Origin of the sequence: Pelomonas sp. SE-A7 (assembly GCF_030345705.1) — a bacterium.
Lineage (GTDB): Bacteria > Pseudomonadota > Gammaproteobacteria > Burkholderiales > Burkholderiaceae_C > JAUASW01.
Genome location: NZ_JAUASW010000003.1, coordinates 615,123 through 658,148 on the forward strand (window position 1 = coordinate 615,123; position 43,026 = coordinate 658,148).

Below are 43,026 nucleotides of genomic sequence, written 5' to 3' on the forward strand. Positions count from 1 at the left end.
GTGGCCGAGGCCTTCGAGAAGTACTGCGGCAAGTACCGGGTCGATGCGGCCACGGGCGAGAAGCGCTATGCCATCGTCCAGGCCGAGGACGAGATCGCCTCGATAGGCATGATCACCGGCGCCGGCTGGAACGGGGCGCGGGCCTTCACCGCCACCTCGGGGCCGGGCGTCTCGCTGATGAGCGAGTTCCTGGGCCTGGCCTATTTCGCCGAGATTCCGCTGACCATCGTCGACGTGCAGCGCGGCGGGCCGTCCACCGGCATGCCCACGCGCACCCAGCAGGCCGACCTGGTGGCCGCCGCCTATGCCTCGCATGGCGACACCAAGCATGTGCTGCTGCTGCCCGAGGATCCGCGCGAATGCTTCGAGATGGCGGCCGCGGCCCTGGACCTGGCCGACCGGCTGCAGACCCCGGTCTTCCTGATGACCGACCTGGACATAGGCATGAACCAGCGCCTGTGCGAGCCGCTGGCCTGGATTGAGGGCCGCGGCTTCGACCGCGGCAAGGTCATGACGGCCGAGCAGCTCGAGGCCGGCAAGGAGTTCGCGCGCTACAAGGACATGGATGGCGACGGCATCCCCTGGCGCACCCTGCCCGGCACGCATCCGAGCAAGGGCGCCTACTTCACCCGCGGCACGACCCGCGACCCGCAGGCCCGCTATTCGGAAAAGGGCGAGGACTATGTCTACAACGTCGAGCGCCTGCTGAAGAAGTTCGCCACCGCGGCCACCCTGGTGCCGCAGCCGCAGCTCAGGGTCGCGGCCAGCAAGACCCGGCTGGGTGTGCTGTATTTCGGCTCGACCAGCCCGGCCATGGACGAGGCCCTGCATGCGCTGTCCGGCGCCGACATCCATCTCGATGCGATGCGGCTGCGGGCCTTCCCCTTCCCGGCCTCGGTGCGCGAATTCATCGACGCCCATGAGCAGGTCTTCGTCGTCGAGCAGAACCGCGACGCGCAGATGCGCAGCCTGCTGGTCAACGAGCTGGACATAGCGCCAGCGAAGCTGACCAAGGTGCTGCATTTCGACGGCACGCCCATCACCGCCCGCTTCATCACCGAGGCGATCACGCGCCATGTGCATGCGCTGGCCACCACGCCGCGCTGAGACGACACGCCATGACCTATCTCGCCAAACCATCGCTGCACCATCCCTCGCTGCAGAAGAACGCGGTGGGCTACACCCGGCGCGACTACGAGGGCAAGGTCTCGACCCTGTGCGCCGGCTGCGGCCACGACTCGATCTCGGGCGCCATCGTCCAGGCCTGCTGGCAGCTGGACATAGCCCCGCACCGCGTGGCCAAGCTCTCGGGCATAGGCTGCAGCTCCAAGACGCCGGACTATTTTCTCGGCGCCAGCCATGGCTTCAACACGGTGCATGGCCGCATGCCCAGCGTGCTGACCGGCGCCAACCTGGCCAACCGCGAGCTGCTCTACCTGGGCGTGTCGGGCGACGGCGACTCGGCCTCGATCGGTCTCGGCCAGTTCGCCCATGCGATGCGACGCGGCGTGCGCATGGTCTACATCGTCGAGAACAACGGCGTCTACGGCCTGACCAAGGGCCAGTTCAGCGCCACGGCCGACCGCGGCTCGGTGGCCAAGAAGGGCACGGAGAACCACGACACCGCCATCGACCTGGTGGCCCTGGCCCTGCAACTGGGCGCCACCTATGTGGCCCGCAGCTTCTCCGGCGACAAGGCCCAGCTGGTGCCGCTGATCGAGGGCGCCATCCGCCATGGCGGCGCTGCCTTCATCGACGTGATCAGCCCCTGCGTGGCGTTCAACAACCATGCCGGCAGCACCCGCTCCTACGACCATGTGCGCGAGCACAACGAGGCCCTGAACCGCATCGACTTCATCGACCTGGACGCCGAGCAGCAGGCCCGCGGCGACGAGGCCGAGATCTTGGTACCACAGGCCGACGGCACCCAGCTGCGCCTGAAGCGGCTGCTCAGCGACTACGACCCCACCGACAAGCTGGCCGCGATGAACCACCTGCAGGCCTTGCAGTCGCAGGGCGTGATCCCGACCGGCCTGCTCTACGTGGACCCCGAGGCGCGCGACCTGCATGCCGCGCTCAAGACCTCGGCCAAGCCGCTGAACCAGCTGGCCGAGGCCGAGCTCTGCCCCGGCTCGGCCCTGCTGGACAAGCTGAACGCCAGCCTGCGCTGACACGCCCCTGTCACGCCCCGTCCCTATCGTGCCGCCCATTTGCCCGGCCGCCGCCGGCGATGGAGTCGCACGTGATGAAGAAGTTGTCCCGCAATCGCTGGAAGTACTCGCCCCTGAGCCTGGCCCTGGTCGGCCTGCTGGCCGCCTGCAATGGCGGTGACGACGAGCCGGCCAGCCTCAGCGGTAAGCTGATCGATGCCGCGGTCGAAGGCGTGGCCTACACGGCCAGCCCCTCGGGCGTCGCCGGCACGACCGGCGCCGACGGCACGTTCAACTGCAAGCAGGGAGATCTGGTGCGCTTCAAGCTCGGCGATGTCGACCTGGGCACCGGCCTGTGCACGCCGCGCGTGATGCTGTCCGACCTGGCCCTGACCAGCGACCTGAGCAAGCCCCAGCTCGTGAACCGCCTGGTCCTGCTGCAGCTGCTGGACGAGGACGATGACGCCAGCAACGGCATCCGCATCCCCGCCGCCGTGGCCGATGCGTTCAAGGGCAAGAGCCTGGACTTCAGCCTGGCGCCGGCGGCCTTCGAGGCCGCGCTCAAGCCGTTGCTGCCGGCCGCCAGCGATGCCTTCGGCCAGAGCTACGCCAGCCGCAACCTGGGCGAGCTGCGCCGCATCGCCTCGGCCGAGCATTACGAGTCCACACTGGCCGGCGAGCTGGGCCAGGTGAGCACCAGCAAGAGCAGCCAGGCCACGGCCGGTGGCGAGGTCCTGATCACCAAGTACGAGCTGCAGGCCGAAGCCTCGATGTTCGTGCCCTATGAAGGCACGAACACCGCCGCCAAGAAGGACTTCCCCAAGGGCTTCTACCCGGCCGTGGGCTCGGGCCTGGCCTTCAAGGGCAAGACCGCCGAGGGCAAGCTGGAGTTCTGGGGCATCACCGACCGCGGCCCCAATGGCGACAGCCCCAACGCGCCGCGCCCGGACCTGCCGGCCAGCGTCAGCATCACCAAGATGTTCCCGGCGCCCAGCTTCACGCCCTCGATCGGCGTGATCAGCGTGGGCAGCGGCGGCGCCAGGATCGCCAGCCTGATGCCGCTGAAGTCCGACGCCAACACCAGGATCACCGGCCGCCCCGCGCCCTTCGGCGTGGTCGGCAGCAGCCTGGAGATTCCGCTGGACGATGGCCTGCGCTACGACGGCGCCAAGGGCGGCTTTGACGCCAAGGGCCTGGACAGCGAAAGCCTGGTCTACGACGAGGCCAACAAGGTGTTCTGGACCTCGGACGAATATGGCCCCTTCATCGTCAAGATCGATGCCGCCACCGGCGTGATCCTCAAGCGCTACGAGCCCGGCGCCGGTGCCGGCAAGCTGCCGGCCGTGCTGGCCCAGCGCCGCAGCAACCGCGGCATGGAAGGCCTGGCGCAGGACAAGGCCAGCGGCAAGCTGCACGGCTTCCTGCAGAGCCCCATCGATCCGCTGGACGGTGCCGGCAAGTCCATCGAGGTGACCGACAGCTTCGACATGGACAAGGACGGCAAGAGCAACGACAAGGTCAAGGTGCGCGACTTCGCCCAGTTCGCCCGCTGGCTGGAGTTCGATCCCAAGACCGAGACCTCGCGCCTGTTCGCCTATCCGCTGGACTATGCGCTGGCCGGCAAGGGCGAGACCTGGGACCGCAATCGCACCGGCAGCGCCAAGCTGGGCGACCTGGTGAGCCTGGGCAATGGCCGCTTCATCGTGATCGAGCAGGGCGCCGACGCCAATGGCCTGGTGCGCAACTTCCTGATGCTGGTCGAGCTGCCGGCCAATGCCACCGACATCACGGCCCTGGGCATCGAGCTGGAGAAGAACAGCATCGACGGCACGACGGCCGTGGCCACGCCCTGGAAGCAGGTCGTCAAGCTGAAGAAGACCGTGCTGCTGGACCTGAACGCCGCCGGCTGGAAGGCCGAGAAGGCCGAGGGCCTGAGCCTCGTTGATGAACAGACCCTGGCCCTGATCAACGACAACGACTTCGGCCTGCGCACCAGCCTGGTCGATGCCGGCGGCAAGCTGATCGAGGGCGACCCAACGGCCTGCACGGTCGACATCAACGGCGTCATCGTCAACGACGGCGCCTGCACGCCGGGCGCGGTCGGCGTGCGCGTGGCCCGCGGCAACGAGGTGGACCGCAAGACCCGGCTGTGGCTCCTGAAGTTCCCCAAGGCGCTGGCGAGCTACACCCTGCCTTGAGTCACAAGGGGTTTGTCCGGGCCGGCGGGGCGGCAGTGCCCGACCCCCGCGGGCGGAGAATGCGGCCTTCGCCCACGAGGCCCACAAACCCGCCCTCTTCTTCATGCGCAGCAAACTGCTCCTGATTCCCGCCCTGCTGGTCGCCGGCCTGGCCATGGCCGCAGCCGACAAGCCTGTCACCGAAACCCCGCTCGCCGCCCTGCCCTACACGCCCAGCCTGGACGTGAACGCGATGGACCGCACGGTCGAGCCCTGCGAGGACCTCTACCAGTTCGCCTGCGGCCGCTGGAGCCAGAACAACCCCATCCCCGCGGACCAGGCGCGCTGGTCGGTCTACGCCAAGATGGCCAACGAGAACCAGCGCTACCTCTGGGGCATCCTGGACAAGCTGGCCGCTGGCGGCGCCGAGCGCACGGCGAACCAGGCGCGCATGGGCGACTACTTCGCCGCCTGCATGAACGAGGACGCGGTCCGCGCCCAGGGCCTGGCGCCGCTGCAGCCGCTGCTGGAGAGAATCGACGGCCTGGCCGACAAGCGCGAACTGCCGGCCCTGCTCGCCGCCCTGCACCTGGCGAGCAACAACGAGCGCTTCTTCTTCCGCTTCTCTTCCGGCCAGGACTTCGCCGATGCCAGCCGCCAGATCGCCTTCGCCACGGCCGGCGGCCTGAGCCTGCCGGACCGCGACTACTACCTGGCCAAGGACGCCAAGTCGGCCCGGCTGCGCAGCCAGTTCGAGGCCCATGTGGCGCAACTGCTGGAGCTGGCCGGCGCCTCGCCAACGGCGGCTCGCAGCCAGGCCCGTGCGGTGCTGAAGATCGAGACCGCGCTGGCCCGGGCCTCGCTGAGCAAGGTCGACAAGCGCGACCCGTACAAGAGCTTCCATGCCGTCGATGCCAAGGGACTGCAGGCGCTGACGCCGGGCTTTGACTGGGCGCAGTACCAGCGGGACCTGGGTGCGCCCGAGGGTCTGAGCCGTTTCAACGTCACCGAGCCGGCTTTCATGAAGGCCTTTGCGCAGATGGTGAAGCAGCTGCCGCTGGCCGAGCTGAAGGGCTATCTGCGCTGGCAGCTGCTTTCCAGCCATGCGGCCCTGCTGTCACCCGAGCTGGTCCAGGCCAATTTCGATTTCTTCGGCCAGACCCTGAACGGCGTGCCCCAGCTCAAGGCCCGCTGGAAGCGCTGCGTGGAGCTGGTCGATGCCCAGATGGGTGAGGCCCTGGGCCAGGAGTTCGTCGAGCGCAATTTCAGCCCGGCGCTGAAGGAGGCCACGCTGAAGATGACGGCCCAGATCGAGGATGCGATGGCGGCCCGCATCGAGAAGCTGGAATGGATGAGCCCGGCCACGCGCCGCCAGGCCCAGGCCAAGCTCAAGGCCATCGTCAACAAGGTCGGCTACCCCGACCGCTGGCGCGACTACGGCGCGCTCAAGGTGGACCTCAACAGCTTCGTCGCCAATGTGCAGGCCGGCCAGGCCTTCGAGCTGCGCCGCCAGCTGGCCAAGATAGGCAAGCCGCTGGACCGGGGCGAATGGGGCATGACGCCGCAGACGGTCAACGCCTCCTACGAGCCGCAGATGAACGACATGAACTTCCCGGCCGGCGTGCTGCAGCCGCCGCTGTACGACGCCGCGCTGGACGATGCACCCAACTATGGCAACACCGGCGGCACCATAGGCCATGAGCTGGTCCACGGCTTCGACGACGAGGGCCGCCAGTTCGACGGCCAGGGCAATCTCAAGGACTGGTGGGGCAAGAAGGATGCGGCCGCCTTCGAGAAGCGCGCTGCCTGCGTGGCCGACCAGTACGCCCGGTACACCGTGGTCGACGACATCAAGATCAACAGCAAGCTGACGCTGGGCGAGGACCTGGCCGACCTGGGCGGCCTGGTGCTGGCCTGGGCCGCCTGGCAGGCCCAGATCGCCGACATGAAGACCCCGCCCGAGCGGCGCGACGGCCTCACGCCCGAGCAGCGCTTCTTCGTCGGCTTTGCCCAGTGGGACTGCAATGACGCCCGGCCCGAGGCGCTGCGGGTCAAGGCCAAGACCGACCCGCATTCGCCCGGCCGCTACCGCATCAACGGCGTCGTGGTGAACATGCCGGAGTTCGAGAAGGCCTTCGGCTGCAAGCCGGGCCAGAAGCTGGTCAAGCCGGATGCCCAGCGCTGCCGGGTCTGGTAAGGTCTGTGGCGGCTTGGGGCGGGCGAGCGTGATGTTTTGTACGCCGGCCGCCGCGGATCGAAGCGCCGGCACGGCGGCCGGCCCGTAGACTCGCCGCAAAGTCTTGGCTGTAGGAGCGATGCGCAACCCGAGGCGAACCCTGCTGACGCTGGCGGCGGCCCTGCTGGGCGCGCCGTCGGCATGGGCGAGCGCCGCCGGCCCGGAGATCCGCATCGGCGCCTCGGCGGCGCTCAGCGGCCCGGCCGCCGGCCTGGGCCAGCGCTTCCATGCCGGCGCCGGCGCCTACTTCAACCAGCTCAATGCACAGGGCGGCATCGGCGGAGCCCGGGTGGTCGTGGACCTGCTCGACGACGCCTACGAATCCGACAAGGCCGACCTCAATACCCGCAAGCTGGTGGAAGACCCCCGTGTGCTGGCCCTGTTCGGCTACGTGGGCACGCCCACCAGCAATATGGCCCTGCCCTATGTGAAGCGCTGGTCCATTCCTTTCGTCGGCGCCTACACCGGGGCAGATGTGCTGCGCAGCCCCTACCGCCCGCTGGTCTTCAATGTGCGCGCCAGCTACCGCGAAGAAGCCCAGCAGCTGGCGGTTGCCATGAAGATCGCCGGGATCCACACGCTCAATGTGTTCTACCAGGCGGACCTCTTCGGCCGAGCCGGCCTGGAGGCCATGCGCGCCGTGGCCGGTGCGCAGGGCCTGCAGATCCTGGCCACCGACACGGTCAAGCGCAACACGGCCGAGGTGGCCGAGGCGGTGGAGGCCCTGGTACAGGCCAGTCCGGCCGATGCGATCTTCATGGTGTCGACCTATGCCAGCAGCGCTGCCTTCGTGCGCCAGGCGCGGGCCAAGGGCTTCCGCGGACGCTTCTATGCGCTGTCCTTCGCCGGCATGGAGCAGTTGCGCCATGCCCTGGGCAAGCCGCTGGCCAAGGGCCTGACCGTGGCCCAGGTCGTCCCCGATCCCGAAGACCGCGCCCTGCCGGTGGTGGCCGAATACCAGCAGGCCATGCGCGAGGCCGGCGACAGGCAGTTCGACTCCATCAGCCTGGAGGGCTACCTGGCCGCCAAGGTGATGGCCGAAGGCCTGCGCCGTGCCAAGGCGCCGCTGACCCGCGAGAGCCTGGCGCAGGGCCTGGAGTCGGTCGGCCAGCTGGACCTGGGCGGCTTCCATGTGCATTTCGGACCGGGCCAGCGCAACGGCTCCAGCCTGGTCGAGTTGCGCGTGCTGCCCTGAAGCCGCCCCGCGCGGGCAAGAAAAAAGCCCCGGCTCGAAGAGCGCGGGGCTTGGCAGGCCGGGGCCTGGCTTGTTGGATCAGCGCTCGCGACGCAGCACGCCTTGCGGCGCCACGGCGCCACCACCCATCACGAACACCGTGTAGATGCCGTTCTGGTTGATGGTCAGGCCGGTTTCCTTGAACAGCGGCGTGGGCGAGACCGGCGAGGTGACGGACAGCTGCGAGCTGGTGCTGGCGGGCACGGTCAGCTGGCTGGACACGGTGCCCGGCACGATGGTGCTGGCGATGGCGCTGAAGTCCAGCGTCAGCGTCAGGCCGGCGGGTGCACCGGCCACGCCGTTGATCAGGCGCATCTTGGCGGTGCCGGCCGTGGTCGGCAGGCGGTTGTCGTCAGGGAACACGACCAGCTGCGGTGCCGAGGCGTCGCCCCAGACCATCAGCGTGTAGTCGCCACCGGCGGTCAGGTTGACGTTGGCGGCGGCCATGGCCGTGCCGTTGACCGTGGTGTTGATCGCGTTGCTGCCGGCCGGCAGGGTCAGGTAGTCACCGATGGTCGGGGCCACCGAGTTCTGCAGCAGGGTCTTGCCGCCGCTGGTCGAGCCGACCTGGGCGTTGTTGGCCACCGAAGCCACGACACGGGCGCGGGCCGTGTTGTTGGCATAGTTGGTCGGGTTGCCTTGCTGCTGCATGAAGATGCCGTTGACCAGCACGCCGCCCTGGGTCGGGGTGATGATCAGGCTGTGGACCTTGAGGGCTTCCAGCGAGATCGACGGAATGTCCAGGCGGACGTCGTTGCGGTTGCCGTTGCCGGTCACGCGAACGCGGAACGAGCCGCTGTTCAGGCCGATGTAACCGCTGCTGGCGCCGCCCACGATGCCGGTGGCCATGGGCGAAGCGTTGTCCAGGCTGTCGGTGGCGCCCGTCAGGTAGACGTCCAGGGCGCCGGCGTCTGCGGCTTCGTTCAGGACCAGCAGCTTCGAGGTGCCGGCCGTGGTCGGCACGGCTTCTTCTTCCTGCAGCAGGGTGGTGCGCAGAGCGCCCGACCAGCCGTAGGCGATCACGCTGTACTTGCTGCCACCGGTCAGGGTGGGGCTGATCGAGACCAGGGTGGTGCCGGTGCCGTTGGCCTGGACCTGGCTGGCGGTCGAGCCGGTGTTCACGTCGGCATAGGTGCCGGCGGTGGCGTAGGCGACGCCGGTATTGGTCTTGGTGGTGCCGATCGTGAAATCGAGCGAGCTGTAGCCGACGCTGGCATTGATCAAGCGCATCTGCGCATTGCTGCTGCTGCTACCACCGCCGCCGCCACCGCAGGCGGCCAGCAGCGTGCTGCCGACAAGTGCCACCAGCGTGGCCAAACTTCCAAAGCGCATTGCACTTTCTCCTGAGCAAAATATGGTCGCGATTGGACGCGGGACTTGTATCCACCCCGCGTCGCAATTTGTAGGACTGTAAAGCATAGAGCGATCCCCCCAGTTTTCCGGTCGTCACCCGCTGCTAGCATGGCCCGCGCCTTGCGAGTCGACCAAGGCGCCGTTCATGCCGGAGACCCCCATGCCTTATCCCCGCCTGCTCGAACCCCTGGACCTGGGCTTCACCACGCTGAAGAACCGGGTGCTGATGGGCAGCATGCACACCGGCCTGGAAGACGGGCGCAAGCATTTCGAGCGCATGGCGGCCTTCTTCGCCGAGCGGGCCAGGGGCGAGGTGGGGCTGATCGTGACCGGCGGCTTCGCACCCAACATCGAGGGCTGGGCCAAGCCTTTTGCCGGCACGCTGGCCACCGGCGGCGCGGCGCGGCGGCACAAAGTGATCACCGATGCGGTCCATGCCGAGGGCGGCAAGATCGCCCTGCAGATCCTGCACACCGGCCGCTACGGCTATCACCCGCTGTGCGTTGCGCCCTCCCGCATCCAGTCGCCGATCTCGCCTTTCACGCCGCGTGAACTCTCGGAGCGTGGCATCGAACGGCAGATCCGCGCCTTCATCCGCTGCGCCAGGCTGGCCCGCGAGGCCGGCTACGACGGCGTCGAGGTGATGGGGTCCGAGGGCTATTTCATCAACCAGTTCCTGGTCACCCACACCAACCAGCGGCAGGACCGCTGGGGCGGCGCCTACGAGAACCGGATGCGCCTGCCGCTGGAGATCCTGGCGCGCATGCGCGAGGCCGTGGGGCCGGACTTCATCATCATCTACCGGCTCTCCATGCTGGACCTGATCCCGGACGGCAGCAGCTGGGACGAGGTGCTGGAGCTGGCCCGACGGGTCGCCAAGGGCGGCGCTACGATCATCAATACCGGCATCGGCTGGCATGAGGCGCGGGTGCCCACCATCGCCACCTCGGTGCCTCGCGCCGGCTTCGCCTGGGTGACGCAGAAGCTGCGCACGGCCCTGCGGGCCGAGGGCATCACCACGCCGCTGATCACCAGCAACCGCATCAACATGCCCGAGGTGGCCGAGAACGTGCTGGCCGAGGGCGCCGCCGACATGGTCAGCATGGCCCGGCCCTTCCTGGCCGATGCCGACTTCGTCAGGAAGGCGCGCGAGAACCGGGCCGACGAGATCAACACCTGCATCGCCTGCAACCAGGCCTGCCTGGACCACACCTTCGCGCAGAAGATCTCGACCTGCCTGGTCAACCCGCGTGCCGCCTACGAGCGCGAGCTGGCCGTGGTGCCCATCGCCGCGACCCGCACGCCGCGCAAGAAGATCGCCGTCGTCGGCGCCGGTCCGGCCGGCCTGGCGGCCTCGACGCTGCTGGCCGAGCGCGGCCATGCGGTGCAGCTGTTCGATTCGGCCACCGAGATAGGCGGCCAGTTCAACCTGGCCAGACGCATCCCGGGCAAGGAGGAGTTCAGCGAGACGCTGCGCTACTTCCGCCGCCGCATCGAGCTGACCGGTGTCGAGCTGCAGCTGAACCGGCGCGTCGGCGTCGAGCAGCTCAAGGGTTTCGACGAGGTGCTGCTGGCCACCGGCGTGACGCCGCGCAACCCGCGCATCCCGGGCCAGGACGACCACCCCGACCTGGTGCTGTCCTATATAGACGTGCTGCTGCGTCGCAAGAGCGTGGGCCGGCGCGTGGCCATAGTCGGCGCGGGCGGCATTGGCTTCGACGTGGCCGAGTTCCTGGTCGATGAAGGCCATGCACTGGCGCTGGATGCGCCGGCCTGGCGGCGCGAATGGGGGGTGGCCGATCCGGCCGAGGTGCGCGGCGGCGTGGTGCGGCCGGCCCCGGCCGACCCGGCGCGCGAGATCACCTTGCTGCAGCGCAAGAGCGGCAAGCTGGGCGCCGGCCTGGGCAAGACCACCGGCTGGATCCACCGCGCGGCGCTGAAGATGAAGCAGGTCGAGATGGTCGGCGGGGTCAACTACGAGAAGATCACCGCCGAGGGCCTGTGGATCAGCCACGGCGAAGACCGCCGCGACCTGGAGCTGCTGGCCGTGGACAGCATCGTGCTGTGCGCCGGCCAGGAGCCGCTGCGCGAGCTGGAAGAACCCCTGCGCGCGGCCGGCCTGCGGGTGCATCTGGTCGGCGGAGCGCTGGAGGCCGGCGAACTCGACGCCAAGCGGGCCATCCTGCAGGGCACCAAGCTGGCGCTCAGCCTCTGAGTCCGCCGGGCGGCAATCGCCCGGCCTGCACGCACCAGCTCAAAGCGTGAGCAATTGCTGGCTTGGCCTGTGGCTCCTAATGGCCAACCCTTAGGCCCCGTCAACCCCCTAGGTCCAAACTCCGCTCCGGTCGACGTTGAGGGATGCCCCGCCGTACCAGGGCAATCGACCACCACCACCGCGCTGGCCAAGAACCGGCGACAACGGAAAAGGTTCGGAACTAGATGAGCTTGACGATGTTTCGCCAAGGCTGTTGGGCCCTGTGGACCGGGCTGGCCATCGTGCCGGCCCAGGCGCAGGTGACGAATGCTGTGAATGCCGGTCCGGCGGCCCTGTTGGGTCGGCCCGAGCTGTGGCTGTTCGCCTTCGGCCTGCTGGGCGTGCTGGGCATGGCCCTGGGTTTGGGTCTGCTGCGCTGGCAGCGGCTGCGCCTGAAGGCGCGTCGCGAAGTGCTGCGCCGGGTGCGTGGTGAGCGCGGCCGTCTGGTGGCCCTGCTCAACGCCATTCCCGACCCGGTGTATTTCAAGGATGCCGGCGACGCCTACGACGGCAGCAACCCGGCCTTCAGCCGCTTGAGCGGACTCAGCGAGGCCGAAGTGCTGGGCCGGCGCGACGAGCAACTGAACCAGGCGCCGCAATGGACGCAGGCCATCGCCGGCAGCCGCGAAGCCGTGCAGCGCAAGCTCAGCTGGATCGAGCGCGCCGACGGCAGCCGGGCCTGCCTGGACGTGCTGCAGGCGCCGGTCTACGAAGAAGGCGAGTACCTGGGCCAGATCGGCGTTGCCCGTGACGTGACGGCGCTGCAGCAGGCCATGGACCATGCCCGCCGCGCCGCCACCGTGTTCGAGCATTGCGGCGAGGGCATCCTGGTGATGGATGCCGAGCTGCGCATCGTCGACCTGAATCCGGCGGCCTGCCGCATCAGCGGCCATGAGCGTCATGAGCTGATGGGCCAGACGCCCGAGATGTTGCGCGCCATCGCGCTGGACGCCGATCTGCAACAGGACCTCTGGGGCAGGGTGGACAACGCCGGCAAGTGGAGCGGCGAGCTGGTGGACCGCCGTCGCGACGGGACGGCGGTGCCCATCTGGGCGACCCTGGTCAAGGTGCCGGCCAGCGGCAGCAATCCGCAGCAGTACCTGATGGTGCTGACCGACATCTCGCGCATCAAGGAGACCGAGGCCGAGCTCCTGCACCAGTCGCTGCACGACCGCCTGACCGGCCTGCCCAATCTGGCCCTGCTGCGCGACCGCATCGAGCGCCAGATCCACATCGCCCAGCGCGACCACACTTGCGTGGCCGTGCTCTACATCGACCTGGACGGCTTCCGCGAGGTCAACGACATTGCCGGCCATGCCGCCGGCGACGCCGTGCTGCGCGAAGCGGCCGAGCGTTTCGTCAACGTGGTGCGGGCCAGCGACTCGGTCGCCCGGGTCGGTGCCGACGAATTCGTCGTGGTGCTGTCCGGCCTGGTCGACGAGGAAACCTCGATGCGCCTGGGCGACCGGCTGATCCAGTCGATCTGCGAGCCGGTCCGGGTGGGCAGCCAGACCTTCAACCTGGGCGCCAGCGTGGGTCTGGCGCTATTCCCGACCGACGGCGAAAACGTCGATTCGCTGTTGCGCAACGCCGAGGCCGCGATGTGCCGCGCCAAGGCCAGCGCCCGCAATACGGTGCAGTCCTACCGGCCCGAGCTGACCCGCATGGTCCAGCAGCGCTTCGAGCTGACCCATGCGCTGCGCCAGGCCAACGAGGCCGCGCAGTTCCGCCTGGAATACCAGCCCCAGGTGCGCCTCTCCGACGGCGCGCTGATCGGTGCCGAGGCCCTGCTGCGCTGGCGCCATCCGACCCGCGGCCCGATCTCGCCGGCCGAGTTCATCCCGCTGGCTGAGGAAACCGGCCTGATCATCCCGATCGGCCGCTGGGTGCTCGAGCAGGCCTGCGCCCAGGCCGCGCGCTGGCAAGGCCAGCCGGGCAAGCCGCAGCAGGTGGCGGTCAACGTGTCGGCCCGCCAGCTGCGCCAGAGCGATTTCGTCGAATGCGTGGAGCAGATCCTGCTTGAAACCGGCTGCCCGCCGCAGGCGCTGGAACTGGAAGTCACCGAGAGCCTGCTGCTGGAAGACGCCGAGGGCGCCATCGAGCTGATGAACCGGTTGACCCAGCGTGGCGTGCGCGTGGCCATCGACGACTTCGGCACCGGCTACTCCTCGCTGAGCTATCTCAAGCGCATGCCGATCCAGACGCTGAAGATCGACCGCAGCTTCGTCCACGAGCTGGGCAGCGATGCCAACGTCTCCGCCATCGCCCGCACCGTCATCGTGCTGGCCCGCAGCCTCGGCCTGGACGTGCTGGCCGAGGGCGTGGAAACCGCCGAGCAGGCCGAATGGCTGCGCCGCGAAGGCTGCGACTGGGCCCAGGGCTGGTTCTATGGCCGCCCGGCTCCGGCCGAGGACTTCGTCGCTCCGCGGGTCGCCTTGCCGGCCCAGGAAAACCGCCGCCATCTGCAGCTGGCCTGACTGGCCGGAACCCGGGTCCGCGGCCACAATCCGGCCATGGACCCGACCCGCATCCTGCAGCGCATCGCCGCTGGCCGCACCGACCTGATCCTGGATCGCCTCGCCGACGGCGGCTCGGCCGATGCCCGGGTCGATGGGGCCAGTCTTCTGCAATGGAGCGCCTACTACGGCGACGTCACCGCGCTGCGCGTGCTGATGGAGCGCGGCCAGGCGCTGTCCGAACTGGGCGACGACCTGGGCCTGAACGGCGCGGCCTTCCATGGCCATTGGCGCCTGGTGCAGTTCCTGGTCGAGCAGGGCGCGCCGACGGACCATGCACTGAGCGACACCGGCGAGACCGCCCTGCATGCCGCCCTTTGCCATGACGAACGCATTGGCCGCGACCGCGTGCTGAAGGTGCTGCTGGACGCGGGTGCCGATGTCCATGCCAAGACCCTGGTCGGCCAGCCCACCGGCGGCTTCATGCGCGACGCCCGTACTCGCGGCGAGACCGCCCTGCACCGCGCCGCCCTGGTTGGCACGCCGGACACCTTGCGCCTGCTGCTCGATGCCGGCGCCCAGGTGGAGGTCCGCGACGCCCATGGCGACACGCCGCTGGCCTGGGCCAGCTGGGCACGCCGGCCGCCGGCCGTGCTGCATCTGCTCTGCTATGGCGAACACCGGGTCCGGGAGAACTATGCCGGTATGGCTATTCACCTCAGTGGCGAACCTCTGAAGCGCTGAGCTGCATGTCTGTCGAAATCGAACGCAAATTTCTGGTGACAGGCGAGGGCTGGCGTCAGGCCGATGCCCAGCGCTACTGCCAGGGCTATCTGTCCCGCGACCCGGCGCGCACGGTGCGTGTCCGCCAGGTCGGCACAAAGGCCTGGCTGACCATCAAGGGCCGCTCGGTTGGTGCCACGCGCGCCGAGTTCGAATACGAGATTCCGCTGGCGGACGCCGAGCAGCTGCTCAAGCTCTGCGACGGCCCGCTGGTGGAGAAATGGCGGCACCGGGTCGAGGCCGGCGGCGGGCTCTGCTGGGAGGTGGACGAGTTCCTCGGCGACAACGCCGGCCTGGTCGTGGCCGAGATCGAATTGCCCGACGAGGCTCAGGCGTTCGAACGGCCGGCCTGGTTGGGTGCCGAGGTCACCGAGGACCCGCGCTACTTCAACTCGAACCTGGCAGCCCACCCGTTCCGGCACTGGTAGTCGCCGCCTTGCCGGGCCTGCGGGCGCTTGGCATGCTGGGTCTTCCGTGGAGGCTCGAATGTCCCAGCAGCAGCTCTTCGTTCCGCGCAATCCCGGCGACCATCCGCCGGCCCTGAGTCCGGGCTACAAGAGCAGCCTGCTGCGCGCGCCCGCCCAACCGCTGCTGCGCCTGGAACCCACGGCTTCCGAGACCCGGGGCCCGCGCTTGCGTCGGGAGGACCTGGGCGCGCTGGACCATGACCTGATACTCAACAGCGCCCGCGGCGGCCTGCCGATCGGCGAGCGGCTGCTGATCCATGGCGTGGTGCTGGACGAGCAGGGCCGGCCCCAGCCGAACGTCTTGATCGAGGTCTGGCAGGCCAATGCCGGTGGCCGCTACCGCCACCCCCGCGACCAGTACCTGGCGCCGCTGGATCCTCACTTCGGCGGCTGCGGCCGCACGCTGACCGACGAGCAGGGCCACTACCGCTTTCTCACCATCCGGCCCGGCGCCTATCCCTGGCCCAACCACCGGGCCGAATGGCGGCCTGCCCATATCCACTTCTCGCTGGCCGGCGAGGCCTGGTGCCAGCGCCTGGTGACCCAGATGTACTTCGAGGGCGACCCGCTGATCCAGCGCTGCCCCATCGTCCACAGCATTGCCAGCGAGGAGCAGATCCGCGGCCTGGTGGCCCGCTACGACCCGGCCGCCGACCAGGCCATGGACCTGCGCGCCTACCGCTGGGACATCATCCTGCGCGGCCGGCAGGCGACGCTGTTCGAGGAGCCGCGGGCATGAGCCGCCGCCACCGCGAAAGCGCTTCGCAGACGGCCGGCCCCTTCGTCCACATCGGCCTGCTGCCCGGGGCCGCGGGCCTGGACTCGCCGTTTGCCGTGGCCACGGCGGGTCCGAGGCTGGGGGTCGAAGGCCGGCCACGAATTGTCATTGAAGGCTGCGTCTACGACGGCGCCGGCGAGCCGCTGCGGGACCTGCTGGTGGAGGCCTGGTTGCCCGACCTCCAGGCTCCGGCCTGGGCCCGCGCCGCGGCCGACGCCGCCAGCGGCCTGTTCCGCTTCGAAGCCAGCCTGCCGGACTGCGGGCCGCAAGCCCCTCATGTCTGCCTGCTGCTGCTGGCCCGCGGCATCAACCAGGGCCTGCACACCCGGCTGTATTTCGAGGACCAGGCCGAGGCCAATGCCCGCGACCCGGTGCTGCTGGCCATCGCCGATCCGGTCCGGCGTGCCCGCCTGATCGCGCGGCGCCTGTCGGGCGGGCCGGCCCGTTACCACTTCGACATCCGTCTGCAGGGCGAGGGCGAGACGGTGTTCTTCGATGTCTGAGTGAGCGCCGGCTCACTCAGTGCTTCAAGGCCTGGGCCACATCGAAGGCCACGATCCACAGGTCGAAGTCGAGCTGGCTGTCCACTTCGCTGATTTCCAGGCCGTGGTTCAGCTCGAAGCTGGAATCGAACCACCCGCAGCGACCCTGCATGGCCTCGCGGGCGCAGTGCTGCAGGGTGGCGGCCGAGGGCTGGTGGTGGGTGGCGTATTGCATGGCGGGCTCCGGTTCGTGGCCGTTGTTGCTGGACTGGCGCCATCGTCGGGCTGCCGCCGCAGGCCGCCCATCACACCGAGGAGGTCCCTCGTGGGGGAGGCCGACCCCGCTCCCACCGATGGGGGGCCGGCTTGCGGAGCGGGCTCAGATCGGCAAGGCCGTGGTGTTCTTGACCTCTTCCATCACCGCATAGGTGCGGGTCTCGCGCACGCCGGGCAGGGTCCAGATCACGCTGCCAATGAACTCGCGGTAGGCCGTCATGTCCGAGACCCGGGTCTTGAGCAGGTAGTCGAAACCGCCGGCCACCAGGTGGCATTCCAGGATCTCGGGCCGGGCCTGGACCGCGGCCTTGAAGTTGTCCATCACGTCCTGCACCGTGCGGTCCAGCAGGATCTCGATGAAAACCAGCATGGAAGCGCCCAGCTTGGCCGGGTTGAGCCGGGCTTCGTAGCCGAGGATGTAGCCCTCGCGGGTCAGGCGCTTGACCCGCTCCAGCACGGCGGTGGGAGACAGGTGCACCGCCTCGGCCAGCTTGAGGTTGGAAATCCGGCCGTCCTGCTGCAGCACGCGCAGCAGCCGGGCATCGATCTTGTCGAGTTCGCGGGAGGGCAGGGAGTCGTCGGCCATGGCCGGATTTTCAACTAGATCTTGCGCAAGACTTGGAATTTAATTCAGCGTCCCGCGGCCTAAAGTTCCACTCTTCGCTAAATCCCTGCCGCTCCAAGGAGCCCCGCCATGACCAGCTTCGTCCTGCCGCCCGAACGTGCCCGCCTGCCTTTCCCGTACCGGAGCGAACGCCCGGTGGTCGAGGCCCTGGCCGCCCAGCTGGCGTCGCAGATGGACTGGGAGGCCGTGATCCGCATGGCCAAGCCCTGGGTGGAAGAGGTGCGTGGCAACCCGGCTCCGTTCTGGGCCATGGAGTCGCTGCTGCGCGAATACCCGATCACCAGCGCCGAAGGCCTGGCCCTGATGCGCCTGGCCGAAGCGCTGTTGCGAGTGCCCGATGCCGAGACGGCCATCGCCCTGACCGCCGACCAGCTGGGTCGCGCGGATTTCGACGGTGGCTCCGAAGGCCCGCACAAGATGCTGGCCTCGCTGGCCGCCAGCGCCATCTCGCTGTCAAAGAAATTCCTGCCCGAGGCCGAGGGCAGCGGCGGCCTGTTCACCCGCCTGGGCTCGCAGACCGTGGTGGCGGCCACGGTGCGCGCCATCCAACTGCTGGGCCGCCAGTTCGTGCTGGGCCGCAATATCCGCGAGGCCATGGGCGAGGCCGATGCGGCCCGCAAGGTCCAGCACCAGCTGCGCTTCTCCTACGACATGCTGGGCGAAGGCGCCCGCACCGAGCATGACGCGGCCCGCTACCAGGCTTCCTACCTGAGCGCCATCGAGGCGATTGCCGGCGGCCGCAAGGCGGTTTCGCCGGAAAGCTCGGACGGCATCTCGATCAAGCTCTCCGCGCTTTTCTCGCGGTATGAGGTTCTGCAGCGTGAGCGTGTCTACGCCGAGCTGCTGCCGCGCGTGTGGCAGCTGGTCGAGCGCGCCGCCAGCGCCAACATCAATCTGACCATCGATGCCGAGGAGGTGGACCGCCTCGAGCTGTCGCTGGAATTGCTGGATGCCGTGGCCGAGCGCATTGCCGGCGCCTATCCCAAGTGGCGCGGCTTCGGCCTGGCGGTGCAGGCTTATCAGAACCGTGCGCTGCAGGTCGTCCACGAGGTGGCCGCCATTGCCCGCAAGCATGGGCTGCGCTTCATGGTGCGCCTGGTCAAGGGCGCCTACTGGGACGGCGAGATCAAGCGCGCCCAGGAGCAGGGCCTGCCGGCTTATCCGGTGTTCACCCACAAGCAGCACACGGACGTCAGCTACCTGGCCTGCGCGCAGGCCCTGATCGCCCATGCCGACGTGATCTATCCGCAGTTCGCCAGCCACAACGCCGGCACCATCGCCGCCATCGTGCAGATGGCCCGCCAGGCCGGCGCCGAGTTTGAGATGCAGCGCCTGCACGGCATGGGCGAGGGCATCTACCGCGAGGTTTTGAAGGATGGCTCCATCCCCTGCCGCGTCTACGCGCCGGTGGGTGAGCACCGCGACCTGCTGGCCTACCTGGTGCGCCGCCTGCTGGAGAACGGCGCCAACTCTTCGTTCGTCCACCAGCTGGCCGACCCGCAGGTCCGCCCCGAGGAGCTGCTGGCCTCGCCGCTGGAGCAGCTGCAGGGCGACACGGCACTGCCCCTGCCGGTGGACCTGTACCGCGACCGCATCGGCCAGGGCCGCGCCAACTCCACCGGCGCCGACCTGACCAGCATCGCCCAGCGCGAGCCGCTGCTGAATGCACTGGCCGAGGGCCAGGTCTTGCCGGTAGCCGAGGCCACGGCCGAGCAGGTCGACGCCGCGATGAAGCTGCTGCAAGGCGGCTTCGCGGCCTGGAACGGCAAGCCGGTGAGCGAGCGCGCCGCCATCCTGCGCCGTGCCGGCGACCTGCTGGACGCCCGCCTGGCCGAGTTCTGCGCCCTGCTGGTCAAGGAAGCCCACAAGACCCTGGGCGACTGCGTGGCCGAGGTGCGAGAGGCAGTGGACTTTCTGCGTTATTACGCCGATGAAGCTCAAAGCCACGGAACGGCCATGCAAGGCCGCGGCGTCTTCGTCTGCATCAGCCCCTGGAACTTCCCGCTGGCCATCTTTGCCGGCCAGGTCGTCGCGGCCCTGGTGGCCGGCAACACGGTGGCGGCCAAGCCGGCCGAGCAGACGCCCTTCGTGGCGCTGAAGATGGTCGAGCTCTTGCACGAAGCCGGCGTGCCGGCCGATGCGCTGGTGCTGCTGCACGGTGCGGGCGAGACCGTTGGCGCCCGCCTGGTCGCGGCCGAGCAGACGGCCGGCGTCTGCTTCACCGGCTCCACCGCCGTGGCCCAGATCATCAACCGCTCGCTGGCCGCCAAGGATGGCCACCCGGTGCCCCTGATCGCCGAGACCGGTGGCATCAACGCCATGGTGGTCGATTCGACGGCACTGCCCGAGCAGGTGGTCGATGCCGTCGTGCAGAGCGCCTTCCGCTCGGCCGGCCAGCGCTGCTCGGCCCTGCGCCTGCTTTGCGTGCACGAGAGCATTGCCGATGGCGTGATCGAGATGATCAAGGGCGCGGTGCAGGAGCTGTGGGTGGGCAATCCGGCCGAGCTGGCCACCGACGTGGGCCCGGTGATCGACGACGAGGCCTTCGAGAACATCCAGCGCCATGTGGTTCGCCTCAAGAAGGAGGCCAGGCTGATCGCCGAGGCGCGCGCCCATGACGCCGTGCCGCGCCTGGTGATGCCGGCGGCCTTCGAGATCGCCAGCGTGGCCGAGCTGGGCCAGGAGATCTTCGGCCCGGTGCTGCATGTGCTGCGCTGGGGCGGCGAGGTGGACGAGGTGGTGCGCCAGATCAACGCGCTGGGCTATGGCCTGACGCTGGGCATCCAGACCCGCATCGACAGCCGCGCGCTGCGCCTGGCCGAGTCGGCCAAGGTCGGCAATGTCTATGTGAACCGCAACATCATCGGCGCCGTGGTCGGCGTGCAGCCCTTCGGCGGCGAAGGCATGAGCGGCACCGGCCCCAAGGCCGGCGGCCCGAACTACCTGTGGCGCTTCTGCGCGCCGGCGCAATCAGCCGCCGGTAGCAGCGGCGAACAAGCTGCGGCCTTCTTGCCCGCTGGCGCCACCAGCGTGGAGCTGAAGGCACTCGCCCAGGCCCAGGCCGTGTGGGCCGATGTGGACCTGGAAGCGCGAGCCGCCCTGCTGGGCCGCGCGGCCGAGGCGCTGGGCGCTGCCGGCGAGGCCGCTGCTCTGCGTCGTCTGGCTCAGGACGCGCCGGCACTGCTGGCCAAGCGCGAGTTGCCCGGCCCGACCGGCGAGAGCAACGAGCTGCGACTGCATGGCCGCGGCGTGATTGCGGTGCTGGCCCAGAAGGCCAACCCGGCCGAGCTGGGCGCGGCCGTGGCCGCCGCTCTGGCGGCCGGCAACAGCGTGGCCCTGGTCGGTGCTGAAGACATGGGCGCCGCCGACAGCCTGCGCCAGGTCCTGCAACGCGCCGGCCTGCCCGGCGCAGCACTGCAAGTCTTTGGTGTCGATGCCGAACGCGCCCTGCTGCAGGCTCCGCAGCTGGCCGGCGTCTGCGTGGCGGCCGCAGCCAGCGCGCAGACCCGCGCCGTGCAACGCGCGCTGGCCGAGCGCAGCGGCGCCATCCTGCCGCTGATCACGGCGGCCGAGGCGGCGGATGCACGTCAGCTGTATCGCTTCGCGGCCGAGCAGACCCTGACCATCAACACGGCGGCGGCCGGCGGCAATGCCGCCCTGCTGGCTGGCTTGCACTGAAGCTGAGGAAGCAGCAGCTGGATCGACTCACAACCAGCTCGTGAACTGGTCCAGCTTCTTCTTGACGCCGCCATGCACCGGCACCTGGCAGCCCGGCTTGGGATGACCGACGACCAGCAAGATCACCGGCTTCTCGGCCTCGGGCCGGCCGCAGATGCGGGTCAGGAAGCCCATGGGGCTGGGCGTGTGGGTCAGCGTGGCCAGGCCGGCCCGGTGCAGGGCCTCGATCAGGAAGCCGGTGGCTATGCCCACCGACTCGGGCACGTAGTAGTGGCTGAAGCGCTGGCCGGTGGCCGGGTCCACGCCGTACTTCTGCGCAAAGATGGCGATCAGCAGCGGCGCCTCGTCCAGGAAGGGCTTGCTGGCGTCGGTGCCCAGCGGGGCCAGGGCGTTCAGCCATTCTTGCGGCGCCCGGCCGCTGTAAAAGCTTCGCTCTTCGGCCTCGGCTGCCTCGCGGATCTGGTGCTTGATCGTGGCGTCGGTGATCACCACGAAATGCCAAGGCTGCTGGTTGGCGCCCGAGGGCGCGGTGCCGGCGGCCAGCAGGCATTGCTCGACCAGCTCTCGCGCCACCGGTCGGGCGGCATCGAAATCTCGCACCGTGCGGCGCTGGCGCAGCAGCGCATAGGTCTGGCGCGCCGCGGCCAGCATCTGCTCGGCCGGCATCTCGGGGCGCGGGGGCAGCGGCTCCATCGCTGCGGGTGTCGAGGGGGTGGTGCTGTTGTTCATGTTTGTTGGTCTCCCGTCGTTGTTGTCGTCGTTGTTGTTGAATTGATGGCGATGACTGACGCCAAGAATAGGTGGCCAAGCCGTGGTCGCCTAGCCCATGAAGCCGTGACGCCGGGTGCGCGGCCTGGCTGGGCGAGGCAGAGCCGGCGATTAGACTTCGGGCCAACATGAGCCGTCCCATGACCACTCCCATGCTTCCTGCTGTTGCTTCCGCCTCATCGGCCCGCATCGCCTTCATTGGCGGCGGAAACATGGCCAGCGCCATCATCGGCGGCCTGCTGCGCAGCGGGCATGAGGCCGCGCGGCTGGCGGTGGTGGAGCCCTATGAGCCGCAGCGCGACAAGCTGCGGCAGGACTTTGCCGGCCTGCCGGTGATGGAAGACGCGGCTACAGGCGATGGCCTGGGCGAAATCGACCTGGTGGTCTGGGCTGTGAAGCCACAGATGTTCGGCGCGGCAGCGGCACCGGTGAAGGCCGCGAGCGCCTTGCATCTCTCGGTAATGGCCGGTATCCGCAGCGAAGCGATCTGCCAGGCCACCGGCAGCGAGCGTGTGGTGCGCTCCATGCCCAATACGCCGGCTCTGATCGGCCAGGGCATTGCCGGGCTGTTTGCACGGCCGGCGGTGAATGAAGCCGACCGGGCCCTGGTCGAGGCCGTGCTGGAGCCGACCGGGCGCAGCCTCTGGGTGGCCCGCGAGGAGGACCTCGACACCGTGACCGCGCTGTCGGGTTCGGGCCCGGCGTATTTCTTCTACATGGTCGAGGCCATGATGGCGGCCGGTGTCGAACTGGGCCTGCCGGCCGAGCAGGCGCGCGAGCTGGCCCTGGCCACCTGCGGAGGCGCCGCGGCCCTGGGCCTGCAGTCGGCCGAGCCGCCCAGCGTGCTGCGCGAGCGGGTGACGTCCAAGGGCGGTACGACGCATGCAGCGCTCACCAGCATGGAAGCCGACGGCGTGGGCGAGGCGATCCGCCGGGCGGTGAAGGCCGCCCAGCAGCGCGCCGTGGAGCTGGGCGACGAGTTCGGCCGCAGCAGCAGCGGCAATAGCAGCAACAGCAACAACAACAACAACAACAACAACAACGACTGAGCAGCGGAACCATGGGAATCGCAAGCCGCGAGGGCCTGCGCGACTGGCTGCGCGCACCCGGTTCTCTGAGCCGACGCCTGGCACGGCTGGGCCAGCGCTTTGAAGTGCAGGTGCTGAGCCAGCGCATCGCGCCGTTGCGCCGCCTGGAGCGCCAGGCGCTCGGTCTGCCGCGCCGCGGGCTTACCCTGGTGCGCGAGGTCATCCTCAAGGTCGATGGCAAGCCGCTGGTCTGGGCCCGTTCGGCCTTGCATCAGAGCGCCCTGGCCGGGCCCTGGCGCGCACTCAAGGGACTGGGCCACCGGCCCCTGGCCGATCTGCTGTACCACGACCGGCGCGTCAGCCGCAGCGTGCTGCAGCCGCGCAGGCTGGCGCGACACGGCCACACGCGAAGGCAGATGCAGCGCCAGTGGCAGCACGCCGTCGGCGAACCGGCTTCGCCGCAGATGCTCTGGTCGCGCAATTCGGTGTTCAGGCGCTATGGGGCGGAACTGCGGGTGATGGAGTTGTTTGTGCCGGAGGTGGCTGAGCGACGTCCGGTTCTGGTGCCGCGCCGAAGGACGCGCGGGCGGGTCTGAACCTTGCTCGCCCGCTTGGGACTGCGGGGCCGACCGTGACCGCAGCCATGCAATGGGGTCAGATCTGATCCAGCGGGCTCCGCACCCCTCGACCCCCCCGATTCAGTACATGCGTGTAGATCATGGTGGTCTTGACGTTGGCGTGACCCAGCAACTCCTGCACCGTGCGGATGTCATAGCCGGACTGCAGCAGGTGGGTGGCGAACGAGTGGCGCAAGATGTGAGGCGAGCAGGGCTTGACGATGCCGGCGCGGCCGGCCGCGCCCGAAATGGCCCGCTGCACCGATTGCTCCATCAGATGATGGCGCCGCACCTCTCCGCTGCGTGGATCGATGGAGCGCCGCGCGCTGGGAAACACCCATTGCCATCCCCAACTCAGGGCCGCTTGCGGCATCTTGACTGCCAGGGCATGGGGCAGGTGGACGGCGCCATAGCCTTCGCGCAGATCCAGTTCATGCAGACGTTTGGCCGTGGCCAACTGGTCGCGCAGCGGCAGGATGAGGTTTTCGGGCAGCACGGTCACGCGGTCTTTGCCGCCCTTGCCTTCGCGGACGATGATCTCGCGGCGTTCGAAGTCGATGTCTTTGGCGCGCAGACGCAGGCCTTCGAGGACGCGCATGCCCGTGCCGTAGAGCAGCGAGGCGATCAGCCAGGCCGTTCCCTTGAGCTCGAGGAGCAGCGAGCGTGCCTCGGAGCTGGTCAGCACGACGGGAAGGCGGCGACGGGCTTGCGCGGTGACGACCTCACCCAGCCAGGGAAGATTGAGTTGCAAGACCTGCCCGTACAGGAACAGCAACGCGGACTTGGCCTGATTCTGCGTGGAGGCCGTGACGTTGCGTTCCGCCGCCAGGAAGCTCAGGAAGGCTTCGACTTCGGCAGCACCAAGCTCGGCCGGATGACGCGTGCCGTGGAAGCGTATGTAGCGGCGTATCCACTCCACATAGACCTGTTCCGTTCTCAATGCATAGTGGCGAACCCGCAGCGCCTCGCGCACCTGGTCAAGCAGGCGCGGCGGTGGCGCATGGGTGTTGCGCGCTGCACCGGCGGGGACCGGATCAGAAGGCGGCTCGGGCCGCGGGCCGGCGGCCGGCGCCGAAACCGGGTCCAGGCAAGCCGCGGCATCAAGTGATGGATCAAGGCCTCTCGGCAGACTGGTCCCGGCCATCTTGCCCCCTCCTCCACCAAGAACATGTACACAGAAAGTTAGGCCATCTATCGCACCATTGAAATCCACCGCGTTACGGATCCAGGACAGCCGTCAATGGCGGCGAGGCGTGTTTACTCGAATGACGAACAGCTGATAGAAGGCCAAAATCTGGGTGACCGAGTATGGTCAATTAACGTTAGGTCTCGGGAAATGCTGCTGATCGCTTGCCCACGAAGTCAAAGTGCTGCATTGCCATGCGGCGAGAACGACGAGTGTGCGAGCGCGGGAGCAGCCGAGGCTTGGAGGCTTCAAAGTCAGTCCTCCGCTAGTCGCAGGCGCGTTGTTGTGGCGAGGCAGAACAGTCAGTTCGTTGCAGGCGCTTCGCGCCGCAGTGCCGCGCCTGGCAGTCGGTTTGTCGAGTGGTCTGCGAGAGGCTGCTCGGTGGCCTGGCGCAAAGCCAGCCTGCGCAGAGTTGCAGGGCGCTGCTTGTGCGCGAGGAAGGCCGGATGGTCGACCGCGATCTTCGAGTCGTGGGCTGGGTGGTTCAGAATCGGGCGCCGCAGTTCAGTCGGTCTGGGTTTCGAGGTGTGTCCTGCGTGGCAGCGGAATCGAGACCTAACCAATCGTTCCACCGGACGGCCTACGGCCACCGGTGAACTCAGACGTTAGGCTACATGCCAAGACATCTGAGAATCGCCTGCTCCCTTTACGTTGTCGCGCTTGCCATCATGGGCGCGCTCGCCGTCGGCTATGAATCGGGAATTTGGCGTCTGCTCAATCCCGCTTTGACGTTGCTCATCATCCTTGTTGCAATGCTGTTCATGCGCAGAGTTCCATGGACTTGGACCTACATGCGATGGATCTCCTTCTACGGAGTACTGATAAACACGCTTTTCTTCCCGGACCCGGAGTACTACGGTGCTCTTGTATGGCCCGCCCGGCTTGGTGCCTCATTTGAGATCGCTACTTCTGCGGTAATACTTTGGTCTCTCTTCTTCCGCCCGGAGACTCGTCTCTGGTTTGCAAAGAATGTGGCCTAACCAGTCGCTCGAGCCGACTCGCGTCGGCAAGCCGCCGCTCGCGGCTCAGCTTCAACGTTAGGCATCAATGACGCTCTGTGCCATGCAAAGACTTGAAGACGTCGCATACCTGCTCGCTGTGGAAATCCGTGAGGGGAAGTGGGATTACATTGATTGCATTGCATCTAAGCCCGTGCCGGCTTGCCCGGAGGTGATCGATGAACTCCGAAAGCGGTGCCAGGGCTATTCGATTGAGCAGTACCAGCGAGCCATCGCCGATGGTCTATTTGCTTCTCGCTAGAGCAATCTCATGAATACGTTTCGAACTTGCCAGCATTTGGAGGCTGTCTTGGCTGCTGCCGAGGCAGCGGGATGCAATTTGCTAGAGATCTCGGAAGGTTGGTCCAGGATCAATCGCGTGGCTTCAATGCAATCAAGCCTTCCTCAGGTCGCTCGCCTTGCTGCAGAGGCCGCGGGTGACGTCGTAAGCTACTTTGAGAATCCTGGTTCTCCGCATAGCGCCCCGGACGTTGGCTACGTGTGCATCACTTGTGGCGTTGCTCTATCGTTCCCGATGCCTAACCAATCGCTCGAGCCGACTCGCGTCGGCAAGCCGCCGCTCGCGGCTCAGCTTCAACGTTAGGCCTCATCCAGATATCCGCGTCCATGCCAGCTCGCTCCCATTGGAAACGTGCGCTCATCGCAGCGATCGCCTGGCTTGTCTGCTGCTCGATCGGCGGTATTGCTATCGCTGCGATATCTGGAGAGCACGGATCAATACTCTATGTTCTCTTCGGGTTCGTCATCGGCGCAATTGGCGGTGTGTCGAATGCTGCGCTCCTGTGCACTGCGACGTTTCGGGCCTTTTCTGTCCCAGCCAGGATTGGCGCTGTGTGGGCTGCGTCGATGCTCACATTCCTTTGGGTTGGCGCCTGTTTTCGTTGGCTGTCTGACGACTTGGTTGCAATCACTCTATCTGTCGCGGGCCCTATGCTCGTGGCCTCGTTGGCTGTCAACTTCTTCATTGGGCGAGAGAATGAGGCCTAACCAGTCGCTCGAGCCGACTCGCGTCGGCAAGCCGCCGCTCGCGGCTCAGCTTCAACGTTAGGCAGCAATACATGATCGCGAAACTAACTGTCGGTGTGCTCTGCGTAGCTCTTTCGCAGCTTGCCTTCGCACTTGATGACTCCGATGTGGGAACGTACGCGACCATCCAGAAAGATGGAAGCCTCAGCTCAAATCCTCTTGTGCTGGAGCGGACGGAGGCTGGCTGGATTCTTCGACAGCAGTCGCTGAAGGATCCTAAAGAATGCCTCAAGTGCGTAATGCATGAATCTGCTGCGGCGGATGTAGAGAGATTCTTTAATGGCCCTGCGCCAGAAGGCATGTCTGCTGAATGCGCGCATAACAGCGTGATGGCTTTTTGTAGGGTAGTGGATGCGGCTCGTCCAGGTCGTGACTACCGTCTGGTGTCGCTGCTAGAAGCGAAGCCCGTCAATGTTCAACTTTCGAAGAGCAAGTAGCGCGGCGATCGGTAAGAACGTGAAGAACATTTGCGCAATCCATCACTCGGGTTCGCGGCACGTGCTGCCTAACCAGTCGCTCGAGCCGACTCGCGTCGGCAAGCCGCCGCTCGCGGCTCAGCTTCAACGTTAGGCGTCAAAGATGCTCATACTTCCTACGCTCATCAATCGCTGGAGGACCAATGGGACGGATCTTCTCGCCTCAAGAACAAGAGCCGAAGTTTGCGAGGCATTCGAGAGCGTCGGATCGCGTGCAACATCCGATGTGGTGGCCCTATACGCCGGCCTAGGCGGCATGGAAACAATGGACGCCGAGTACTGGCGCCTTTGGCCGTTGGAAGAAGTAAAGGCTGAGAATGCAGAGAACGTACGAGACGGAGTGCTGTTCTCTGACTACTTGATGAGTTGCTGGTGCTACCGACTTAGGCCGAACCTCAATGACACTAGCGCTGTCTTGGTTGACCATTTTGATGGGGAGCCACAGATAGTCGCTACAACGCTGGAGGAGTTCCTCAAGGCCTATGCCATCAACGCGACACGTCTTCTTGATTCGACATCGCTTGTAGGGAATGAAGTCAATGACGCCTAACCAGTCGCTCGAGCCGACTCGCGTCGGCAGGCCGCCGCTCGCGGCTCAGCTTCAACGTTAGGTTTCACGAAATGGGCCGAGAAGAGTTGTACGGATCAGCGCTTCAGAATATGCAGCGCACGGTGCATAACCTCGCTGAGCGCGTACCTCAGCCTCAGAAGATCCCATACAAGACGTCCTTCGTTTTCAGGTACGTCGAGCGACTTCCCGAGCAAGCTCTTGTTCAGAAGCTTGCGCGCGTGGTTACGACACTAAAGGCGGCGACGGTATTGATGCAACATGGACTCGTGCAAGAGCAAGGGGCTCTGCAGCGAGTAATCCACGAGATTCATGAAGACATCATCTTCCTAGCCTATGGCCTGATCTTCAATGATCTATCTCCTCTGCATAAGTTGTACCTCGATGCGTTTTATGAGGAAGAGTTCGATGCAGACGACCCCATAGAGTCGACCCAGAAGCGTCCGATGGTGAGGAGATCAAAGATTCAGGCCTACATCGCGAACAAAGACGGGGTGGACTTAGATCCGAGCGGCACTATCGCGCTCTCTAAGACTCTCACAAAGACCTACTCAGGTTTCGTGCACGCAGCGTCTCCGCAGATTATGGATATGTATGGGGGAGCACCTCCGCACTTTCACATCGAGGGCATGCTGGGCACGCGGCATCACGCTCAGTACCGCATGGACTTGTGGAACTACTACTATCGAAGCATCCTTGCATTCGGGATGGTTGCGAAGGCGTTTGGCGACGATGATCTCTTTGAGCAGATTAGAGATTTCACGGTGCAGTTCGAAGAGGCTGCAAACAAAAGCTATACGTCAAAGCGCGGCAAGGCGAGCAAATGAAACCTAACCAATCGCTCGAGCCGACTCGCGTCGGCAAGCCGCCGCTCGCGGCTCAGCTTCAACGTTAGGGCTCAGGAAGAAGTTGCTTGATTCATCTGTCAATGCGCCGTTAGGCGACGAGATGAATGCGAAGGGGCTCCGAGCTAGGTCGGGGTGTGCGAAGGAGGTCCAAGCAGCCCTGACGGCAGTGCCTTCGCTCAGCATTCCTTGCTAGTTGGTTGCTGGCGTTTCATGCCGCAGTGCTGCGCCTGGCAGTCAGCTTGTTGAGTGGTCCGCGCGAGTCCGTGCCCAAATCCGACCATCGTGGTCGTTGCCTGGCCGATCAAATCCAAATGCGGTGGTCTGCGCGGGTTCGTGTGCCCTAGGTTCGGTGCGCGTATCGCGCGAGCCGGGTTCTTCCTCTTGGTCCAGCCGTGCCGCTTGCCTAAGCTAGCTTCATATTCCGCGTTGCGAGAGGTTTGTTGTGCGCCTTGGTCTGAGCCCTAACCAGTCGCTCGAGCCGACTCGCGTCGGCAAGCCGCCGCTCGCGGCTCAGCTTCAACGTTAGGTGGCAATAATGATGATTCTCCTGCCTGATCTGATTGAGTCGATCCGACAGCGAGTTCCCGCATAGAGCCGCGAAGCATCTTCTGCAAAATCAGTCATGCGTATCCTTGAATCTCGCCTCACGCCCGAACAAGAAGCGGCCGCCCCGCTGCCCGACTTTGCTCCAGTTGTTCTTGGGCTGCTCAGCATCGGCGGGGCAGCTTGGGGGCTGATCGCCATTGCAATGCTGCTGCTTCAGAGCTGGCCAGGTTTGCTATCAGCGCTTCTCGTTGGTGCAGTAGCAGCCGTGTTTGCTTTCGGTGCCTATGTTGGGGTCCTTGCCTTGAGGCGTACGCCTGGTTGGTTGCGCAAAAGCACGGTCTTCTGGGCGTTGCAAATTCCACTGGTACTGTCGCCCGCAGTTTCCTACGCGTTGGCGAGTGGGGGCTACTTTGCTGTGTGGCTTCAACTGCATCCACCCGTTAAGGTTGGGGCGAATTTTCTTCTGGGCAGTACGTTTACGCTCAAGCTGCTGTCGGGTGGCCCGGTTGTAGTGGGGGTCAACTTGTTTGCATTGGGTATTTTTCTCTTCCTCCTTAGGGTGCAGGCAAAGAGTGCCACCTAACCAGTCGCTCGAGCCGACTCGCGTCGGCGTGCCGCCGCCGCTCGCGGCTCAGCTTCAACGTTAGCCATCAATGCCGACATTCAACGACCTTGTCGCGGCACTCTCGTCGCCGATTGCGAGCGAGCGCAACAAAGCGGCTGTCGCTCTGATGGACATTGCTGATTCGCGTGCGGTCCAACCGCTGATTCATGCGATTGAAAATCCAGACAACCGCAATGCCAGGGGCACTCTTGTTTACGCGCTTTCAGCATTTGATTGCTCAGGTCGATTCGCGCAATTGTTCGGGTGGGCGCTTGAGGGCGGGTTTGAGACCAGCAACGAGTCGATTTCAATTCTTCACGATCAAGAGATCATCCCAAGCGAGGAAGATCTCTTGCGGAGTAGGGCAGCGTTGGAGGTTGCTGCTCAGAAAGCATGTTTCGACTCAAAACTCAAAGAAGAACTCTTGGCTCTCCTTGGAGGAGTTGATGGCTAACCGGTCGTTCGAGCCGACAGCCCTCGGCAAGCCTCGGTCTGCGGCTCAACTTCAACGTTAGGTCTCGGGAAATGCTGCTGATCGCTTGCCCACGAAGTCAAAGTGCTGCATTGCCATGCGGCGAGAACGACGAGTGTGCGAGCGCGGGAGCAGCCGAGGCTTGGAGGCTTCAAAGTCAGTCCTCCGCTAGTCGCAGGCGCGTTGTTGTGGCGAGGCAGAACAGTCAGTTCGTTGCAGGCGCTTCGCGCCGCAGTGCCGCGCCTGGCAGTCGGTTTGTCGAGTGGTCTGCGAGAGGCTGCTCGGTGGCCTGGCGCAAAGCCAGCCTGCGCAGAGTTGCAGGGCGCTGCTTGTGCGCGAGGAAGGCCGGATGGTCGACCGCGATCTTCGAGTCTGGGCTGGGTGGTTCAGAATCAGGCGCCACAGTTCAGTCGGTCTGAGTTTCGAGGTGTGTCCTGCGTGGCAGCGGAATCGAGACCTAACCAATCGTTCCACCGGACGGCCTACGGCCACCGGTGAACTCAGACGTTAGCCTGCTGCATGCCAGCCCGTGGTCGTTCGCTTCAGTTCGCCTGTTTCTCGTGCCGCAAATGCTTCAAGCGGCCGCAGGCGTCTGCGCCTTTGAATCGATTCATGCTTGAGGCACAGCGAAGGGCACAAATCGAGGAAGTTTCTCGATCGAACTTTGAGCGCGAATACATCTGCCCCAACTGTGGTGGCCCGTCGTCTTTCATGGGTATCGACTTCAAGGCGCCAAAGGCCAGTGATGTGAAAGGGTGGCAGAAAGTCGAGCAGTTCATTCGTTCCGGTAAGGTGTATTACCGTGGTGTCTCCTGAGCAGCCGGCTAACCTGTCGCTCGAGCCGACTCGCGTCGGCAGGCCGCCGCTCGCGGCTCAGCTTCAACGTTAGCCATCTTCAAGAGAGGTTCGCCCTTTGCGAAAAAACGTTGTTCTAGTGGACTTCGAAAGCGTGCAGCCGGAGTCCTTGGCATCGCTAAATCACGATCACTTCAAGGTGATGGTGTTTCTTGGCGCTAGCCAAGCGAAGGTACCCGTTGACCTGGCTATGTCAATTCAACGACTGGGCGAGAGAGCGGAGTACGTTCAGATTAGCGGCAATGGGCCCAATGCGCTGGACTTTCATATTGCTTTCTACATTGGGCAGCTCGCCGCGATCGATCCGACAGCCTTCTTTCATGTGATCTCGAAAGACAAAGGATTCGATCCGCTGATACAGCACCTGAAGTCGCGGAAGATCTTTGCTGGTCGATCGACTGACATCGCTTCCATCCCGTTGGTTAAGAGCTCATCTGTCAAGTCGCCCCATGAGCGGGCGGTCGCCTACGTGGCAAAGCTACATGAGCCCAAAGTTACTAGGCCGCGCGCGATGAAGACATTGTCCAGCTCGGTTCGATCCTTCTTTCAGAATCAGCTTTCCGACGCGGAGGTGTCGGAAGTGATTGAGCAAATGCGGTCAAGTGGGTTCATCACAATCACTGAAGGGCGAGTGGCGTATGCACAGAAAGATGGCTAACCAGTCGCTCGAGCCGACTCGCGTCGGCAAGCCGCCGCTCGCGGCTCAGCTTCAACGTTAGGCCGCACATGACAAATCGCTGGGTGGGCAGTGTCGAGAGCCTCTACGACTTCATTGGATATGTTGTGCTTAGGGCGCCAGATGGATTCCCTCATGAAGACTACTTGATGCCGGAAGAGCAAATGACCTTGGATCGGGCTTTCGAAGAGCTCCGACGCGGGATCGCTATTGTGGAAAAGGACTTCCCTGGTGCGGATCTGCAGCGAGGGTTAACGACGATGCTTGAGCTAGCGTTGGCTAGCTACCGTGCCGGGGACCAGCGAGCGGGTGCCCATATGCTCCAGGACTTCCAGGACCGAATATTTCGGCAGTGAGCGCATCGAGGAGCGGCCTAACCAGTCGCTCGAGCCGACTCGCGTCGGCGTGCCGCCGCCGCTCGCGGCTCAGCTTCAACGTTAGGCAGCATGGCCAAGCAACCCGTCATCGCAGAGTCGAAGTTCTTCGCCGATCCCGGTAGCGGTGAGCGTCACGCCGTGCACGTGCGCATCCGGCTGCCCCAGGCTAGGCGCCGCGAGGCTTCTTGCAAGGTGGAAATTCGCGGCGTTACGCCCGAGTTAGAGATCTTCGGCGAAGACACAATGCAAGCCTTAGCGCTCGCGGTCCGGTTCGTGAACAACACTTTGGCCCTTCGGCACAAGCAAGGCTGGCGCTTCTATCTGGAGGAATCGGACCGGCGTTCATTTGCGGTCTGGCGTGTCTGGGGTCATTCGCCGCGACTCTCTGCGTTTCAAATTCCTGCCAAGGTAAATGCTGCCTAACCTGTCGCTCAACCGGACCCGCAACGGCATGCCACGGCTGGCCGTCATTTCATTCTCGGCCAGCCGCGTCCTGCCGCTGCGGGCCGGTTAGCTTCAACGTTAGGCATCTTGGGAGAGACAGAGTTGATTCGAAGACTTGCGATCCTGTTGGCTGCACTAGCTCTGGTTGCCTGCAGCAACAAAGGCAATACCCGGGTGGCTGCTGCGGCGCTTGAGACAAAGGCGCAGCAGCGCAGCATGACGCTCGCCTATGAACATAGCGTTAGCGTGGAGGCGGAGGACGATCAAGTCCAAGATCTGTTTAGCAGCGCACTGGCGTCATGCAAAGAGGCCGCTGCGGCGAAGTGCGAAGTATTGGATTCACGGATAGACACGGGGAAATTCTCCAGCGCTTCCTTGAAAATTAGGGCAGCGCCTGAAGGAATCCAGTCGGTGCTTACAAAGCTTGACCAGCATGGGCAGGTCACTTCTCGAACGACAACCGCTGAAGACTTGGCGACTCCTATCGAAGATGGAGCCAAGAAACTCACGATGTTGAATGACTACCGGTCTCGGCTTGAGGAGCTTCGTGCTCGTGCAGGTGCCAACGTCGATGCGCTAATGAAGGTCAATCAGGAGCTTGCCCGAGTTCAGACGGAGATCGAAGCTGCCGCAGGAGAACAGGCGCGTCTCGCCAAGCGTGTGAGAACCGAAGTGCTCAACATTTCAATTGCTACAAGACAAGCTCGTGGATTCTTGCGGCCCATTCGAGAGTCCGTCGCCGAATTTGGAGACAACCTTGCTCAGGGCATTGCAAGCGCAGTCTCTGGGGTCGCATTCCTCCTGCCCTGGACTTTGGTACTCACGCCAGTGCTTTTGTTGTTGAGGAAGTTTTTTTGGCGAAGGCGCGGTGCAAATGCCTAACCAGTCGCTCGAGCCGACTCGCGTCGGCAGGCCGCCGCTCGCGGCTCAGCTTCAACGTTAGACCACATGAACGCAATTCTTGACGCTGCCAGCACATGGTTCTTTGATTCGGCGACCCAATCCCTGGACGGGACGTTGGAGGGCTGCATAGTCGAAGGCATTAAGGGAGAGGAGCGGCAGTACGTTGAAGTCGGAGAAACGCGACTTGGCCCGTACTTTCCTGTGGCGGTTGAACCGACTAGCAAATGCGTTCAGGTTTTGTTCCCTGATGCGCGTGCATTCTTCGTGTACGACGAGTCGTTCCACCAAGCCGATCCAGAACTGAGGAAGAAGGACGGCCGTACTCTCTTTGAAGCAGAGTTTTCCTCCTTCAGGGGGTTCGCTGCTTCAGGGACCGCCATTGAGAAGCTGATTGATTCGGCTGTGTCCGAGTTCGTTCTGTGCTGTGAGGATCGGATCATTCATGTCTTGAGCACCGCTGCGCCGCGGGTGCATCTGCTGAACAAGCAGCCAGACCTTAGTGTCGAAAGAACCCAAACATGGTCTGCGAGTTAGTGGCTTGGTGGCAGGGGTCTAACCTGTCGCTCGAGCCGACTCGCGTCGGCAAGCCGCCGCTCGCGGCTCAGCTTCAACGTTAGGCCTTCATGAAAATCTTTCGCCGCATTCTGCCGGTGCTTCTCGCCTGTCCCATGTTGGCTTCGGCATGCTCCTGTGCTTTCTTTTCTCAGAAGACCAAGCAGGAGAAGGTTCAGGAGCTTTGGCGAGAATCCTCGATGGTGGTCTACGCTGAGGTTCAAACGGAATCAAGCGAAGTCCGGATGTGGGATGACGGCACGACGCCGCATCGGTATCAACGTGCTAAATGGCGAGTTGTTCAGGCATGGAAAGGGGTGTTGGATGGCAGATCTCTCATTGAGACGAACACCGATGTCACAGGAGGCATGTGTGGCCGATACGTAGAGGCTGGTCAGAGGTGGTTGCTGTACTTTGGCAATGCCCCGTATAGCGTTGGTACGTGTGGCTATAGCTCATCCGGCGAAGCAGCTCTCTCACAGTTCAATGAGCTCGCGCGCCTGCGGAAAAAGGGCTGGCCTAACCAGTCGCTCGAGCCGACTCGCGTCGGCAAGCCTCCGCTCGCGGCTCAGCTTCAACGTTAGACATTTGAAGCCAATATCCATGGGTACATTCGGCACCGGAATTACGGCAGACGACGCCGTTGCAGACGTTATTGACTTCATCAGCGAGCAGCTCAAGTACGGCACAAGGGTGAGCGCGGCATCGCAAAAGGCGATGGTGAAATTCAGGGACCTGGAATTGGATCCGGATGAGGCACCACTGCTGTGGCTGGGGCTGGCGGCGGCTCAGTGGAAATATGGTGCCGTTGATGCAGCAGTGCTGACACGTGTTCGAGAAGATATCTCGACAGAGAAGGGCCTTGGTCGCTGGCGCGACGATCTGAAGCTGCTTGCGAAGCGCAAGGCGGCCCTACAAGCATTCCTCGCGAAGATTGAGCAGCCGAACTCAAAGCCGTCGCTACCTTCGAAGCCCGTTGCGCGGTGTGCCCCATATCAACTGGGTGATTGTCTTTCGGTCCTGCTGGCCGATGGTAGGTATACGGCGGCGCTGGTGGTTGGTGTGGACAACTCGAACCCGGAGCAGGGGGCGAATCTCATTGCTGCGCTCGACTACTTGGAGCCGAGTCCGCCGGCCATGGATGTGTTTGAAGCGAGGCGCTGGTTGTTCCGCCACCATGGCAAATGGGGCGGCAAGCAAGACATTTCTTGGTATTTGCCGGTGCGCTTCCGGCAAGAAAGCAAGCGATTTACCGTGGTTGGCGCTAGTACGCTTAGAGCGACTGATCCATCGAAGGCGAGTTCATACAGTGCGTGGAGCTCTTTGGGGCTTCATGTCGTCCTATCGCGCGAGGCCGCCGGCGAGCGAAATGTCTAACCAGTCGCTCGAGCCGACTCGCGCCGGCAAGCCGGCACTCGCGGCTCAGCTTCAACGTTAGGTGCCACATGTCGCATCGCTCGTTCACCAAGCTGTATGCCCTAGCGGAAGCTGGAGAGTCTGCTGCGCTCCTCTCGCATATCTCCGAGCTTCTGGCTGAATTTCCCGAAGACAGGGATCCACTTAACTGGGCGCTGATTGCAGCTGCGGAGGCGAATCAGATCGAAACAGTTCATGCGCTTCTATCTGCCGGTGCGAGTGTCGAAGGCGCATCGCAGAGGCCATACATTCGCCCGCTTTGGAAAGCCGCGAAGCGGGGGCATCTTCAAATGGTGTGCCTACTTGTAGAGCGAGGCGCCAATCCGAGAGCGACCGACAACGATGGAATGACTGCCTTGGACTATGCGAGACGCTATTCAAGAATCGAGGTTGTTCAGTACCTGGAGTCGCTGGCGTGAGAGTGGCGCCTAACCAGTCGCTCGAGCCGACTCGCGTCGGCAAGCCGCCGCTCGCGGCTCAGCTTCAACGTTAGGCATCACATACTTTCTAGGCTCATATATGTCGATACAGATGTCGATGGTTCTCTTTGACGGGAAGCCAAACCTATCCGTGAGAGAGCTCCGGCAGACGCTGTCCGCCAACTGGGCGGATGTTCCGCCAGCCACGGAGGAATCCGAGCAAGACGTAACGCTTTCGCTTCGCATTGGCGTCGCCGATGTCGTAGTCGGACTAATGCCAGCGCCGGTTCCTTGGTCAGATCTAGAAGGTCCATGCGCCACGAGCATCCTTTGGCCAAACGCGGCCTCAACAATACGCGAGCACAAATATCACGCCATCGTCACGGTGAGTGGCGAGTTGTCTCCGATCGAGTTGTCCACGCTACTTACCAAGGTGACTGCGGCACTGATGATTTCGTCAAGCGAGGCATTGGGAGTCTTTTGGACCAATGCCGCGATGATTGTTCCGAAGGCACTGTTCTTCGACTTTTCCATCAAGATTCTTCCGCTTGGCCCGCCTGTGTCCATTTGGATCGACTGTCGCGTAGGTTGGGCCGAAGACAAAGCGACTAGTGCTGGTTTTACGACAGGCCTTGAAAGTCTTGGCCTAATGGAACTAGAGACGCAGCGCGCAACGGAACCGCCATCAGAGCTGAGAAGCCGCTTTGAAGCAATAGCTCGGTACCTCTTGGAGAACGGTCCCGTCATCGGTGATGGACATACCATCGGTGAAAGCGAAAGCGAGAAGATTCGAGTTGCCCACTCTCACTCGGCGTTCGGTGCAAAGGGAACGGTGATGAGCCTTGTCTACGGGCCCTCTGCAGAGAAGAAGCCATGGTGGAAGCGCTGGTGATGCCTAACCAGTCGCTCGAGCCGACTCGCGTCGGCAAGCCGCCGCTCGCGGCTCAGCTTCAACGTTAGGCACACGGAGCCCTCGTTGGCACCAGAATTTCAATGCCAACTCGCATTCCCGGCAAGCGGCTGGCCCTTATGGAGGACGATGATGTTGAAGACTCGTACTTGGCAGGTGTTTGCAAGATGCGCTTGCTGCTTGCCATTAATTTTTCTTGCTTCCGGATGCTGGGAAGGGCAAGCGACAAGAACTGCGAAAGAGAAGCTGTCCGTGCGGCTTGTGGATCCACAGAGCGTCCAGTTTCGCAATGTCGTCGAATACGACGGAGGTGTTGTGTGCGGTGAATACAACGCCAAGAATCGAATGGGCGGATACGCCGGCTTCGAGGAGTTTGTCTTCAACGGACCAAAGGCGGCTGAGTTCAGCTTCAAGCCTGGATTCACCGAAAAGTCAATTTGGTGCAAGGCAGGGAGCATCGAAGCAAAGAGGACTCAGCAGAACGAGGCGGAAAAAGCAGCCGCCTCAACTTTGGCTCCCTAACCCTCCGTGGCCTTGCATTGCTCGGCGAGCCGTTGCTGCAGGCGCAAACTGCGGGCCTATTCGCGCGGAAGATGGAGCGGTCGAGGCATGTGGCCTAACCAGTCGCTCGAGCCGACTCGCGTCGGCAGGCCGCCGCTCGCGGCTCAGCTTCAACGTTAGGTCTCGGGAAATGCAGCTGATCGCTTGCCCACGAAGTCAAAGTGCTGCATTGCCATGCGGCGAGAACGACGAGTGTGCGAGCGCGGGAGCAGCCGAGGCTTGGAGGCTTCGAAGTCAGTCCTTCGCTAGTCGCAGGCGCGTTGTTGTGGCGAGGCAGAACAGTCAGTTCGTTGCAGGCGCTTCGCGCCGCAGTGCTGCGCCTGGCAGTCGGTTTGTCGAGTGGTCTGCGAGAGGCTGCTCGGTGGCCTGGCGCAAAGCCAGCCTGCGCAGAGTTGCAGGGCGCTGCTTGTGCGCGAGGAAGGCCGGATGGTCGACCGCGATCTTCGAGTCGTGGGCTGTGTGGTTCAGAATCGGGCGCCGCAGTTCAGTCGGTCTGGGTTTCGAGGTACGTCCTGCGTGGCAGCGGAATCGAGACCTAACCAATCGTTCCACCGGACGGCCTACGGCCGCCGGTGAACTCAGACGTTAGAGCGCATGCAAATCGTCCTTCGCTTTGTCGCGCTTGTTGTCATTGCAAATGCCGCGCTGATTGCCAACGCATACGCGCAGCAATACTGGGCGGGCCTGTTGTTTCCTCTCGCTGAACCACGCCCGTACACCGAGATGGTCAGTGCAGCCTTAGCTGGTGCACTTGCAGCAGCAGTTGTATCGGCCTTTCCGCTGGCATGGCTCTTCAGGAAATGGGCTTGGCTAGCTGGGCTTGCAATATCACTTCCCGTAATTGCAGTGCGAGCACCAGAACTCGGCGCAAGCACCTTGCCAAATCAGCAAGTCATCTTCGTCATGGCATGGGTGGAGATGCTCTCGTACACGGTGCTGGTCACCGGCGCCGCCTGGGTGCTGGCGCGTCGTAGGGCGCTCGCAGAGAATGCGCTCTAACCAGTCGCTCGAGCCGACTCGCGTCGGCAGGCCGCCGCTCGCGGCTCAGCTTCAACGTTAGGGCGCTTGAATGAGATCCGACCGATTGCGCGTGATCGTGCCGCTTGCGATGTTTGCTCTTGGTATCAGCAGCGCCGTTGCGGCTGAGACATACGAAGGCGAATACTTCTACAACTTTGAGAATGCAGTTCTAACTCCGAAGGGAAAGAAGAATGAGCGGTGGTGCTTGGAGGGCGACATGTCAAAGGCCGAACTCCCCGCAAGTCATCCTTCTGGCCCTTGGGGAACAGCCAATGTGGTGGTTCGTGGAACACTTGGTCCGCTCGGAAAGTACGGCAGCCTTGGCTCATGCAATCGGGTGCTAGTCGTGAAGGAGCTGGTCCGAGTTTCCAACAAGCGTCGCGGTCTATGAACGAGCGCCCTAACCAGTCGCTCGAGCCGACTCGCGCCGGCAAGCCGCCGCTCTCGGCTCAGCTTCAACGTTAGGCCACACCGGTAGGGATCGTCGTTTGTGAACCGAGGTGAAGACCAAATGCTTCCCGTCTATGTCCTTCGGGCGCAAGAGGAGAGCTTGCGCTACATGCAGGAGGCATCAAAGAGCAGCAACCTGATCGGACTGCGGCAGACACATGGCTTAGTCGGAACCGACGCCTGGTGGCGACGAATTGAGAGTGGAGATTTGCCTCTGCTAACTTTGCGCGGGGCAATCTCCAATTTTTGGCCAGGACACCATGACGACTTTGCAGAATTTGAGTTGCTCGAGGATTGTGGGGTTCGCTCGACTTGGGGTTGCATGCTCCCGTCGTATCAGGCGCGAGGGAGGTACCGAATCGGTGCACGCGTCGAGGTCGATTTCGTGCGCCAGGAGTTGAAGAGTCGTCCTGGTGATGAAATGCCCCTTGTTATCGAAATTCGCGTGGCCTAACCAGTCGCTCGAGCCGACTCGCGTCGGCAAGCCGCCGCTCGCGGCTCAGCTTCAACGTTAGAGCGCATGACAACAGGGATCGTCCGCCGTCTTTTCTTCGGACTCGCGATGCCGTTCCGGCCGCTGGCGAGAATCTTTTGCTGGTGGACGCCTGTTCGCTTTTGCGCAATTCATAGCGCGGCTCTTTTGCCAGACGCCATGGCGATATTCGTGCTTGCCTTGGGGAGCATCTGGCTACTTCCGTACTTTGGATGGAGTGCCATTCCAATCTACTGTCTTGCAGTTCTTCTATCCCCCTTCTTACTACTCACGCTGGTTCGTATCCACGAGGCCGAAGTCACCGTCATTCGCCTTGTTGGGTTCATTCCGTACTGGGTGCACCGGGTCCCAACTGATGCGAGGTTCGACCTGTTTGAGGCATGGGAAGATCCTGGTCCTACGGGCGTGGTCTTTGAAGCGAAGTCTTACGGGACAGCGCCTCTCCATCTGGGCACATCTCGATCAGCGGAGCCGCTGTTCGCGTACGTAGGGCATCTGCTAGAGAACGTTGGGTGGGAGAGAGGAGCTCTTGGCTATGAAAAGTCCTCTAGTGGCACAAATGCGCTCTAACCAGTCGCTCGAGCCGACTCACGTCGGCAAGCCGCCGCTCGCGGCTCAGCTTCAACGTTAGGCCTCATCCATGAGCCACTTGCACGAGTTCGACGAATCCACCTGGCCGTTTGATGCACCGATCAACGCCGCATCATTCACAACTAGGTACGTCCTTGACGGATCTCTTCCGATTCTTGAGGTCTATCACGACCATGACGGTGAGTGGCAGTTCATGTGCGGCACTACCAACGCAAGCGCTGATGCAAAGCTTGTTTGCCTTGGCTGCATTATCGGCCGCGACCTTACGCTGATTCAACTTGCTGACTTGCCAGAAGGTTGGCTAGCGCATAGAGAATCGCCAACTCAGCCTTGGGCCCGCGAACCGTATGAAGACAGTGATGCCACCAATGAGGCCTAACCAGTCGCTCGAGCCGACTCGCGTCGGCAAGCCGCCGCTCGCGGCTCAGCTTCAACGTTAGACGGCATGAACCGAGATGAGATCTTCGAGAGGGTCGTGGAATCCGCTGACAAATTCGGGGCGGGGAACCCGCAGCAATCGAAATTCTTTGGGTCTACGCTCAACAAGTGCGCGCCCGAGGAAGTCTTCCATGGGCTCCTGGCGGTGTTCTTGGAGTGCCCGCTCGACGAAATGCACTATCCGCGCCAAGAACTTGCGGGTCGTCTCCTAGAGAAGATCAAGCCCATGTATCGGTTCAAACTTGAGTCGACCATTCGCCAGGTTCTGCCACGATACAACTTGAGCATCGAACAATTGCCTCAGCACTTTGCAAGAGTTCACGGGCGGGAGAATGTGGTGGAGGTACTGGACCAACTTGTCGGTGCTCCACTCCCTGATCGAGAGCTTGCAGCTGTGAGAACTATGCGGTGGTGGCTTACGGGTGAGAGTCAAATTTCAGGTGGTCGAAATGCCGTCTAACCCTTCCTTCAAGCGGACGCCTATCGGCGCCGCTTAAGTCAAACGTTAGGGCTCAGGAAGACAGTGCCACTTCATCGGTCAATGCGCGCAGTTTGCGAAGCGCGGCTCTTTAGGTCCGCCCCGCCAAGGCGCGGCTCGGTTTGGCGCACCATGCCCGTGGCATCGTGCGAACAGCCGCGGGGCGCTGTGCCCTTGGCCACCATTCCTTGCATGTTGGTTGAGGGCGCTTCGCGCCGCAGTGCTGCGCCTGGCAGTCAGTTTGTTGAGTTGTCTGCGCGAGGCCGCGCCCAAGTCGTGGCGCTTCCACGCCGGCCAGGCCCATCAATTCAGAATGCACGCGGTGCGCTGAAAGGCCGCCTGGCCGCTTGCTCTAGTCTTCGGGCTCGGTCGGGTTCGTCCTGTTGGCCTGGTCAGCTTGTGTGCCCAAGCTGCAGGTTTGGTCAGCTGCCGCCGGTCGGCCGTGTCGCGGTCAAGAGCCCGAGCCCTAACCAGTCGCTCGAGTCGACTCGCGTCGGCAAGCCGCCGCTCGCGGCTCAGCTTCAACGTTAGGCATTTCAACGCACAATTCGGCATGCTTGAGATCCGAAAACTCCAAGAGTCAGATTCCATTCTTGGGCTTACGTTGCTTCTTCATCGGGCGTATGCCCGTCTTGGGGCGATGGGGCTGAACTACACCGCTGTAGATCAAGCGCCCGAAGTCACAGAGAAGCGCATTCGCGGAGGAAACTGCTTCGTCGTTGCCTCGGGATCGAAGCTCGTAGGAACAATCGTGGTGCATCCAACGTACGTTGAGAATGCTTGCGAGTACTTCACTCGTTCCGGCGTAGCGGCCGCGCACCAATTCGCCGTTGACCCTGAGCATCAAGGAGCGGGCATCGGCCGGATGCTTCTTCAGCGCGCGGAACGTTGGGCCAAGGAAGCCGGCTTCGTCGAGCTTGCTATCGATACAGCAGAGCAAGCCACCCATCTCGTTGAGCTATATGAGCGCTTGGGCTACAGGCATGTTGGTTGGGTGCAATGGCCTGGCAAGGTGTACCGCAGCATGGTTCTCAGTAAGCCACTGGTCGCAAATGCCTAACCAGTCGCTCGAGCCGACTCGCGTCGGCAAGCCGCCGCTCGCGGCTCAGCTTCAACGTTAGACCTCAGAAATGCAAAGACTGCTACCTGTACCGATCGGGCTGCTTGCGATGATCTTCGCTGGGCCAGCGTTCTGCTCTGAAGGCTTGCTCATGGCGGGCGCGTATGCGTGCGAGCCAGTGCGAGTTACCGCGGCGTTGGCAGAACACTGCGTGCAGAGGGAGCCAGCGCTTTCAAAGCAGTACCCGAATGCGCTGCGAGACTGGAAACGTAGAAACGGAGCGGCAGCAGAAGAGCTTCAGGCAGAGTGCCGAGCTAAAGCAAAGGGGGCTTCGGCTTCGGAGGCCGAGTACGGAAAGTTCATGCAGTTCGTCCGAACTACAAACGACAAGACAATTGAAGCAAAGGCGGCAGAGTACGCTGGTAGTGCGGTTGCATGCGGAGAGTTCTTGCGGGAGCTGTCGTCTGGAAGCGAAGACCTTCACAAGTTTCTAGAGAAGAAGAAATGAGGTCTAACCAGTCGCTCGAGCCGACTCGCGTCGGCAAGCCGCCGCTCGCGGCTCAGCTTCAGCGTTAGGTCTCACAGAGAACTTCACAAATGCTCGGGAAGATCCTCCGTCACTTCGTTGTTCCACGAGCAACCCTTGCCGCAGACAAGCTGGGGGCACTGCTAAAAGGTGAAAGCTCTTTTCGGGTGCAAGGTCGGAACATGGAACCAACGCTCTCGCAAGGCACGATCTGTCGATATCGCTCCCTCAGCTCCGAGGAGCAAATGGCGCCCGGTAGCATCGTCGCATTCATCCACTCAGAGTTCAGCGGCCATATCGTTCCATCGCGTGTCTTAGCAGGCCCAAACGACACGATCGAAATCACCGACGGAGAATTGGTCGTCAATGGACAGAAGGTAGTGGAGCCGTACATCCGGAGAGATTTCTCTGTAGGCGAGTACTCGACACAGTTGCCGAAGCAAACAGTCCCATCAGGGAGCTACTTCTTGCTAGGAGACTACCGGGATGCCAGTCAAGATAGCCGCTACTTCGGTCCAGTTCCGAGGTCCACAATCCTTGGGCTCATCGTCGAGCGCGCGTGAAGCCTAACCCTTCCATCGAGAGGACGTCACAAGGGCTGCGCCCTTGCTCCGCCTCTCATGTCAAACGTTAGGTCTCCGGAAATGCAGCTGATCGCTTGCCCACGAAGTCAAAGTGCTGCATTGCCATGCGGCGAGAACGACGAGTGTGCGAGCGCGGGAGCAGCCGAGGCTTGGAGGCTTCGAAGTC

At 64.0% G+C, this 43,026-nt stretch carries 41 protein-coding genes (1 of these 41 cut by a window edge); 36 read left to right on the forward strand and 5 right to left on the reverse strand.

Annotated features, from left to right (window positions below; genetic code table 11):
• The 5 genes from QT382_RS20790 to QT382_RS20810 all read left to right on the forward strand — a co-directional run.
• Positions 1-1,107 carry the 3' portion of a 2-oxoacid:acceptor oxidoreductase subunit alpha gene (locus tag QT382_RS20790; RefSeq protein ID WP_289256036.1) on the forward strand. Its footprint begins 717 nt before the window's first position, so the window shows 1,107 of its 1,824 coding nt (coding positions 718-1,824); the start codon falls outside the window, past its left edge; it ends in the stop codon at positions 1,105-1,107.
• Between the two features lie 11 nt (positions 1,108-1,118).
• Positions 1,119-2,171 (forward strand): 2-oxoacid:ferredoxin oxidoreductase subunit beta, encoded by a 1,053-nt coding sequence (locus QT382_RS20795; RefSeq protein WP_289256037.1) that lies wholly within the window; start codon positions 1,119-1,121, stop codon positions 2,169-2,171.
• A 74-nt stretch (positions 2,172-2,245) separates the two neighbouring features.
• Positions 2,246-4,348: an esterase-like activity of phytase family protein gene (locus QT382_RS20800; RefSeq protein WP_289256038.1), complete on the forward strand. Its 2,103-nt coding sequence runs from the start codon at positions 2,246-2,248 to the stop codon at positions 4,346-4,348.
• 103 nt (positions 4,349-4,451) lie between these two features.
• Positions 4,452-6,524 carry a M13 family metallopeptidase gene (locus QT382_RS20805; protein WP_289256039.1) on the forward strand — a complete coding sequence of 691 codons (2,073 nt, stop codon included), beginning with the start codon at positions 4,452-4,454 and terminating at the stop codon, positions 6,522-6,524.
• A gap of 118 nt (positions 6,525-6,642) precedes the next feature.
• Positions 6,643-7,758, forward strand: a complete 1,116-nt coding sequence (locus QT382_RS20810; RefSeq protein WP_289256040.1) for an ABC transporter substrate-binding protein — start codon at positions 6,643-6,645, stop codon at positions 7,756-7,758.
• A 78-nt stretch (positions 7,759-7,836) separates the two neighbouring features.
• Here QT382_RS20810 and QT382_RS20815 read toward each other — a convergent pair whose 3' ends face one another.
• Positions 7,837-9,129 carry a DUF4397 domain-containing protein gene (locus tag QT382_RS20815; RefSeq protein WP_289256041.1) on the reverse strand — a complete coding sequence of 431 codons (1,293 nt, stop codon included), beginning with the start codon at positions 9,127-9,129 and terminating at the stop codon, positions 7,837-7,839.
• A gap of 181 nt (positions 9,130-9,310) precedes the next feature.
• Here QT382_RS20815 and QT382_RS20820 point away from each other — a divergent pair, with 181 nt between their 5' ends.
• The 6 genes from QT382_RS20820 to QT382_RS20845 all read left to right on the forward strand — a co-directional run bounded on the left by QT382_RS20820 (position 9,311) and on the right by QT382_RS20845 (position 16,391).
• Positions 9,311-11,365, forward strand: a complete 2,055-nt coding sequence (locus tag QT382_RS20820) for an NADPH-dependent 2,4-dienoyl-CoA reductase (RefSeq protein ID WP_289256042.1) — start codon at positions 9,311-9,313, stop codon at positions 11,363-11,365.
• A gap of 236 nt (positions 11,366-11,601) precedes the next feature.
• Positions 11,602-13,881, forward strand: a complete 2,280-nt coding sequence (locus tag QT382_RS20825) for a putative bifunctional diguanylate cyclase/phosphodiesterase (protein ID WP_289256043.1) — start codon at positions 11,602-11,604, stop codon at positions 13,879-13,881.
• Positions 13,882-13,917: 36 nt separating this feature from the next.
• Positions 13,918-14,604 (forward strand): ankyrin repeat domain-containing protein, encoded by a 687-nt coding sequence (locus QT382_RS20830; protein ID WP_289256044.1) that lies wholly within the window; start codon positions 13,918-13,920, stop codon positions 14,602-14,604.
• A 5-nt stretch (positions 14,605-14,609) separates the two neighbouring features.
• Positions 14,610-15,071, forward strand: a complete 462-nt coding sequence (locus QT382_RS20835; protein WP_289256045.1) for a CYTH domain-containing protein — start codon at positions 14,610-14,612, stop codon at positions 15,069-15,071.
• 58 nt (positions 15,072-15,129) lie between these two features.
• Positions 15,130-15,849, forward strand: a complete 720-nt coding sequence (gene pcaH / locus QT382_RS20840) for a protocatechuate 3,4-dioxygenase subunit beta (RefSeq protein ID WP_289256046.1) — start codon at positions 15,130-15,132, stop codon at positions 15,847-15,849.
• Positions 15,846-16,391, forward strand: coding sequence for a peptidase associated/transthyretin-like domain-containing protein (locus QT382_RS20845; protein WP_289256047.1), 546 nt, complete (start codon positions 15,846-15,848; stop codon positions 16,389-16,391). Before pcaH ends, QT382_RS20845 begins: the two co-directional genes overlap by 4 nt.
• A 16-nt stretch (positions 16,392-16,407) precedes the next feature.
• Here the strand turns inward: QT382_RS20845 and QT382_RS20850 are convergent, their stop codons facing one another.
• Entirely contained in the window at positions 16,408-16,605 is a 198-nt protein-coding gene (locus QT382_RS20850) for a hypothetical protein (protein WP_289256048.1), read from the reverse strand.
• 144 nt (positions 16,606-16,749) lie between these two features.
• Positions 16,750-17,232, reverse strand: a complete 483-nt coding sequence (locus QT382_RS20855) for an Lrp/AsnC ligand binding domain-containing protein (protein ID WP_289256049.1) — start codon at positions 17,230-17,232, stop codon at positions 16,750-16,752.
• Positions 17,233-17,340: 108 nt separating this feature from the next.
• On the opposite strand from QT382_RS20855, the gene QT382_RS20860 reads away from it, so the two are divergent.
• Positions 17,341-20,949, forward strand: a complete 3,609-nt coding sequence (locus QT382_RS20860; protein ID WP_502929933.1) for an L-glutamate gamma-semialdehyde dehydrogenase — start codon at positions 17,341-17,343, stop codon at positions 20,947-20,949.
• 27 nt (positions 20,950-20,976) lie between these two features.
• Here the strand turns inward: QT382_RS20860 and QT382_RS20865 are convergent, their stop codons facing one another.
• Positions 20,977-21,678, reverse strand: coding sequence for a nitroreductase family protein (locus QT382_RS20865; protein ID WP_289256050.1), 702 nt, complete (start codon positions 21,676-21,678; stop codon positions 20,977-20,979).
• Between the two features lie 179 nt (positions 21,679-21,857).
• Between QT382_RS20865 and proC the strand changes: the two genes are divergently transcribed.
• Positions 21,858-22,766: a pyrroline-5-carboxylate reductase gene (gene proC / locus QT382_RS20870; protein ID WP_289256051.1), complete on the forward strand. Its 909-nt coding sequence runs from the start codon at positions 21,858-21,860 to the stop codon at positions 22,764-22,766.
• 11 nt (positions 22,767-22,777) lie between these two features.
• Positions 22,778-23,341, forward strand: coding sequence for a chorismate--pyruvate lyase family protein (locus tag QT382_RS20875; RefSeq protein WP_289256052.1), 564 nt, complete (start codon positions 22,778-22,780; stop codon positions 23,339-23,341).
• Between the two features lie 58 nt (positions 23,342-23,399).
• On the opposite strand, the gene QT382_RS20880 is transcribed toward QT382_RS20875, so the two are convergent.
• The gene (locus QT382_RS20880; protein ID WP_289256053.1) at positions 23,400-24,506 is read right to left on the reverse strand and encodes an integron integrase; all 1,107 of its coding nucleotides are present in this window, start codon (positions 24,504-24,506) and stop codon (positions 23,400-23,402) included.
• Positions 24,507-25,162: 656 nt separating this feature from the next.
• Here QT382_RS20880 and QT382_RS20885 point away from each other — a divergent pair.
• From QT382_RS20885 to lepB, 22 genes are all read left to right on the forward strand, one after another.
• Positions 25,163-25,528, forward strand: coding sequence for a hypothetical protein (locus tag QT382_RS20885; RefSeq protein WP_289256054.1), 366 nt, complete (start codon positions 25,163-25,165; stop codon positions 25,526-25,528).
• 1,097 nt (positions 25,529-26,625) lie between these two features.
• Positions 26,626-27,030, forward strand: coding sequence for a hypothetical protein (locus QT382_RS20890; RefSeq protein ID WP_289256055.1), 405 nt, complete (start codon positions 26,626-26,628; stop codon positions 27,028-27,030).
• Positions 27,031-27,690: 660 nt separating this feature from the next.
• Complete coding sequence (locus QT382_RS20895) at positions 27,691-28,464, forward strand: hypothetical protein (protein ID WP_289256056.1); 774 nt, start codon at positions 27,691-27,693, stop codon at positions 28,462-28,464.
• Positions 28,465-29,107: 643 nt separating this feature from the next.
• Positions 29,108-29,614, forward strand: a complete 507-nt coding sequence (locus QT382_RS20900) for a hypothetical protein (protein ID WP_289256057.1) — start codon at positions 29,108-29,110, stop codon at positions 29,612-29,614.
• Between the two features lie 70 nt (positions 29,615-29,684).
• Positions 29,685-30,089, forward strand: a complete 405-nt coding sequence (locus QT382_RS20905; protein WP_289256058.1) for a hypothetical protein — start codon at positions 29,685-29,687, stop codon at positions 30,087-30,089.
• A 630-nt stretch (positions 30,090-30,719) separates the two neighbouring features.
• Positions 30,720-30,923: a hypothetical protein gene (locus tag QT382_RS20910; protein WP_289256059.1), complete on the forward strand. Its 204-nt coding sequence runs from the start codon at positions 30,720-30,722 to the stop codon at positions 30,921-30,923.
• A 118-nt stretch (positions 30,924-31,041) separates the two neighbouring features.
• On the forward strand, positions 31,042-31,620 hold the full coding sequence (locus tag QT382_RS20915; RefSeq protein ID WP_289256060.1) for a PIN domain-containing protein: 579 nt from the start codon (positions 31,042-31,044) through the stop codon (positions 31,618-31,620).
• Between the two features lie 464 nt (positions 31,621-32,084).
• Positions 32,085-32,438 carry a DUF6968 family protein gene (locus QT382_RS20920; RefSeq protein ID WP_289256061.1) on the forward strand — a complete coding sequence of 118 codons (354 nt, stop codon included), beginning with the start codon at positions 32,085-32,087 and terminating at the stop codon, positions 32,436-32,438.
• 123 nt (positions 32,439-32,561) lie between these two features.
• Positions 32,562-33,341 carry a DUF4349 domain-containing protein gene (locus QT382_RS20925; RefSeq protein ID WP_289256062.1) on the forward strand — a complete coding sequence of 260 codons (780 nt, stop codon included), beginning with the start codon at positions 32,562-32,564 and terminating at the stop codon, positions 33,339-33,341.
• Between the two features lie 66 nt (positions 33,342-33,407).
• The gene (locus tag QT382_RS20930; RefSeq protein WP_289256063.1) at positions 33,408-33,896 is read left to right on the forward strand and encodes a hypothetical protein; all 489 of its coding nucleotides are present in this window, start codon (positions 33,408-33,410) and stop codon (positions 33,894-33,896) included.
• Positions 33,897-33,985: 89 nt separating this feature from the next.
• Complete coding sequence (locus QT382_RS20935; RefSeq protein ID WP_289256064.1) at positions 33,986-34,498, forward strand: hypothetical protein; 513 nt, start codon at positions 33,986-33,988, stop codon at positions 34,496-34,498.
• A 19-nt stretch (positions 34,499-34,517) separates the two neighbouring features.
• On the forward strand, positions 34,518-35,291 hold the full coding sequence (locus tag QT382_RS20940) for a hypothetical protein (protein ID WP_289256065.1): 774 nt from the start codon (positions 34,518-34,520) through the stop codon (positions 35,289-35,291).
• Positions 35,292-35,359: 68 nt separating this feature from the next.
• On the forward strand, positions 35,360-35,749 hold the full coding sequence (locus tag QT382_RS20945; RefSeq protein WP_289256066.1) for an ankyrin repeat domain-containing protein: 390 nt from the start codon (positions 35,360-35,362) through the stop codon (positions 35,747-35,749).
• Positions 35,750-35,849: 100 nt separating this feature from the next.
• Positions 35,850-36,641 (forward strand): DUF4261 domain-containing protein, encoded by a 792-nt coding sequence (locus QT382_RS20950; protein WP_289256067.1) that lies wholly within the window; start codon positions 35,850-35,852, stop codon positions 36,639-36,641.
• Between the two features lie 150 nt (positions 36,642-36,791).
• Positions 36,792-37,181 carry a hypothetical protein gene (locus tag QT382_RS20955; RefSeq protein ID WP_289256068.1) on the forward strand — a complete coding sequence of 130 codons (390 nt, stop codon included), beginning with the start codon at positions 36,792-36,794 and terminating at the stop codon, positions 37,179-37,181.
• A gap of 633 nt (positions 37,182-37,814) precedes the next feature.
• Entirely contained in the window at positions 37,815-38,219 is a 405-nt protein-coding gene (locus tag QT382_RS20960) for a hypothetical protein (RefSeq protein ID WP_289256069.1), read from the forward strand.
• A gap of 70 nt (positions 38,220-38,289) precedes the next feature.
• Positions 38,290-38,631, forward strand: a complete 342-nt coding sequence (locus tag QT382_RS20965) for a hypothetical protein (protein WP_289256070.1) — start codon at positions 38,290-38,292, stop codon at positions 38,629-38,631.
• A 120-nt stretch (positions 38,632-38,751) separates the two neighbouring features.
• The gene (locus QT382_RS21140) at positions 38,752-39,144 is read left to right on the forward strand and encodes an immunity protein RhsI2 family protein (protein ID WP_502929934.1); all 393 of its coding nucleotides are present in this window, start codon (positions 38,752-38,754) and stop codon (positions 39,142-39,144) included.
• Positions 39,145-39,823: 679 nt separating this feature from the next.
• Complete coding sequence (locus QT382_RS20970; RefSeq protein WP_289256071.1) at positions 39,824-40,153, forward strand: hypothetical protein; 330 nt, start codon at positions 39,824-39,826, stop codon at positions 40,151-40,153.
• A 1,090-nt stretch (positions 40,154-41,243) separates the two neighbouring features.
• Positions 41,244-41,750: a GNAT family N-acetyltransferase gene (locus QT382_RS20975; RefSeq protein WP_289256072.1), complete on the forward strand. Its 507-nt coding sequence runs from the start codon at positions 41,244-41,246 to the stop codon at positions 41,748-41,750.
• A gap of 70 nt (positions 41,751-41,820) precedes the next feature.
• Complete coding sequence (locus tag QT382_RS20980; protein WP_289256073.1) at positions 41,821-42,258, forward strand: hypothetical protein; 438 nt, start codon at positions 41,821-41,823, stop codon at positions 42,256-42,258.
• An 89-nt stretch (positions 42,259-42,347) separates the two neighbouring features.
• Positions 42,348-42,839: a signal peptidase I gene (gene lepB / locus QT382_RS20985; RefSeq protein ID WP_289256074.1), complete on the forward strand. Its 492-nt coding sequence runs from the start codon at positions 42,348-42,350 to the stop codon at positions 42,837-42,839.
• Positions 42,840-43,026: the final 187 nt, after the last annotated feature.

Coding starts and splice junctions, on each gene's coding strand:
- QT382_RS20890 (WP_289256055.1), top strand. CDS start 26,626: ATGATCGCGAAACTAACTGTCGGTGTGCTCTGCGTAGCTCTTTCGCAG.
- QT382_RS20965 (WP_289256070.1), top strand. CDS start 38,290: ATGAGATCCGACCGATTGCGCGTGATCGTGCCGCTTGCGATGTTTGCT.
- proC (WP_289256051.1), top strand. CDS start 21,858: ATGACCACTCCCATGCTTCCTGCTGTTGCTTCCGCCTCATCGGCCCGC.
- QT382_RS20905 (WP_289256058.1), top strand. CDS start 29,685: ATGCCGACATTCAACGACCTTGTCGCGGCACTCTCGTCGCCGATTGCG.
- QT382_RS21140 (WP_502929934.1), top strand. CDS start 38,752: ATGCTTCCCGTCTATGTCCTTCGGGCGCAAGAGGAGAGCTTGCGCTAC.
- QT382_RS20885 (WP_289256054.1), top strand. CDS start 25,163: ATGCCAAGACATCTGAGAATCGCCTGCTCCCTTTACGTTGTCGCGCTT.
- QT382_RS20955 (WP_289256068.1), top strand. CDS start 36,792: ATGTTGAAGACTCGTACTTGGCAGGTGTTTGCAAGATGCGCTTGCTGC.
- pcaH (WP_289256046.1), top strand. CDS start 15,130: ATGTCCCAGCAGCAGCTCTTCGTTCCGCGCAATCCCGGCGACCATCCG.
- QT382_RS20940 (WP_289256065.1), top strand. CDS start 34,518: ATGGGTACATTCGGCACCGGAATTACGGCAGACGACGCCGTTGCAGAC.
- QT382_RS20865 (WP_289256050.1), bottom strand. CDS start 21,678: ATGAACAACAGCACCACCCCCTCGACACCCGCAGCGATGGAGCCGCTG.
- QT382_RS20850 (WP_289256048.1), bottom strand. CDS start 16,605: ATGCAATACGCCACCCACCACCAGCCCTCGGCCGCCACCCTGCAGCAC.
- QT382_RS20970 (WP_289256071.1), top strand. CDS start 39,824: ATGAGCCACTTGCACGAGTTCGACGAATCCACCTGGCCGTTTGATGCA.
- QT382_RS20805 (WP_289256039.1), top strand. CDS start 4,452: ATGCGCAGCAAACTGCTCCTGATTCCCGCCCTGCTGGTCGCCGGCCTG.
- QT382_RS20880 (WP_289256053.1), bottom strand. CDS start 24,506: ATGGCCGGGACCAGTCTGCCGAGAGGCCTTGATCCATCACTTGATGCC.
- QT382_RS20860 (WP_502929933.1), top strand. CDS start 17,341: ATGACCAGCTTCGTCCTGCCGCCCGAACGTGCCCGCCTGCCTTTCCCG.
- QT382_RS20810 (WP_289256040.1), top strand. CDS start 6,643: ATGCGCAACCCGAGGCGAACCCTGCTGACGCTGGCGGCGGCCCTGCTG.
- QT382_RS20855 (WP_289256049.1), bottom strand. CDS start 17,232: ATGGCCGACGACTCCCTGCCCTCCCGCGAACTCGACAAGATCGATGCC.
- QT382_RS20920 (WP_289256061.1), top strand. CDS start 32,085: ATGGCCAAGCAACCCGTCATCGCAGAGTCGAAGTTCTTCGCCGATCCC.
- QT382_RS20820 (WP_289256042.1), top strand. CDS start 9,311: ATGCCTTATCCCCGCCTGCTCGAACCCCTGGACCTGGGCTTCACCACG.
- QT382_RS20900 (WP_289256057.1), top strand. CDS start 29,108: ATGCGTATCCTTGAATCTCGCCTCACGCCCGAACAAGAAGCGGCCGCC.
- QT382_RS20795 (WP_289256037.1), top strand. CDS start 1,119: ATGACCTATCTCGCCAAACCATCGCTGCACCATCCCTCGCTGCAGAAG.
- QT382_RS20835 (WP_289256045.1), top strand. CDS start 14,610: ATGTCTGTCGAAATCGAACGCAAATTTCTGGTGACAGGCGAGGGCTGG.
- QT382_RS20845 (WP_289256047.1), top strand. CDS start 15,846: ATGAGCCGCCGCCACCGCGAAAGCGCTTCGCAGACGGCCGGCCCCTTC.
- QT382_RS20895 (WP_289256056.1), top strand. CDS start 27,691: ATGGGCCGAGAAGAGTTGTACGGATCAGCGCTTCAGAATATGCAGCGC.
- QT382_RS20980 (WP_289256073.1), top strand. CDS start 41,821: ATGCAAAGACTGCTACCTGTACCGATCGGGCTGCTTGCGATGATCTTC.
- QT382_RS20950 (WP_289256067.1), top strand. CDS start 35,850: ATGTCGATACAGATGTCGATGGTTCTCTTTGACGGGAAGCCAAACCTA.
- lepB (WP_289256074.1), top strand. CDS start 42,348: ATGCTCGGGAAGATCCTCCGTCACTTCGTTGTTCCACGAGCAACCCTT.
- QT382_RS20830 (WP_289256044.1), top strand. CDS start 13,918: ATGGACCCGACCCGCATCCTGCAGCGCATCGCCGCTGGCCGCACCGAC.
- QT382_RS20910 (WP_289256059.1), top strand. CDS start 30,720: ATGCTTGAGGCACAGCGAAGGGCACAAATCGAGGAAGTTTCTCGATCG.
- QT382_RS20975 (WP_289256072.1), top strand. CDS start 41,244: ATGCTTGAGATCCGAAAACTCCAAGAGTCAGATTCCATTCTTGGGCTT.
- QT382_RS20930 (WP_289256063.1), top strand. CDS start 33,408: ATGAACGCAATTCTTGACGCTGCCAGCACATGGTTCTTTGATTCGGCG.
- QT382_RS20935 (WP_289256064.1), top strand. CDS start 33,986: ATGAAAATCTTTCGCCGCATTCTGCCGGTGCTTCTCGCCTGTCCCATG.
- QT382_RS20815 (WP_289256041.1), bottom strand. CDS start 9,129: ATGCGCTTTGGAAGTTTGGCCACGCTGGTGGCACTTGTCGGCAGCACG.
- QT382_RS20875 (WP_289256052.1), top strand. CDS start 22,778: ATGGGAATCGCAAGCCGCGAGGGCCTGCGCGACTGGCTGCGCGCACCC.
- QT382_RS20960 (WP_289256069.1), top strand. CDS start 37,815: ATGCAAATCGTCCTTCGCTTTGTCGCGCTTGTTGTCATTGCAAATGCC.
- QT382_RS20945 (WP_289256066.1), top strand. CDS start 35,360: ATGTCGCATCGCTCGTTCACCAAGCTGTATGCCCTAGCGGAAGCTGGA.
- QT382_RS20825 (WP_289256043.1), top strand. CDS start 11,602: ATGTTTCGCCAAGGCTGTTGGGCCCTGTGGACCGGGCTGGCCATCGTG.
- QT382_RS20800 (WP_289256038.1), top strand. CDS start 2,246: ATGAAGAAGTTGTCCCGCAATCGCTGGAAGTACTCGCCCCTGAGCCTG.